The organism is Nostoc sp. NMS7 (genome assembly GCF_017115085.1).
Taxonomy (GTDB): domain Bacteria; phylum Cyanobacteriota; class Cyanobacteriia; order Cyanobacteriales; family Nostocaceae; genus Nostoc.
On the sequence record NZ_JABXKJ010000255.1, the window covers coordinates 1 to 57,671 of the forward strand.

A 57,671-nucleotide genomic window follows, 5' to 3' on the forward strand; every position below is an offset into this window, starting at 1 on the left:
CATGGTTATAGTTATGACTTAGAGACGGACAAAAAATCAAAAAAAGCGACACCGATAGCGCAGCGTAAAGCCTTCGGCATAGCTTCGCTTAGAGCGACGCAGGAGCGTCGCAGCCCCTTAAAGTAGACATCGCTCTTCCGATTCAAGCGAACGCGAGTAGCGTCTCGTTGGCGCAGCCTAAGAAGAGAAGAGAGGAAACTTTATATATGGGTTATGATGAGCAATGCCGAACGCGCAGAGCGTCTTGTAGAGTTGGTGGCAAGCTACGCCCCACCTATCAAGCGAACGGGAGGGAGTAGCGTCTCGTAGAGAGGAAATAATATATCAGTGCGATCGCCCTCAATTCTTAGAGGAAAAAATAGCATCAGGGAAGATGAATCTGACGACAATATCATCACCTTCTGAGTAGAATAAGCGATCGCTTCGTTGGTAGCAGGGGCAGCGATCGCACTGACAACACTGGTGCGATTCGTTGCTTAGTGAATCACGGTAATCAGACCGTACATAACTAAGCCAGCCCGACAGCAGATTACTGTCATTAAAGGCTGAACTCTCGGTCAGATGCAAGTGCAAGTCTTGGCATTCAGACTCAGAATTGACTCCTTACCTGCCCACACCGAATAAGCTCGGTTCTTATAGAGTGAAGTTGGGAACAGGGCGCAATCAGACGACCGTTGCGGGTTGACACTGGCGCTAATGGGGAGTTCCTATGATGAAATAGAGCCTAGAAAAGCGACTCATTCGTGAGCAGGGCGCAACACAAAACCCCTGACTCTACTGGAGTTCATTCCCGCCGAACACGCGGTGTAGTACCGGCAAGAGTCTAGGGAATCCAGTAGTCGAAGTGGCTACATCTAACGGAACGATCAATGTCTCCGAGGGAACGAATAAAAACGATTTGTGAGTCCTGGGGCAGTCGAACCCCAAGTAGGCTAGACGAGAAGCGGAACTCTCACAATTCGGGTAGGACAGACCGTAATTGGTCTGAGGTGTTCAGAAAATACAAACTCCAGAAGAGAAAATGATTAGACACAGTAGACATACTAGTGAATCTTGGAAAGCCTTACCGTGGAAGAAATTCCGCCGAAATCTTTTCCGCCTTCACTCATCGTGTATTTAAAGCTGTTCAAGTTGGAGACAAGCGGAAAGCGCGGTTACTCCAAAAGCTTATTATGAAATCCACCTCGGCTCGATTTCTTGCAATAAGACAAGTATCACAGCTAAACGCTGGTAAGAAGACAGCAGGTATCGATGGCAAAAAATCCCTCTCATTCAAGGAACGCTTTGCACTTGAAATAACACTCAAGACCCAGTATAACAACTGGCATCATAGCGGTTTACGGGAAATTCCAATTCCTAAAAAGGATGGAACCACCAGAAGTTTAATTCCTATGGATTGATAGGAACTGAACTTCGCAATATCAGGTTTCAAGCTGGAGGAACGTATTTACCTAGGAATACATAAGTAAGGTAAAAACGACTTAAATTCAAGTTAGAGTTAGTCTTAGTGGCACTAAACTATGTTAGCACAATAAATTTTACAATATCTAAGCTTTTTTAAGCTCTCTATCCATAAAATTAATATTATTTATATTAATATTGGAAATTAATTTCAAGAAGTATACTACCAAAATACGGGATTATAAAAATTTACACAGACTTAATATATTACCTAGATTTTTTAAGTTAATATTACAAGAATGCAAAAAGAATTAATTAATTTTTATACCAGCGATTCTCTGATTTTTATTGCTTATTAGAAACTCTGATCTATTAATTTCGATAACTTCATAATTCTCTGTTATAAATATAGAGTATATGCTAGCTATCATATCTGCAAAATCTACTTTAGATAATATCAGTAATTGCAAATTGAAAAATGATTTAGGAACAGTTTTAACAATTAAACATAATCTTATATCATTTACGTGCCATACACCAGTAAATTTATTACCCGTGATCAATTCGCTGGGTTTAGATAAAAGAAACGTTTGAATTCTAGTTTGCTCATAAGTCATATTATCTTTAAATTCGATAGAAATTTTTTCCCAATTTGTATTAAAACGCCATTTTCCAAAAAGCAAAATTTCTATTTCTGTATCCGATAAATTCATATTATTCATTGGTTTTCTCCCCTATTATTAAATAATGTGCGATTGACTCATGGTAAAGTTTCATGACAAGTTTTGACACGAGTAAAAAATAAGTGCATCTGCCATACTAGCCAAGATCCAACTCGCCAAGCTGCCATTGACAGGGGGGCTGTAGATGAATGTGAAGGCGTGTCTAATATATTTTGGTCATAATGTAACCATTTAACTGGTAGATGTCCCATCGGTGTCGTTGGGGATAATTTAAAAGTTAGTTGGTCGTAATTTAACCAGTTTCCCTCTTTTCGCCAACCCAGGCGATCGCCAAGTCTTTTTTCTGTTTCATAATCTATTTGACCGCCTATTTCGTTCCAAATACTTTGCTGAACACTAAAGCCAAAGTAACCATGACTATATTGTTGCCAAAGTTGATCAATTTTATGAAAAGCTTGACATGAAAAGTTAAGAATATCTTCTTTATAAACTTCATTCCAATCATTCTTGCCCATGACTTGTAGCATTAATTTAGTTGTTTCAATATCAGCTTCTTGCCACTTGTGCTGTGAAAGAAGGTTTTGCAATTTACTGTAATCAATATTCCAATTACTTTTAAATTCTGTGGTAAACTCAATATCCTTATCATTATTAGGTTGTTCCGGCAGTTCTGTTTTCTCGATAAAAAGTTGAGAATAATCAAAAGCAATATCTGTTTCTTCTATTCCTAGCACTTTCTTTTGAGCAAGCAGTTGAGTAGACATATAATTAGATATTAAGTAAATCGCTTGATTTAAAGTTATCTCATCTTTACTTAAATCAAAGTCATGAACCTGTAAATCTAATAATTGTGACTGAAAAAAAGCATCTTGCAGTCTATCTTTTTTATCATAACTTGCCACTAATAAATTGAGGATATCATGAGATATCGTACTAGTATCTTGTATTGTTAATAAATTAACTTGAAAATTTAGAGTATTACTTGCTAAATTTTGAATTTCTCCTACAATTGTGTAAAAATCTGCATCTACTTTTACTACATCATCTATTAAAGATTGAAACGGACTAAAGTAATCTTGTAGAGACTTTTCTAGATTAATTGCTGTTTCAGCTATTTTTGCGATTTCTTGACGAATTTTTGTAGCTCTGACTTGGTATTCATAAATTTCTTGATACACCTCTATATCTTTAAGTATTTTCTGAATAGCTTGCTTTTGATTTTTGGTATCTTCCGCTAAAATTTTAATTCCTTCACTGAGTAGTTTTACTTTCTCTAAAATTAAAAAGTTAGTATTACTTAACAGCAAAATAGATTTTAAATTTTCTTCTTCTTCGCATTTTAACTTGTCAATTATTTGAGAATTTTCATGATTCTTTATCTCTAACTTACTTATTTGTTCATTTACTTTTCTAATTTCATAATATTTTTGGTTAAACAGATTTTTCCAGTCATCTATAAAATTTAATAAAAATTTTTGATAACTATTTTTATAAGTTTCTAAAAAATCAAGAAGTTGAATATAATCTCTAATTAATAATTTAACCTCTGCTAAAGTTTCTCCTTGACTAATTTCTTTTTTCCATTTGATTATTCCCCAAAAATAAGAATGATATTTAGTACCTTCTTTAATTATGCTTTGGCATTTTCTAATTTTTCTTTGAACTTTTTTTAGTTTGGGATTTTTTAAAGTAGGAAATTTGTAAGGTTTTTCATAAATCGTAATAGATTTATAAGTAACTAATTGTTTTTGCTTTATAGTTAGCATCACTTTTTTTGAAATATACAAATAGTTACTAGACTCTTACTCATTTCAACACCTTAAAATTTTTGTGATTACATTAAGTCAAGCTATTCTTTTTAAAGCAAACAAAATTACTTTACCGTATCTGTTTTGCATAATTTCCATACTAGGATTTTCTCTCGTGATTCTACAAGCTGTATCCCAATTTTTTCTAGGAGTCGCTTTGAACTTATATTATCGCGATCGCATCCAGCAGTCACGCTTTGCACATTAGGTTGAGATAACGCCCAATCTAGCTTTCGTAGCTTCAGACGCTTATCCCTGTTGTCGATATAATAATCAATTTCCAGGAAAACGCTAGGTAAACCTGTACTATCTGAGATGACTTTAACCATATAGGCTTAATCTATTACCCATTTCAATACCTCCGGGTTTTTGTTATAGCGGTAGGTTACACCATTTTTAGTAGTCACAGACTTTTCTTGACTAGCCTTGGTTCTGATCGTAGTAATAGAATAGTCTGTCAATGTCTGAAGCTCTTTATGAGAAAGTCCTATAATTGTGGCGCTCGCTGCTGATTCTGGTTTCATTTTGAGTTCATTTTTAGGGTAAATATCTATCGTCATTTGCTCCTTTTCAACTGGTTTAATAGCAATTCCTTTTTGCAATTGATAATCTTGTATAGAAACAAGTTGCCAATTAGACTCTTGTAAAAGCTCTAATACCCATTGATGATAATTAAATAAGCTTTCTCTATGTCCAACACTGATAAAATTTGTTTTCGTTGATTGTAACTGTTGATATAAATTACCTTCATTATTTAAATCTAAAGCACTCGTTGCTTCATCTAAGATAGTGAAACTAGGATGTGTAATTAATAGCCTTGCAAAAGCGAGGCGTTGTTGTTCTCCTAAAGACAATATATTTTCCCAAGGAACTTCTGTATCAAAGCCGTCTACACGGCTAAGTAAGTGTTGCAGGTTAACTTGTTGCAAAATGTGTTCAAGTTCGCGATCGCTCATTTTCCTGTCTGTGTGAGGATAGAGCAACTGTTCGCGCAAAGTTCCCAGAATTATATAAGGACGTTGGGGTAAAAATAAGACTTCTTTTAAGGGAGGACGCACTAGACGGCCAGTCCCCGCATTCCACAAACCAGCGATCGCTCTCAACAAAGAACTTTTACCCCTACCACTAGGGCCAACAATCAATAAACCTTCTCCTGGCTGAACAGCTAGTGATAAGTTTTCGACGATTACCTGTTCATAATTTGGCGTTTGTAAAGTGACGTTCTCAAAAGCTAAACGTTCTTCTTCTATAATTTTAATAGTACTGACGTTCTCTGGTTGTTTACTAGCAACCTGTAGCGCATCTGAAAACTCTGCTAAACGCTTTACATAGCCAGAAAATCGCCCTGAAATCCCAAACTCGGCTATTAGTTCTCCTAAAGCATTAGAAAACATAAAGCAAGCAAAACTAGCTTGGTTAATTTGTCCATAATCAATTTGATCCTGAAGAAATAAAGGTGTAAGAATGAACATTGAGAATACGCTAATGGCAGACTGATATGCTCTGCCAAAAGCGTCTTGTCCCCTCTCTAAATTCAGCCTACGTTCAGCAGTTTTTAAAACATTATTAAATCGGCGCTGAATTATATTTAATTCTTCATCTTCCCCCTGAAAAAAAGCGATTGATTCAGCGTGATTACGAACATGAGTTAAGCAATAGGCAAAATCTGCTTTAAATGCAAGTTCTTCTTGGTTAACTTTATTTATTCCTTGATTCAAGTAAACAGCTATTAAATTACCTACAATTGTATAAATAACTAAATAAATTGCGATTTGTGAAGAAACTGTCCAGAGAATTATCAAAGAACTTCCCATTTCTAAAGATTTTTCTAGTAAAGAAGATGAGAATCTCAAGCCAATGCTAGTAATAGGTTCTATTTCTTGGGATAAGCGTTGATCTGGATTATCTATATCAGATTTAAAATTGATTTTATAATAAGCTTGATTGCTTAAATATTTTTCTAAAACATGAATATTTAGCCATTTGTACCAGTCAAGAATTATTTTTTTTCTGACATATCTCAAAAGAGTTACTAACAAGACCATCCCTAAAATAATGAGACTGGAAAGCCATAAAGTACTATTATATTTATCAAGGTTTCTCTGTTCAATAACGATATCAATTACATAGCGATTCCAGTAACTATTTGCAGCATTTACACCGACAATTACGAATATTAATAATACTAAAAAAATGAGCATTCCCCATGAGCGAATCACATCTGAAAATGCTCTTCCTTCTGCTTTTGTTGGATACCAATAAGGTTGAGCAACTACTTTCACATCCTGCCAAAATTGAATCAAGGCTGAAAAAGGATTTGTTGTATTTTGCTCACGCACAGATGGAGTTTGCATATTCTAAAAATGTAGCCGTTACTAATTACACTAGGAATTTTGAAATGGCCTTTGAGAATTAATAGGACTTACGCAAAACTACACAGCGTAGGGGCAATTCATGAATTGCCCGTACTGTAAAATCTGGGTTTGGGCTATTGTTTGCGTAAGTCCTGATTAAGTTAAACTCAGAGACCATTTTTCCTTTTAGAGAATATATGAAAACTTTTATGGTGTTGTATTCGAGATTTGTAGATCCCCCTAAATTCCCCCCTTTTTAAAAGGAGCCAGCGCTGTGAGTGGGTTTCCCGACTTGTAAGCAAGCTACGCTGTAAGCGCTAAGGCAGGGTAGCGACTGGCGTGGGGCTAGAGGGATCAAATCGAATGCACTAGGTCAATGGTTCGTCATCAACAATTTCGACTGTTCTCGGAAAAGGGCCTTGGTCAGGCTCAGTAACGACTACTGGGCTAATATGATGTTTCAGTTTGAGTTTTAACTCATCTGAAATGGGCAATTCTTGAATTTCTTTGAGAAGAAATCTGACAGATTCAGTTTTGCTACGTTCTGTATAAATGAGCTTGAGAACGTTTTCAATTCCAAATCCCGCTATATATTCTCCTAGAACACCTACCAGCCCAAGCAAGCCTAAACCTCCTAAGAGACCTAAAGGGCCACCCAGCGATGAAAGCATAGCGACAACGGCGGCGACACTACCCCCTGATGCAGCCGTTGCAATCACGAAAAGTATACCAGGAAGGCCTAAACCGGAAATTTTTTTGACGAGTTCATCCATTATACTTACCTACAATCCTTATAAAGTGAAAACATGACTAAGAGAGTCATTACTAATTTCTTTTGTGAAGAAATTAAAAATCTCACATCTTGCACCAGTTAGTTGGTGCAAGATGTAAGAAATCTAATTTTAGCCCAACAAAAGACTACACAATTCATCGATTTGTTGACTTTTGTTAGATATTAGTTGATGGGCTATAGCTTGTAGCTGACGAGTATTTTGGAGTTTGGTATTATCTATTTCTTCTAGTTCACTATCTAACAATGTTTGAAAGCGATAATAAAAACTTTTAGCTTCTTGATCGCTAGGTTCAAACAACTTTTCTAATTCTCCAGCTACCACTTCACTACCACCGTCAAACACAATATTTAAAAGTGGTCTTCCCCATTGTAAGAGTCCCCAATTTTTGACTTCTTTATAAGGGTAGACACTCGTCAGCGAACCTGTACCTAAAGAAACTACTAAAATATCTTCTGTATTGAGGACTTTTTGGGCTTTTCGTTTACTACTAATTTGTGCTTCTAAAATAGCTAAATGGGCTGGATTATTAGCAAATACTCCACCATCGATTAAAGTATAGGCGATGCCGCTATTGTGAGGGTTTACAATCCGATGAGGAGCAAAATAAGTCGGAGTGGCACTAGTTGCCAATGCTGCATCTAGGAGCGAAAAACCCCCACATAACTTCTGAAAATTCTTAGATTCTATTTGCTCTTTTTCTAGTTTGTTTGTAAAAAATATCGGAATTCGCTGCTCGATATCGTAACTCGTTACAAAAACTTCTTTGAGATTATTTTCTAGAAGGGCGTTACCAAAATATTGCCTGAAAATTTCTTCTTTGCTTTCGGAAGGATATTTTGGCTGTATAAATATATCCTCTAACGGGCCAAGTAGTCTTTCAAACAACGGCTCATAAAATATTTCTACCCCATACTCAATAAATAACTGTAGGAGATCCTCAGCAGTGTATTCAGCTACTGACAAGTTATCAGATACATCAGAACTTAATCGGGGTTTAGTTAGTCCAAGTGCTAAAATTCCGCCGATGGAAGTGCCAGTAATTAAATCAAACAAACTGAATATAGGCTTTTGTGTCCGCCTTTCAATTTCTGATAGGAGTAATGCAGGAATAATGCCCCGAATACCGCCTCCATCAATAGAAAGTATTTTATATTTGGGACGGGCTTTTGTATTCATGGTTTCTGGCGATTCCTCCTGAGTTAATATTTGTGCTTGTTGGATATTGACGGGATCTTCAGTTTGGTCTGTTTTGGTTTCCTCGTCATGTGGCTGGAGAGCGATCGCGGTTGGAATAATCTCGGATTCTTCGCTGTTTATTTCTATCTGTTGAATTTCCTTTGCTTGGTCTTCGCCGTCGCTTACTAACGATACCGTTGCTGCTAATAAACTTGTAGTTAGTGGTGAGATATTTTCTTCGGGAATAACTGCTGTCTCAGCTTGGATCTCTTCTTGAATATCTTCTTGATTGGATGATTCTGCTGCAAATGGAACTGGATTTGATGATTGTGTTGCGAATGGAATTTCTGCTAAAGTCCAAATAGGATTACCACGAAAATTTCCTTGATAAGACTTTCGCTTTTGATTTTTGACAGTTGTACCTTGCCCTTCGTCTAATTTCCAGTAAGCCACTAATCCTTCTTCATCTCCGACTATTAACCCACAACGATGAGTCTGGATTTGTGCTTGAGTACAAGGATAATTCCAAACGCTAATGTTTGCTAATTGTCCTTTGAAATAGACCTGTTTGTGTAAAGTTGCTCCCAGAGTTATAGAACTTGTGGCTTTGTTTAAAGATGAACCTCTAAGAGAATCGTTGTATTCACGATCGTCAAGGTATACGGCTAGTTGACCACTATTAAAAATAATAGCAAAAAAGTGCCATTGTTCTATAGTTAATTCTCCTTGCCCAAAGGTTTTGATACCCTTGCTAACAGTTTCATCAATGTAGACATCTAGGCTTCCTGCTTCACTGATGCCGAATTCAAAATTATCGCTATATCTCTCTGAAGAACGGGCAAAAAATACATTGCGCGTCCCATAACTAGTGGCTTTATTTGTTAGTTCATGTGGATTTATCCATCCTGAAACCGTAAAAGCTGAACTCCCTTGAGCGAAAACGCCGCCAATATCGTTTCTGCCAAAATCTATATAATCATTTACCCCATCAAATGTTAAAACTGTTTGTGTATTTACTAGGTTTATCACAAGGATTTAATCTCCAAATATCAATAATTAGTAATTTTAAATACGTGATTTAATATCAATAAAGTTAATAAAAAAAAATCTCACTAAAAACTTTCAAAGTGGTAGGAATGTAGACGCGACAGCAGCTATTTTTCTCTATAGGACGCTATTGTAAACGTGTTGTTGAACTGAGTACCTGTAGGATAGAAGACAATAAAAATACACAAGGCTCAATTCCTTAATTTTTATTAGTCAGTAATACTTCTGCGATCGCCTGCGAAATGGGGTAGTGTGGTGAATATATCTCCATCCAAAAAAATTCCCCGACTGGGTTAACTTCGAGGAATACATGGCGACCATCGGGGGTGACAATAATATCAATTGCTCCATAGTTTAAGCCAAAATAACCCATCAGTTTGAGCAGCTTTTTCTCAATATCTTCTGGCAAGTCGTAGGGTTGCCAATTTTTAACTAAGGCTCTCCCCTCTTTGCGCCAGTCGTAAGTAGATCCTGACAAGCTTTGGGAATTTACTGCGGCAGTAAATACGCGGTGTCCGACAATAGTTGTCCGCAACTCCAGCGCCTTGGGCACATTTTCTTGGAAGGTCATCGGACAAAAACGCAGTCCTTCCATATTCTCCAGATCATCATTTGTAACTCGAGTGGTAAACACAACGTTTTCTCGCCCCTGCTGATCATAAATAGCAAAGGAACAAAGCATTTTGGTAACTATACCTTGCTTACATTGTTGAGCAAATTGCTTGACTACTTCTGGATTGTTTGAAGTCAGAGTATGTGGAGTTACAAGACCAACTTCTCGTGCAACTTGCAATTGTAGTTGCTTATTATTAGCCCGATCCACATTGGACATTTTATCAAAGTGGAATCCTTGAAGGCTAGCAATCATACCCCTGACAGTGGCGCGACATTCGTTAATTGACGCATCTCTGTATTGCTTGTCCATTGAGTCGGGGATTTTTTGTCCGTAGCGCATCCGCCGATACCAAACTGAGGATACCTCACTCAAATCGAGCTTCTGTTCGCCATCAGTAATAATTACCCGTTCAGTATCCCCGGAGTAAATATCTAGTTTGACTTCAGTGGGATATCTGTCTGTATCAAACCGAAATGCTTTTTCTCCTCTAGCCTCAATTTCTTTGATGACTAGAGGAATACTTTCGTTGTCTTTACTAAACGTGACTATTAATACGGTCATAAAAAGCATGAAGTGTGAAGTATCTAGACACCTTTTGGGTGGCTTGCCGCAGGCTAGTATCAAATATTAAATTCTTGATCATTCATTCTTTCTTTGAAGTAGGGCATCTGCGATCGCACTTGCAATGGGTAAGTGTAAATCCTTTTCCAGCATTCCCCACTCCCCCACAGGGTTGATTTCCAAAAAGACGTATTCGCCTGATGGTGTGACGATGAAATCTAACGCTCCAAACAACAGCCCAAATTTCCCCATAAAGGCTTTGAGACGACGAATTACTTCATCAGGAAGCTGGTGATGTTGCCATGCGCCAACCTCAACACCAGGTTTACGCCAATCAACTTTGGCTGCTACATACATATCTGCATTTAGCGCCCCCACAAATACATTACCATTCACATACACTACCCGTAATTCCTGTTGCTTTGGAATTTGCTCTTGAAAAACCATTGGGCAATAGCGTAGTGACTCGGCATCTTGTAAGTCTTCTTCCTTGACGATGCTAGTGTAAAGAAAAAACGAGGAGTTAGCTTCCATACTGCGAGAAAGAGCAGTTAAGAGCTTGCTCACCATTTTGCCCTTGACTTGCTGGAAAAACTCTCGTGCTGCTTGGGCTTTGTTAGTAACAAGAGTCTGGGGAATAACAAAACCTACTTCAGACGCAATTCGCAGTTGACGCAGCTTGTTACTTGCATAATCTATCCGCTCTAAATTATCTACCCAACGAGCTTCCTTCAGGCTGTCCCAAAAACCATCTAAAGTTGCTTGTGATTCTCTAATGCAAGCTTCTCGGAACTTTGGCGCTAATTCTTGACTCAGTTTTGGTTCCCAAATGCGGCGCATCCATACAACTTGCACCTGCTCTGTGCTGATAGAGTGGTTGTTACATTCTATAGTGTGGTAGCTTTTAGACTTATCAAAATGTGCTGTTAATTGCACTTCTAGAGGAAACTTATCAGTATCTAGACGAAATGGTTGCACCCCTTTTTTTGATAAGGATTCTGCCACTCTATCTATTGTGAAGAAATCACCACTGTGGGTGATTAATAAAACAACATCACGAGACAGGTGCATAAAATATTTTTTTGATATTTTTATGAGGTAGCTATTAAGCAATAGCAACTAAATTCCTTTCTATAACCAAAACTTTTTGAAAAATTTAGTGAGCTACAAAAAGCAATCACCTCCATGTTATGGATAAGGCAATATGAAAGCGATCGCGTTTATATGAGCAGTTTTTAGTTATTTGACAATTGCTACTCTATTAAACTATGATTCAGCCAATTACAAGGTTATTTCCGATAATAAAGGTACTTTCAGATGTAGATAGAATAAATAAATTATTTATCTTCCAAATCTGAAGGAAACTTGTAAGTCCAAGGAACCTCTGTTCCTTCAGTAGCTTGCTCTTCCAGGAAACGCGCAAAGAATGGTATCACTCCGACATCAACTGTTTTGACTGTGTTTCTAGGCATAGAGTTTTCCTTAAAGTAAATTGTTTTTCAACTAAATATATATCACTAATTAAATATATTTTCAAGGTCAGTTAAGACAGTTAATAAGTAATTATTCTCAGGTATTTAAGAAAGTTAAGAAAGTTAAGAAAGTTAAGCTGGCAATTAAGAAAAAATTATTTAATAATTATCAATGTTAAGTAATCAATATCAAACTATAGCAATTTTATTTGATTATTGAACAAGTAGGGGTGGGTTCGCCGAGATCATCATTAGTAATTAATAATATTTTTGGTTCTTCAGTACATATTATGCTGGACTGTTAAATAAAATCCGTCACTTGCCTTGAAAATCAAGCCTTACAGGGAGTTATAGCTTCAATTTCAGAAATCTTATCTCAAATGCTAAGATTAACGGCTGTTATTATTGCCCAGCAAGGATTTTAAGCTTATTGACAGATGTACTTAGCATAACAAGTACTGAAGAACCATATTTTTACCTGTTTTCTTTGCTGTTAACTTATTTCATACATAATTATGTTTAATAATAAACCAGATTCCTATACACACAAGTCATAAGTCATTCATTCGTGAACAACAAGAACCCCAACTTTTTTAAAAAGTCGGAGTTCTGAGAAAGCGCTATTTTTACAAATCAAAATAGAAAACTATTCTTTCACAGGCGATAATTCAGCAGACTGAACAGATTGTTTAACCGTTAAACTCTCAGCCATTTCAACACACTTGGGTTTTTGTCATAGCGGTACGTCAAGCCGTCCCTAGTAGTGATAGAATCTCCTTTGCTTGCCTTACTTCTGATAGTGCTAATGGAATAGTTAGTTAATTTACTTATTACCTTATGAGAAAGCCCTTCACTTGTAATTCTTTCCGTCAATATTTGTGATTGACTTTTCAATTCATTATTAGGCGTGCTTTGAATATTTATTGTTTTTTGATTTCGATAATCCTGCACAGTCATAAGTTGCCAACTAGAATCTTGTGAAAGTTCCAGAACCCACTGGTGATAATTAAATAAACTTTCTCTATGCCCAACACTAATAAACGTTGTTTTCGTCTCTTGTAACTGTTGATATAAATTTCCTTCATTCTTCAAATCTAAGGCACTTGTTGCTTCATCTAATATACTGAACCTTGGATTAGTCACCAACAGGCGCGCGAAAGCCAGGCGTTGTTGTTCTCCCAAGGACAATATATTCTCCCAAGGAACTTCAGTATCAAAACTTTCAACTCGACTTAGCAAGTTTTGCAGGTTAACTTGTTGCAAAACTTCTTTGAGTTCTGCGTCAGTCAATTGACGATTAGTTTTAGGATAAAGCAACTGTTCGCGCAAAGTTCCCAGAATTATATAAGGACGTTGGGGTAAAAATAAGACTTCTTTTAGGGGAGGACGCACCAAACGACCAGTTCCTGCATTCCACAAACCAGCGATCGCCCTCAACATAGAACTTTTACCTCGACCACTTGGCCCAACAATCAATAAACCTTCTCCTGGCTGAACAGCTAGTGACAAGTTTTCGACGATTACCTGTTCATAGTTTGGCGTTTGTAAAGTGACGTTCTCAAAAGCAAAATAATTCTCTTCTATTGTTTTGATAGTACCGACGTTCTCAGGTTGTTTTGCCACTGCTTCTAAAGCATCTGAAAAATCAGATAAACGCTGAACGTAACTAGAAAATCGCCCAGAAACGCCAAATTCAGCTATTAATTCTTCCAAAGCACCAGCAAAGAAATAGCAAGCTGTAGTAGCTTGTCCAATTTGTCCGAAATCAATTTCATCTCTAATAAATAAAGGTGCAAGTACTAATAGCGTGAGAAATTCGATAGTACCCCGATATCCTCTGTTAAAAATTGCCTGATTTCTCTCCCAATTAATCTTTTCTTTAATATTTTTTATGAGGATACTAAATCTGCGTTGAATTATATTCAGTTCTTGTTTTTCTCCTTGAAAAAAAGCTATTGACTCAGCGTGATTGCGGACATGAGTTAGACAATAACTATAATCGGCTTTAGATTCAAGTTCTGCTTGATTAATCTTAATTAATTCTCGATTTAAGTAAACAGCAATAAAGTTGCCTATAATTGTATAGATAAGCAGAGCAACAGCTATCTGTTGGGAAATTGACCAGACAACTATTAAAAAAGTTACCATTTCCAGTGCTTTTTCTAGTAAAGTAGCTGAAAAACTGAGCGCACTACTGGTTATTGGTTCAATTTCTTGAGATAAACGTTGATCTGGGTTATCAATATCAGCTTTAAAATTGATTTTATAATAAGCACGATTGTTCAAATATTTATTTAAAATATGATTATCGAGCCATTGATACCAATCAAGAGAAATTTGTTTTCTAATAAATTTAGTAAATCCTACTAAAAGTGTTATCAAGACAAGTCCAACAGCATAAAATGATATAGTATAAGTAAATTTAGAATAATCTTTTTCTTGAATGATCACATCGATTAAATAGCGATGAATGAAACTATTATAAGTAGTTGCAGCTACAAGGGCGAATATTAGCAATATTAGGAGAATAAGCATTCCCCAGGCGCGAATAACGTCTGAAAAGGCTCTTTGCCCTGGTTTTGTTGGATACCAGTAAGGGCCGGCGATCGCTCTTATATCTTGCCAAAATTGAATAAAATCTGAAAAAGCATTTGTTGAGGGTTTAGCTTGAACAACTTGAGTTTGCATATTTTTGAAATTAAACTAAAAACTTTTAGAACTAGATTTAATACTATTTTTTCCACACCTGGGATTTAATTTGCTTAAAACTAGCAATCATAATACAATTCCTTACATTTAAAGGGTGTTTACTGACAACGTAGAGACACCAATTTAGCGTCTCTACATAGTTTTTTAGCAAATGTCTATTGATTGGTTTCTTGCTTGTTCAAGAAATTTTTCGAGTTTTTGAACTAGGGTCTGGACATGAGGTGGTGACACCATGTTTAAATGATTACCAGGAACTACAACCGTTTCTATATCTTCCACCACTTCTTTCCAGTGATATTCAAAGTCGGTATCAGTCTCACTGGCTTTAAATAGAACAATTGAGCCTGAGTAATATTGACCTTTGTAATTTTGTACGGCTTGACCGTTGATCTGGGAAATTTTTAGAAGATGGGGAGCTTGATCAAAGTCAAAACCTTCTATAACTACATTTTTCTGTTTAGCTTGTTCTTCGACATAAATTATCTGCTCCTCTGGCTCTAATTGCCGCAGTTCCTCTAAACAGAGGTCTAAACGATCTTTGAATAACTCTACTAATAGAAAAGCATTGTCTATTAGTCCTTTATAACTTAGACAAGGAGGATTAGTATCTATTAGAGCCAACAGAGCTATTTGTTCACCTTGATGGGAAAGTTGTTGAGCCATCTCAAAAGCTACCAAGCCACCAAAAGACCAGCCAGAGAGAAAATAAGGGCCATGAGGTTGAACCGTTTGTAACTCTTGGATATAGTGAGTTGCCATTTGTTCAACGCTAGTATGAGGTTGATTTTCAGGATTTAAACCAAAAGATTGTAGTCCATAGAATGGCTGTTCTGAACTCAAATAATAAGTAAGATGGTGATAGCAAATAACATTCCCCCCACCAGGGTGAACACAGAACAGAGGTGGTTGATTACCATTAGCTTTGATAGGAACTAGGGCAGACCAAGGTAAAGGATCTGTTGAGGAACTCAAGAAATTTGCTAGTTGTTCGATAGTGGGATATTGGAACAAAATAGCTAAAGGTAAATTTATCTGGAAATGTTTTTGAATCTGTGTCATGAGACGAACAGCTAAAAGAGAATGGCCTCCAAGTTCAAAGAAGTTATCTCGGATGCTGACAGGATGAATGCCCAGAATGTCTTCCCAAATTCGTATCAGTTGAAATTCCCAAAGATTTCGGGGTGCGTCAAAGCCTTTTCGCAGTTCCTTTTGAACAAGTTTGTGAGGCGGTCTAACTTGCGGAATTTGATCTGCTGAAATCCTTTCTATCAGTGTTTCAAGGTACTGCTCTGGAAGGTCAACAATGCTGTTCAACAAAGCCTGAAAATGTTCCAGAATCAGGGTTATAGCCGGATTATCATAACGGTATCGGTTGTAGATGATGCGAAACTCTAACTCTGAACTTGGGCTAACTAGAATGGTGAGGGCATATTTGGTTTGCGCCCCTATAGAACGAGCCTGAGGTTGATTCATGTCATAGTTCGCAGACTGTTTTACTGATGAATCGACTGGATGGTTTTGGAAAACCAGAAGACTCTCGTAGAGGGGTAACGATCCGGGTACTTCACTCCATTCGTGAATTTGTCCTTCAGAGCAGTATTCATAATCTCGTTGCGTGAAGCTTTGATCATGGATGTCTCTAAGCCAAGACCAAAGTGATGCTTTGGGAGAAACCAAAAGCCGCATCGGTAAGGTATTAATGAATAGACCTAACATGGATTCAGCCCCCACCAATTCTGAGGGACGACCAGAGAAAGTCGCGCCGAATACCACATCTTCCAGACCGCTATAGCGACTCAACAGCAAAGCCCAAATGCCATGAACTAGAATATTTAAGGTCAAGTGATGTTGCCGTACCAAAGACTGTAAAGCTGCTGTTGCCGAAGCTGTCAAGCGGCTTTTTTGTTCACCATAGCGCTCTTCCTGGGCAGAAAAATTAACAGGTTCAGCTTCTATTCCTAATGGAGTTGGACTTTTGAAACCTTGAAGTTTGCCCCGCCAGAATGCCTCTGCCTGTGACAAATCCTGCTGTTTTAGCCAAACGATATAATCTCTGTAGGGATAGCTGAGTTCCAGTGATAAATCTTGACCTCTGCTAAATGCCTCGTAGAATGTGAAAACCTCCTTGAAGATGAGAGGCACGCACCAGCCATCTGTAAGAATGTGATGAGAAGTCCAGACGAATTGATAGGCATTCGAGCCTACTTGGAAAAGCGCCAAACGCATTAACGGTGGTTCAGTCATCTCGAAACCACGCAGTCGGTCTGCACTGAGATAGGTTTCTAATTTTTCTTGCTGCTGGGACAGAGAAAGTCCGCGCCAATCTTGCTGTTCCAGTGAAATTTTCACTCCCTTCAGTACAACTTGAAGTGGCTCATCTTGATCTTCCCAAATAAAGGCTGTTCTGAAGATCGAGTGGCGATCGACGACACGCTGCCAAGCTTTTTCAAAAGCTAAAGAGTCTAGTTCTTCTTGTAAGTTTAAAATGCACTGCTCAAGATGTATCCCTGACTCAGAAGCAGATAGAGTCTCGAAAAGCATTCCCTGTTGTGAAGGAGAAAGTGGATAAATAGATTCAATGTTTTTAGTTTGTAATCGAGCCAATAATTCATCCAGTTGTAATTGATTTAACTGTACATCTGGAAAATCACTAGGTGTGTATCCTCTATTCTCTGCTAACTGACAATGTTCTATTATTGACCTGATTGCTTGAATATAGCTCTGTGCCAATTTCTCCACTGTGGCACGAGTATGAACATGACCATCGTAAGTCCAATCAATTAGTAATTCACCTTCTACTACCAGAGCATTAATATCCAATAGATGGTCACGAGTTTGCTTTAAACTTTGGCTAGCTCCAGTAGATTCAGGCGCAAATTTCCAACCAGTTTCTGACTGTATTTGGTCAAATTGTCCCAGGTAGTTAAAACTAATTTCTGAAGCGGGAATTGTCTTTATTTGTTCATTAACAGTCGTATCTTTACACAAGTAACGCAATATACCGTAGCCAATCCCACGATTAGGAATCGCTCGTAATTGTTCTTTGATTGATTTGATTATTTCTCCTGGTTGGTTTAATGAAGGTAGTTGCAATAATACGGGAAACAAACTGGTAAACCAACCTACCGTCCGTGATAAGTCTACATCTGCAAATACTTCTTCTCTACCATGTCCTTCTAAGTCAATTAGTACAGTTGAATTTTCCGTCCACTCTGCTATTGAAAGTACTAATGCACTTAGCAGTATATCGTTAATTTGTGTGTTGTAAGCTTCGTTTACTGACAACAGCAGAGTTTGGGTTTCTTCTTGACTTAATTTCACTGACACACAAGCAGCACTACCTACTGTATTTTCTTGTTGAATGTCAGTATAATCTGATGGTAGTGGTGTTATCTTAGACCAAGCTTGGTTCAGCCAATAGTCTAACTCAAGTTTTATAATTTCTGACTGTGCATAATTGTTTAATTTTTCTGACCAATCAATAAATGCTGTTGTTTTCGCACTTAGCTTTGGAGGTTCCTGAGTAATTAGTTGTTGATAAATTCTTTGTAGGTCTGATAATAAAATTCGCCAACTTACACCATCTACTGCTAGGTGATGAATAATAATTAGTAACCTAGCATCACTTTCATTACCCAAGTTAAACATCACCACTTGCATTATCGGCCCTGTTGACAAGTTTAAACTTGCTTGATACTCTGCGGCGATTTTTTCTAGAGCTAGCGGCTGTTCACGTTTGGGCATTGATGATAAATCTACTACGGCAAATGGTATCCTGTCATCTAACCCTTGGTTTATTTGTTTGTATTCAGCTGCAACCGATGTGAATTTTAGACGCAAAGCATCGTGATGCTCTAGTAATTTTTTCAGGGCTATTTCAATTAATTCACTTTGCAGATTATTTGGAATCTGCAATAAAACTGATTGGTTATAATGGTGAGCTTCTGGGCGATTTTGTGCAAAGAACCTTTGTTGAATGGGTGTTAGGGATGCAACTCCAGTCACTATCCCTTGTTTAGACTCAACACTCACTGTTGTATTGGTAACCCTGGCAAGTTCGGCGATGGTTTGGTTTTGGAATATTTGTTTGGGAGTGATTTGTAATCCTGAGTTTTTGGCACGAGAAACTATTTGAATACTCAGGATGGAGTCGCCACCAATTTCAAAGAAGTTGTCGTGGATGCTGACTTTTTCTTTGAGCAGCAATTCTTGCCAGATGTTGGTTAATATTTGTTCTATGGCTGTACGTGGTGCTACGTACTCATGTTCCCGGCTAATTTCCCCATCAGGTGTTGGTAGTGCTTTGCGGTCTAGTTTGCCGTTGGGTGTTAACGGTAGGTTGTCTAAAGTGACAAAGCCACTGGGAATCATGTATTCTGGTAGCTGTTGCTTGAGAAATTGACGCAGTTGGTTGGTGGTGAGCGATTCATCACTCTTGACTACATAAGCAACTAAGCGTTTACTTCGACTTCGCTCAGTACAAGTGTTACCTGGAATATCGTCTGTTACAATAGCTACAGCTTGTTGGATTTGGGGATGGGTGTTGAGGACTGCTTCGATTTCTCCGAGTTCGATGCGGAAGCCGCGAATCTTCACTTGGTTATCGATACGACCAAGGTATTCGATATTACCATTACTCAGGTAACGTGCCAAGTCTCCTGTTTTGTAAAGGCGTTCTGTGGCATCAGAAAAGGGATTTGGGATAAATTTTTCTTGGGTGAGTTCTGGGCGGTTAAGGTAGCCTTTTGCCAAGCACACACCACCAATGTACAATTCTCCTGGCACACCAATGGGAACAGGCTGTAAATAGCTGTCTAGAATATATACAGTCCTGTTAGGCAGAGGACGACCGATAGGCATTTTTTTCAGATTGATGTCTTTACTCAACTGAGGAAGAATTTCAAACAGGGTTGCGGTGATGGTCGTCTCTGTGGGGCCATAGGCGTTGATCAGACGAACACGAGACATTGGGCTTTGTTGCCATTTGGCAACATATTCGGGCAACATTACATCTCCACCAACAATCACAAGTCTCAGTTGGCTGTTGGTATCTAACACTTGTGTTTTAGCCCACTCTTGAGCCAATTGTTGCCAATAAGCTGTTGGGAGATTAACGACAGTCAGTCCAAAATCCGAAATTATTTTTTGGAAGTTTGTCGGAGTCCATACATCTGAACCTCGGAGTACTAAGGCAGCGCCAGCTATTAGTGTAGGAAATATCTGTTCTAATGAGGCATCAAAGTTGATTGAGGCAAACTGGAGTACACGATCGCTATTTCCAAGTCCATAAGCTTGTTGAATAATACAGCAGTGGTTAGCGATCGCGCCATGTGGGATCATCACCCCTTTGGGTCTACCTGTAGAACCAGAGGTATAAATCACATAAGCCAAATTAGTTGCTTGCACACCAGCGCTCAGATTATCCTGACTTGACTGAGAAATAAATTGCCAGTCAGTATCTAAACATACAATTTGCGCTTGATGTTGAGGTAACTTTTCCAGGAGTTGCTGTTGTGTCAGCAGCACTGGAACTTGGGCATCTTCCAGCATAAAGCTCAAGCGTTCTTGAGGATAATCTGGATCAAGTGGCACATAAGCCCCACCCGCCTTGAAAATACCCAGTAGTCCCACCACCATTGAGAGCGATCGCTCTACACACAACCCTACCAGCACATCTGGTTTTACACCCAAAGACTGCAAGTAATGTGCTAACTGGTTAGCGCGACAATTCAACTGTCGGTAAGTCAGTTGTTGATCTTCAAAAACGACTGCTACAGCATCCGGGGTGCGTTCAACCTGCTGCTCAAACAACTGATGGATAAACTTATCACCAGGATAGTCTACTTGAGTGTTGTTCCAATCAACAAGTAACTGTCTTTGTTCAGATGCTGTCAAAAGGGGCAATTGTGAAATTTGCTGCTGCGGGTTAGTAATAATACTTTCCAGCAATGTCACAAAATGACCAGTCATCCGCGCGATCGTGCTGGCATCAAACAAGTCAGTGTTGTACTCCCACACACCCACCAACCCAGTACCTGTACTGAGCGTAGCCGTTGGCGAAGCCTCTGCCTCAGCAGAAGTAGTAGTGTTCTGCATTAGCAAGGTAAGATCAAATTTTGCCGTTGTAGCTTCTGTCATCAATGGAGTAACAGTTAACCCAGTCAGTTCTAATGCAGACATGGGCGCATTTTGCAGAACAAACATTACCTGGAACAGTGGGGTATGGCTGAGATCCCGTTCTGGCTGCAATGCTTCCACAAGCATTTCAAAAGGCAAGTCCTGATGAGCGTAAGCTCCTAAAGCTACTTCTCGAACACGAGTGAGTAATTCACTAAAGCTCGGATTACCTGCCAAGTTGGTACGTATGACTAAATTGTTGACAAAAAAGCCAATTAACCGTTCGCTTTCCAAGCGATCGCGGTTAGCAATGGGAGAGCCAACCAAAATATCTGCCACACCCGTGTAGCGGTAAAGCAATGTATCATAAGCTGCCAACAGTGTCATAAAGAGAGTACAACCTTGCTCCTGGCTCAGTTTTGTCAACCTATCAGTTAACTCAACTGAGAGTGCAAACTCTTGATATGCCCCAGCAAAAGTATGCACAGCAGGTCTTGATCGGTCTGTGGGCAGCGACAACAAAGCTGGTGCATCTTTTAGTTGTTGTTGCCAGTAATTCAATTGGCTTTGCAGTACATCCCCTTGCAACCAGTCTCTTTGCCAGATGGTAAAATCTGCGTACTGAATCGGCAGTGGTGTTAAAGGTGATGGCTGACCTTGAGAATAAGCATTATACAACGCTGCTAGTTCTTGGATAAACACACCCATTGACCAACCATCAGAGACTACATGGTGCATACACACTAACAAGACGTGTTCTGTCTGTGATAGCACTACTAATGTCGCCCTGAATAATGCTTCATTGGCCAGATCAAATGGTTGAATAGCTTGTTGTTGCGCTAATTGCTGTGTAGCTATTTCTTGTTCGCCTAGTGGCAGATATTCGCACTCAAAAACTGAAACTGTCCAATTCGTTTGTGTTTGAATGATTTGTGTTGGTTGTCCATCAACAGTGACGAAATTAGTGCGTAGCGCTTCGTGGCGATGAATAATTTCTTGTAAGCTTTGCTCTAAGGCCGCAACATTAAGAGTTCCTACTAGACGCAAAGCCACAGGAATGTTGTATGAGGGGCTGTTCGGCTCAAACTGGTCTAAAAACCACAAACGCTGTTGAGCAAATGACAGTGGTAAGTCTGTATTCTTAGCTCTTGGTAGAATGGGTGGTGCAGACAGTTGTAAGTTCTGTTGCTGTAACTGCTCAATTGCTTGTGCCAATTCAACTAGTGTTGCTGTGGCAAACAACTCACGCAATGGTAGTTCCACTTTGAAAATGTTGCGGATGCGTGAAACTAGTTGCGTTGCTAGTAGGGAGTGTCCTCCTAATTCAAAGAAGTTGTCATAAATCCCCACTGGTTCTACTTTCAGCACTTGCGCCCAAATTTGTGCCAACAGTTCTTCAATCTGAGTACGTGGGGCTACATATTTATCTGTGATTTCGCTGTATGAATCTGGTTCCGGCAAAGCACGGCGGTCTACCTTACCACTAGGAGTTAGTGGCAAGGACTCCAAAATGACAAAAACATTCGGTACCATGTACTCTGGCAGCTTTTCTTTGAGGAATTGCCGCAGTTCGCTAATTGTGGGTATACAGTCCTGATGTGCTACTACGTAAGCGACTAGACGTTTACTTCGACTTCGCTCAGTACAAGTATCACCGGGAGTGTCTTCGCGGGGGATGATACAACATCCTTCCACATCTTCATGCTGGCTTAGTACTGCTTCAACTTCTCCTAACTCAATGCGGAAACCACGTATTTTTACTTGGTTGTCGATACGTCCTAAGTATTCGATATTGCCATCTGGTAAGTGGCGTACTAAATCCCCAGTTTTATATAATCTTCTGCCTTCTACCTTCTCAAACGGATTGGAGATAAATTTTTCTTGTGTTAACTCTGGACGGTTGAGGTAGCCTCGTGCCAAACAGACACCACCAATGTATAACTCTCCTAGCACACCAATAGGTACAGGCTGTAAATATTTATCTAAAATATGAATTTGTGTATTGGCAATTGGCTGTCCAATCGGAGGAAGTAACGGCCAAGTGTCCACTGAATTAGTCAGTGTAAAAGTAGTGACTACATGGGTTTCCGATGGCCCATAATGATTGTGCAAAGTACAATCATTTAATTTGCTGAACAGTTGAGATATAGCCGGAGTAATCTGCAACTGTTCCCCAGCAGTAATAATTTCCCTCAGATGACTATTAACTAACTCACTATCAACAGCGACTTCAGCTAGTTGTTGTAATACAACAAAGGGAACAAATAGTCTCTCAATAGCTTTTTCTTCGAGGAAACCTAACAAACCTGCTGGATCTCGGCGTAGTTCCTCTGTAATTAAGAACAATGTGCCTCCCGAAAACCAGGTAGTGAATATTTCTTGGAAGGAGACATCAAAGCTAATAGGGGCAAATTGCAGGGTTTTTGCTCCAGTAGAAATTGTATTATTTTGAAGTTGCCATAAGATCAGATTGCAAAGAGCAAGCTGATTAAGGGCTACGCCTTTAGGTTTACCAGTAGAACCAGAGGTATAAATTACATAAGCTAAGTTATTAACTTGTACGCTAGAGATAAGATTTTCCTGACTGAATTGAGAAAACAGTCCAGCGTCAGTATCTAAGCAAACAATTTTTGCTTGATGGTCAGGTAGTCTGTCAACGAGTGACTGCTGGGTGAGCAATACTGAAACTTGAGCATCTTCTAACATGAAAGCCAAACGCTCTTGAGGATAGTTTGGATCAAGTGGCAGATATGCCCCACCTGCCTTAAGAATCCCTAATAGTCCTACGACCATTTCTAAGGAACGCTCAACACATAACCCAACTAACACATCGGCTTTCACACCCAAAGACTTTAGATAATGGGCTAACTGGTTAGCACGACAGTTCAATTCATAGTAGGTCAGTTGTTGATTGCCAAACTCCACCGCCACTGCATCGGGTGTACGCCCAACCTGCTCCTCAAATAACTGATGGATAGATTTATCACGGGGATAATCTACCTGAGTATTGTTCCACTCTACTAACAACTGCTGTTGCTCAACTTGTGTCAGCAGGGGCAATTGGGAAATTTGCTGCTGTGGGTTGGCAATAACACCTTCTAGCAAGGTCACAAAATGACCTGCCATCCGCTCTATCGTGCCAGAGTCAAACAAGCTTGTATTATATTGCCACGCAGCTATCAGCCCAGAGGTAGTATTTTTAATGAATAAAGTTAAATCAAACTTGGCAGTTGTCCTTTCTGTTCCGAATGAACTGACAGTTAGCCCAGGCAGTTCTATCTCAGATATGGGCGCATTTTCGAGGACAAACATCACTTGAAACAGTGGTGTATGGCTGAGGTTTCGTTGTGGCTGCAATGCTTTTACCAATTCCTCAAAGGGGAGGTCTGGATGAGTGTAAGCTAAGAGCATCACCTGCCGCACTCGACTGAGCAACTGCTGAAAACTGGGGTTGCCTGACAAATCGGTACGTAGCGCTAAAGTGTTGACAAAAAAGCCAATTAACCCTTCAAGTTCCAAGCGATCGCGTTTAGCAAGAGGTGTACCTACTACAATATCATCCGAGCCTGTATAGCGATAAAGTAAGGTAACAAATGCTGCGAACAGCGTCATGAATAGTGTAGCTCCCTCTTGCCTACTGAAATTGGCGATCGCTTCAGTCAGTTCCTCTGAAAATTCGACACTTTGGATTGCGCCCTGGAAAGTTTGAATGGCTGGTCTTGGTCTGTCTGTGGGTAATTCTAGAAAGGTAGGAGCGTTTTTGAGTAGTTGCTTCCAATAATCCAGCTGCGTTTGCAGTACTTCTGTTTGCAACCATTGCCGTTGCCAAATAGCAAAGTCGGCATACTGAATTGGTAGCTCTGGTAGCTCTGGTGGGAAGTTATTGCAGAGTGCTGAGTAAATGGTTGCTAACTCCTGCATCAATACGCCCATTGACCAAGCATCGAAGACAATGTGGTGAAATGTTAGTAACAAGACGTGTTCTACCTCTGTGAGTTTAAGCACAGAAGCTCGGATTAAACCAGAGTTAGCAAGGTCAAAGGGTCGAATAGCTTCTGCCGTAGCTAATTGCTGGCAAGCGATTTCTCTTTCACTTTCAAGTAGCTCTATTAGGTCTACTACTGACAAATTTAAGGTTAAGCTTTCAGCAATTACCTGAACTGGCTGTTCGTTGAAGGTGCGGAAGTTGGTACGTAAGGCTTCGTGGCGAGAGATAATTTTGTTGAGGCTTTGTTCTAGTGCCACGACGTTCAACTTACCATGAAGTTTTAGAGCTACTTGTTCGTTATAAAAGGGGTTATCTGGTTCCAACTGGTTTAATAACCAGAGTCGTTCTTGAGCAAAAGACAGAGGTAAATTCTGAGGAGGCTCGGCTTTAATCAGGGGTAAATCTGTACAATTGTCCGCATTTTCCTGGTGCAGCAACAAGATAAGTTCTGTTTTATGCTTAGTTAATAAGTCACGAGTTTCTGGTGTCAATACTCCCTTTGGAGCATCAACGCACAAGCGATTGCCTTCAACCCACAACTCCACATCCTGATGAGAGAGTTCTACTACAAATTGCTTGAGATTCATAGAATCATATCCTTCATATTGTCAACGAATTCAGCAGAATGTGTGAGCTAATCACAACTTATTTGGTAAGGTTCAATATTTGTAGAAAAACTTTTCCATCTTGCTCATATTTCTATTTTTTCTCTACCAATTGCACCTGTCTTAGTATTTTGTTTTAGTTGTTGTTTTTCTAGCCTTGGTGCTATTTCAGCTATTGTGGGAGATTCAAACATACTTGCTACAGTTAATTTAATAGAAAAAGTTTTTCGCAATCGGGATAAAACTTGAACAGCTATTAAGGAATCTCCTCCTAATTCCAAAAAATTATCATCTATTCCTACCTGTTTAATTCCTAATAATTCTTGCCAAATATCGGCAATTTTTTGCTCAATTTCATCACGGGGAGCTATATATGAATTTGGCAAACTAGGTCTGGAGTGGAGTGCAGATAATTTTTCTAGCTGAAGAACATCTGGCTTTCTTTGTAATGAAATCTCTGATTTGGGGTCAGTCTCTTTTTGCCCAGATTTTGCACTAAATGCGGCTGACGCAGAAGCAACAGCCATAATAATTTGATGCTCAAACGCTTCAGTTTCGGGAAACGCAGCAACTTGAACAAAATCCTGAGTGCGTAATGCTTCAAACCACTGTTCTTTGATGATAAAAGGCTGACCTGGGCTGCGTCTTTTATCGTCTAAAGGTTTCAACAGCAGACCCCAACTAATATCAAAGTCTATTTTCGGTTGAGTTATTTCCCACAGTAAGAGGAAGCCACCAGGAGCTAATAAAGAGCGTACATGGTGGAGTGTTTGATCTATGTTCTGAGTTGCGTGCAACACATTAGAAGCTATGACTACATCAAAGCTGTACTTCTCAAATCCTTGCTCAGTTGGGGATTTGTCTATGTCTAGTAATCGATATTCAATAAATGGATAGTCGTTAAACTTCTGTTGCGCTTGAGTCAGGAAACCGCTACCAATATCAGTAAAAGTATAGTTGGTTTGTTTGGGCGGCAACACAGGTAATAATGCTTGCGTAGACATACCAGTACCCCCACCGATTTCCAGAACTCTCAGGTGAACGGATGATGGCAATGACTTGACTACCTGTTCTAAGCTTGAGCGCAAGATAGAGTTGTAGTAAGTATTTAAGGTAGATTCTGAATGTGAACTGTTGTTTTCTTTTTGGTAAATCAGTTCATTGAAAATCTCTAATGGTTCTTGTTCACCAACAACAATAGCAGCTAAATTTTCACCACAGCGTTGCACTAAATCTAAATCTACTAAAGATGAAACAGCGAACCTCGCTCTGACTTCTTCTAAGTGTACATTAATATAATCTTGTGAACATGGCACTAGCTTGGTGAATAACCCCTCATGTTGCTGTAGTTGTCCTTGTTCCACCAATATTTGCAACCATCTAGACAACAATTGCTGATAGCGGGGAGAAATATGGCATTGCGCTAACAAATTCTCTAAAGAATACTTTTGTTGAGGATTGCTAAAAGCCCCTAATTGGTTGAATGCAGAGTTGATATAAGCTGTACATAAACGATCCAACCACTGTCTATTCTCTTGATATGTTAACTCGTTGAATTCTGCATTTCTCACACTTGCTTGCTTTTGACCTGCTTGTGTAAGCGATGTCCACAATTGTGATGTTGTGGGTAAGATTTGCAACTGTCCCCAAGCTGCTTTTTGTGGGGGGTCAATCCAATAACGTTGGCGTTCAAAGGGATAAGTCGGTAAGGGAAGACGGTAATATTCATCCTGACTATAGAATCCAAACCAATCTACTTTGACCCCAGTCAACCAGAGTTGACCTAATGTATTGAATAAAACACGAGTATCGGATTGCTTTTCTTGAGGATGACGTACCGAAGTCAAGACCGTTTGTGCAGATGCTTTGTCTGGATGCCTTTTAACTAATGTAGTTAGTGTATGTCCTGGCCCCACCTCTAGTAAGACTTGCTCTGGTGTTGCCAATAATTTCTCGACACCTTGGGCAAACAGCACTGTGGAACGCAGATGTTGAGCGTAGTAGTCAGGATTTGTGGCTTGTGTGACTGTAATCCAAGTACCAGTGAGGTTGGAGATATAAGGAAGTTTGGGGGGATTTAAAGTAACTTTTTTGACTCGTTCTGCAAATGCCTCTAAGATTGGTTCCATCATGTGGGAATGGAAGGCATGGGAAGTATGCAGACGGCGACATTCAATACCTTGAGCAGCAAGCTGATTTTGTAGTGCCTCTACTGCTGCTATGGAACCGGAAACTACACACTGCGAAGGTTGATTAATCCCTGCAATAGACAGTTCTTGACCTAATAAGGATTTTATCTTGTCTGCGGGCAAGGGAATTGAAAGCATTGCCCCAGTGGGCAGTTGCTGCATCATCTGTCCGCGTGCTGCTACCAGAGATAAGGCATCTTCTAGGGAAAAAACTTCTGCTAGAGTTGCTGCTACATACTCGCCAATACTATGACCGATCGCAGCTTGTGGCTCCACTCCATAAGACTGCCATAATTTAGCTAGGGCGTATTCAATTACAAAAATAGCAGGTTGAGCAATTTCTGTCTGTTGAAGTTGCTTTGATACTTCATCAATATTTTCTTCGCTGGGGTAAATAATATGACGTAAATCTAGCCCTATTAGAGGTTTAAGAACTTCTGAGCAATAATCAACTTGTTCTTTAAATACTGTTTCCGCTTCGTAAATTTCCCGCGCCATGTTGACATACTGGGAACTTTGACCGGGAAACATAAAGACAACAGGCCGTTCTGTAATCTCTGTATAGTTGGTAAAAACTTGTTGGGCTGCTACACTGCTAAGAGCTTCGACAGCATTTTCTAAGTCTTGACAAATTAACATCCGTCGGTGATTAAAACCCCGGCGACCACTATTGAGGGTATAAGCTACATCACCTAAGTTTAGTTCTGGATGCTCTTTTAAATGCGTGATTAAATTAGCTGTTGCCTTCTCAAGTGCATTCTCACTTTTAGCTGATAAACACAACACTAAATATTTACTTTTGAATTTTGACTTTTGACTTTTGACTTCTAAAGGTGCTTCTTCTAAAATGACATGAGCATTAGTACCTCCGATACCAAAAGAACTAACTCCAGCGCGGCGAGGGGTGTTATTTGTTTTCCATTCTCTCAGGCTTGTATTGACATAAAAAGGACTATTAGCAAAATCAATTTTGGGGTTAGTTGTCTCGAAGTGCAAACTAGGAGGCAGCATTTTATGTTGCAGTGCTAATACCGTCTTAATCAAACCTGCGACCCCTGCTGCTGTATCCAAATGTCCGAAGTTGGTTTTTACCGAACCAATAGCGCAGAAGCCTTTTTTATCTGTAGTTTGACTAAAAGCTTGAGTTAGAGCTGCAATTTCAATTGGATCTCCTAAAGGTGTAGCTGTGCCATGAGCTTCGATGTAGGAGATTGTTTCGGCATCTACACCAGCTAAAGTTTGAGCTTCGCTAATGACTGCTGCCTGACCACTGATACTAGGAGCAGTGTAGCCGACTTTTATTGCACCATCATTATTGCTCGCCGAGCCTTTAATGATTGCATGAATGTAGTCGCGATCTGCGATCGCATCCTTTAATCTTTTCAATACCACGATACCAGCACCGCTACCGGCAATTGTTCCTTGAGCTTTAGCATCAAAGGCACGGCAATGTCCATCAGGAGAAAGAATCATTCCCTCTTGATGCAAATAACCCATTTTCTGAGGAATGCTGATAGAAACTCCACCAGCTAAAGCCATGTCACATTCACAATTTAATAGACTTTGGCAAGCTAAATGAACAGCGACCAAAGAAGTAGAGCAGGCAGTTTGTACATTCACTGCCGTCCCAGTCAAATTGAGTTTATATGCAACTCGTGTCGGCAAGAAATCTTTATCGCTAGAAATTATTAATTGCAGTGGGTCAACTGTCTCTAATAATTGATGATGAGGGTAGAGATTGTTGATAAGATATCTATTCATTCCTACACCACCATAAACCCCTATTAATCCATTATAGGTATGTGGATCATAACCAGCTTTTTCTACAGCTTCCCAAGCCAATTCTAAAAAGAGACGTTGTTGTGGATCTATTAACTCAGCTTCTTTAGCGCTATAAGCAAAGAAATTTGCATCAAACAATTCAATGTCTGATAAAACAGCACTAGCTTTTACATAATCAGGATTATTCAATAAATCTAGAGAAACACCAGAATTTATCAATTCTTCATCCGTTAGAACTGATACAGATTCTACGCCATCTCGTAAATTCTGCCAAAAACATTCAATATCTTTTGCTCCTGGAAATCTACCAGAGACAGCAATTATTGCTATTTCAGAATTATTGAACTCATTACTATTAACTAAATTTACTGTCATTTTTACCTCTTCTTTGAGAAAGATACTGCTGTCTAAGTTTTAATTGTTGATTTCTGAAAGCTTTACTTTCACTGGTAGATTGAGCGCGAGAAGTAATTTCTTTTAATGTATTTTCCTGATGAAAATCAGTACTTAAATATTGGCTTAAACTATATATGTTTGGATAATTAAACATATCCAATATTGATACTTCTAAGCCAAATTCCTCTTGCAATTGTTGATTAATCCGTACTAGTAGTAACGAATGACCTCCTAGCTCGAAGAAATTATTGTAAATTCCTACCTTTTCTACTGCTAATGCTTTTTGCCAAATGCCAGCAATGATTTTTTCTAATTCTGTATTTGGCATTACATAATCTGATAGTTCCTGTTGTATATCTGGAGCAGGCAAAGCACGACGGTTTACTTTGCCGTTGGGTGTTAAGGGTAAGGACTCCAGTATCACAAAAGCAGTTGGCACCATATACCCAGGCAGTTTCTTTCCAAGAAAGTGACGTAGTTCGTCCGTTGTGGGCGTGACCTCTTTTTGCGGCACTACATAAGCGACCAAGCGCTTATTACCTGGAGTTTCTTCACGAGCAATGACACAACATACTTGCACATCATCATGTTGCCCCAGCAATGCTTCGATTTCTTCTAACTCGATGCGGAAGCCCCGAATTTTTACCTGATCGTCAATGCGTCCCAGGTATTCTATGTTGCCATCCGGTAAATAACGTGCTAAATCCCCAGTTTTATATAATTTACTCCCTTCTACTTCCTCAAACGGATTAGAGATGAATTTCTCAGTTGTTAGATCGGGGCGGTTGAGATAGCCTTTTGCCAACCCAACACCAGCAATATGTAACTCTCCTGGCACACCAACAGGAACTGGTTGCAGATTGCTATCTAATATGTAAACCTGTGTATTAGCGATCGCTCTCCCAATGTTCGGTGATATTTTATCTTGTTCCTTGGCAACTACCACCCCAGAAGTTGTAACAACAGTATTCTCAGTTGGGCCATAGTTATTTACCACTTGGAAGGGGATTGAATCTGATGGATACTGATGAAGCTTATCTCCTCCAGTCAGTATGCAACGCAAAGCCAAATTTTCAGTTGGCCATTGCAAAGACAATAACTCCTGTGCTAGTGGTGTTGGCAGAAAACTAACAGTAATCTTCTTTAAAATTAACCAGTCTCGTAGGTTCACTAGCGAGCTAAGAAGCTGAGATTTGACTAAATAGATACTTGCTCCTGCCGTTAGGTAAGGCCATAATTCCCATACCGCAGCATCAAATGCTGTTTTAGCTAATTGAGTGGCTTTGTCTAATGAAGTGATGTTAAAAGCTCTGTTGTGCCAGAACACCAAATTTAATAATCCTTGATGGGCAATCAGTACTCCCTTGGGTTGACCTGTAGAACCGGAGGTATAAATCACATAAGCCAAATTAGTTGCTTGTGCCTCTGTGATTAGATTATCCTGACTTAGCTGAGAAATCATCTGCCAGTCAGTATCCAAACAAACAAGCTGTGCTTGATGTTGGGTCAGTCTATCAACGAGTCTTTGCTGGGTCAGCAACACTGGAACTTGAGCATCTTCTAGCATAAAGCGCAAACGCTCAGTCGGATACTCCGGGTCAAGTGGCACATAAGCCCCACCCGCCTTCAGAATACCTAGTAGTCCCACCACCATTTCTATTGAGCGTTCCACACAAATGCCTACTAGCAGATCTGCTCCCACTCCCAAAGACTTGAGGTAGTGCGCCAACTGGTTAGCGCGACAATTCAATTGGTGGTAAGTAAGTTGTTGATCTTCAAACACCACTGCTACAGCATCGGGTGTACGCTGAACTTGCTCCTCAAACAACTGATAAATACACTTATCAGAAGGATAATCTACTTGAGTATCATTCCATTCCACTAATAACTGCTGTTGTTCAACTGCTGTCAACAGTGGCAATTGTGAGATTTGCTGTTCTGGGTTAGCAATAATACCTTCAAGTAATGTCACAAAATGACCAGTCATTCGCTCAATGGTACTAGCATCAAACAAGTCAGTGTTGTACTCCCAAAAACCCACCAGCCCAGTGGCCGTATTCTGCATTAACAAACTTAAATCAAACTTTGCCGTTGCGCCTTCTGTTATCAATGGAGTGACAGTCAACCCAGTCAACTCTACTTGAGATGTGGACGCATTCTGGAGGGCAAACATTACCTGGAATAGTGGTGTATAGCTGAGATCGCGTTCTGGCTGCAATGCTTCTACCAGCATTTCAAAAGGCAAGTTCTGATGAGCATACGCGGACAATGCTACTTCTCGAACGCGACCCAGTAATTCGCTAAAACTGGGATTACCTGCCAAATCTGTACGCATGACTAAGGTATTGACAAAAAAGCCAATTAACTCTTCTATTTCACTGCGATCGCGGTTAGCAATGGGAGACCCCACCAATATATCTTCTTGTCCTGTGTAACGGTAAAGTAAAGTATCAAACGCTGCCAACAGCGTCATGAATAAAGTCACCCCTTGTTGTTGACTCAGTTGTGTCAAGCCACTGGTTAGCTCCTTTGAGAGTGCAAACTGTTGATATGCTCCGTTGTCAGTCTGCACAGATGGTCTAGGTCGGTCTGTGGGTAGGGACAATAAAGCTGGTGCGTTTGCCAGTTGTTGTTGCCAGTAACTTAGTTGGCTTTGTAAAACATCTCCTTGTAACCAGTTTCGCTGCCAAATTGCGAAATCTGCGTACTGAATCGGCAGTGGTGCTAATGGTGACGGCTGGCCTTGAGAGTAAGCATTGTACAGTGCTGCTAGTTCTTGAACAAACACACCCACTGACCAGCCATCAAAGACAATGTGGTGCATACACACTAATAAGGCGTTTTCTGTCTGAGACAGCACTAGCAATGTCGCCTTAACTAATGGTTCAGTTGCCAGGTTAAAAGGTTGAATAGCTTGTTGTTGCGCTAATTTCTGTATTGCAATTTCTTGTTCAGTTGTGGATAAATACTTGAAGTCAACAATTGATACTTTCCAATTCGCTTGTATTTGGATAACTTGAGTTGGTTTTCCATCAACCTTAATGAAGTTAGTACGTAATGCCTCGTGGCGATGAATAATTTCTTGTAAGCTTTGTTGTAGCGCCGCAACTTCGAGAGTTCCGACTAGACGCAAAGCTACAGGTACGTTGTAAAAGGCGCTTAGAGGCTGTAACTGGTCTAAAAACCACAAACGCTGTTGAGCAAATGATAGTGGTAATTCAGCATCACTTGCCCTTGCTAAGATAGGTGATGTAGACAGTTCTAAGTTTTGTTGTTGTAACTGCTTAATCTCTTGTGCGAATTTGGCAACCGTTGTTGCTGCAAACAGACTATGCAGTGGTAATTCTAATTTGAAAATGTTGCGGATGCGTGAGAGCAATTGGGTCGCTAATAGCGAGTGTCCCCCTGATTCAAAGAAGTTATCATGAATGCCAACTCGCTCTACTTTGAGAACTTGTGCCCAAATTTGTGCCAGTATTTCCTCAATGGGTGTGCGTGGAGCGACATATTTTTCTAGCAGTGTGCTGTCTAAGTCTGGTTTTGGTAGGGCGTTGCGGTCTACTTTGCCGTTGGGAGTCAGGGGTAAGGATTCTAGCAGCACAAAACCACTTGGCACCATGTACTCTGGTAACTTCTTTTGTAGGCAGTGGCGAACCTCACTGAGTAATGAACTCACATTGATCCAGGTCGGTTTTACATAATCACTGACTAACCCGCTACCAGGGTCTTCTGGGAGGGACTGGTTTATAGATGGTCGTCTAGCATAAATATTGTAGAGTACAGTATCTTCTAGTAAAGCATCCTGCTCAATAGTTAGGTCGTATCCATGTTTTTTCAGCAGGGCTGTAATCTCCTCCAACCTGCCATTGATGTTATGAACCTCTACAACTATCTGCTTAATCTTTTGCCAATCTTCTTGCTGGATGCCTGAGAACACATCCTGCTCACTTTTCTCCACGTCGATTTTCAGCAAATCGATTTTCTCAACGCCATACTCCCCAATCACATCAGAAATTGTTCTTAACTGGCAAGTGAATTGCTGACTCTGCAATCTTTCTGCTAGCAGTTCATCAATTGCCTGACTAGATACTTCTGTCTCATTTTCTACAATATTTTGTTGTTTGAGCAAAAAGGATTTAACTACCTCTCGCTCTTGAGCAGTATCAGCAAAGCGCCCTGAAATGACCGAAATTTGAGGATAATATGTAAAGGTATCACTCTTTGTCTCGCTGGAAAGACCAAAATTAAATAGCTTCACATTTAAGCCATAGTTCTCAGTATTTATGCGTAGTAGGTCAAAAACAGGCGGAATTGGCTCAAATGCGTAAATAGAAACATCTTTACATATTTGACCCATAAAGAGTGTGAACAGGCCGATATTGGCACCCACATCAAAAATGCAATCCCCTTCATTAATAGTGATGCCGTGCTTTAAATAAGTCTGTTCTTCCCAAAGTTCTTTGTAGACGAATTCTGTCTCGTTTTTATTCAGATGGGCAACCATCATGCCATTCGGCAACTTATAGAGTAACTCTTTACTAGACAGGCTTTTATTTTGAAAACGAAGTAGTTGTAAAATTGGAAAAGCATATTTTTGGTCAGGGACAATATAAGCTACTAGACGCTTATTGCCAGGATCGTCCTCTCGCGCGATTACAATAGTTTCCCCCACGGCCAAGTGTTGTGTTAGCGCCGCCTCGATTTCTCCAAGTTCGATGCGGAACCCGCGAATTTTCACTTGCTGGTCAATGCGCCCTAAATACTCTAACTCGCCATTGGGCAAATAACGCGCCAAGTCCCCTGTTTTATATAGTCGCGCTTTGTCGTAGTTGCTAAAAGGATGAGAGATAAACCGTTGTTGTGTCAGTTCGACACGATTGAGATAACCACGCGCTACCCCAGCACCACCAACGTACATCTCACCAGAAACGCCAATCGGTACTGGCTGTTTATGTTCATCTAGCACATACACTTGTAAGTCGGGAATTGGACGACCAATTACACTTGCTGTACCATGCAAATCGACTTTGCTTAAGGGACGATAGGTAACGTGTACAGTAGTTTCTGTAATCCCGTACATATTTACTAACTGGGGCAACTGGTCGCCGTGACGTTCAAACCAAGGTTGCAAACTCGACAGTTCTAAAGCTTCCCCACCGAAAATTACTAGGCGCAAGTTCAAGTCGCCAGTAGTTGCGATTGACTGTTCAGCTTGAATTAACTGGCGGAAAGCTGAAGGTGTTTGATTGAGAATTGTGACTTTTTCTTGACACAATAACTCATAGAAGGATTCGGGCGATCGCGTCACTAAATATGGCACTACTACCAGTCGTCCACCATACAGCAATGCCCCCCAAATTTCCCATACTGAGAAGTCGAACGCATAAGAGTGGAACATTGTCCACACATCTTTAGCGCTAAAGTTGTACCAAGAGTTTGTCGCTGCAAACAAACGAGCCACATTAGAGTGATTGACTAAAACGCCTTTAGGCTTACCTGTAGAACCAGAAGTGTAAATTACATAAGCTAGGTTATCAGGTGTGGCAGTGTTTTCCAGATTTGAATCATTGTTTTGAGCAATTTTTTCCCAATCGATATCTAAGCAAACGACACGCGCCTGATGTTTGGGCAGAGATTCTACTAATTGCTGTTGGGTTAAAAGTAACGATACTTGAGCATCTTCTAACATAAAGCTCAAGCGGTCTTGGGGATACTCTGGGTCAAGTGGCAGATATGCCCCACCCGCCTTGAGAATACCAAGTAGTCCTACCACCATTGAGAGCGATCGCTCCACACACAACCCGACCAGCACATCGGCTCCCACACCTAATGAGCGCAAGTAATGTGCCAATTGATTTGCACGAGTATTTAATTGCTGGTAAGTCAATTGTTGATCTTCAAATACAACTGCTACAGTATCCGGGGTACGCTCTACCTGCTTCTCAAATAACTGATGGATACACTTATTAGAGGAATAGTCTACTTCAGTGTTGTTCCACTCCACCAACAATTGATGACGTTCTGCGATCGTCAACAGTGGTAATTCTGCAATTGGCGCTTTAGGATTGACAATAATTGCTTGTAGTAAAGTTTGAAAATGTTGGGCTATGCGAGTAATTGTCGTTGCATCAAATAAATCAGCACTGTAATTCCAAATACCCTCCAGACATCCTGAAACTTCCCAGTAGTGAACTTCCAGGTCAAACCTGACCATTTCATCAATTGGCAAGGATATGTCCTGGATAGTTAAACCTGGCAAATCCCAACAAGACTGTAGGGTGTTATGGAGGGAAAACATTACCTGTAGCAAGGGATTACGACTCAAATCTCGTTCTGGCTGTAGCTTTTCTACCAACATCTCAAAAGGCAAGTCCTGGTGGGCGTAGGCTGACAATGTGGTTTGCCGCACTTGCGCTAAGAAGTCAGCAAAGCTGGGGTTGCCAGAGAGATCGCCCCTTAATGCTAGGGTATTAGTAAAAAAACCTATTAGCTGCTCGATGCTCTTGTTGTTGCGGTTAGCGATCGGTGAGCCAACAACAATATCTAACTGACCACTGTAACGAGAGAGCAAGACCAAAAAAGCGGCCAGTAAAGTCATAAACAATGTTGCGTCTGACTCTTGGCTCAACTGCTTGAGGCGTTGTGTGAGGTCGCGATCGAGTTGAAAACGCTCAATTCTACCCCGGAAACTCTGCACTGGGGGACGTGGTTTATCAGTAGGCAGTTCTAGTACACCAGAGACACCTGCTAACTGTTGCTGCCAGTAATTCAGTTGGCGTTCCAGGACAACGCCAGTTAGCCACTGGCGTTGCCAAACTGCAAAGTCAGCATACTGGATAGGTAATTCAGATAGTGGGTTGGGCAATCTTTGAGCGAAAGCTGCATACAACTGGGATAACTCACGTTTGAAGATGTCCAAAGACCAGCCATCGTAGATGATGTGGTGCATCTTTAAGAGCAGTACATATTCCTGGTTACTTAGTTGGAGTAGAGTGAATTGTACTAAGGGGTCAACAGCTAGATTAAAGGGCTTGGACGCAAAAAACTTCGCTATTTGTTGAATCCGATCAGTTTGCTCCTGGACTGACAATCCCTGCAAGTTATGGATTGGCAAAGTGAAGGTAGTGGGAGGAGCAATGACCTGAACAGGTTGTCCGTCTACGGTAGGAAAAGTAGTTCTTAAGATTTCATGGCGGCGAATGAGTTCACTAAAACTTTGTTCCAGTGCAATTATATTCAGCGAGCCATGTAGCCTCTGAGCATCCAGGAAATTATAAGAACGACTGTCGGGTGACAAATGGTGCAGAAAGCAGAGTCGCTGTTGGCCAAAAGACAGTGTTAGCTCACCGTCTCGTGGCACTCTTTGAATGGGCAACTGATGAGAAGTCTTAGCCTGCTTTGCTTGCTGTAAAAACAGCATAATTTCTGTTTTACGCCCAGTTATTTCCTGAAGTAGCATTGGAGTTAACACCCCTTCAGGTGCATGACAGCGCAAGCGATCGCCATTAGCCTCTAGGTTAATATTCAAGTTACTCAGGCGATCGAGGAATTCAATAATGCTGTTAGTCATGCTCATAACTCCACTATTTCGACGCTGACTTCTTTTACTGGCAAATTTTGTGTTGCCCAATCCATTACTTTGATGTATTCTGCTATCCCGGCTACTGTAGGAGACTCAAACATTATCTGTATAGACAGATCGAGTCCAAAAGCTGAGTTGATCTCTGACAGGACTTGGGTAGCTAGTAGGGAATGACCACCTAGCTCAAAGAAGTTGTCCTTAACACCAATACTTTCAACTCCCAGGATTTGACTCCAGATCCGAACCAGTTGAGCTTCAATTGGGGTGCGAGGTAAAACAAAGCCAGTAGAAAGACTTCTTGTGGCTGTATCAGGTGAAGGCAGGGAGCGGCGATCCACCTTGCCATTGAGTGTCAACGGCAGGGCATTGAGGACGACAAAAGCCTGCGGCACCATGTAATCGGGTAGCTTTTGTTGGATATATTCACGCACCTGCGGCACCAGTTTTTGAACTAACTTGCCGCGTAGAGGATTGTTAGTATAGTCAGTCCAGGGTTTGGTTGTAACGGCTGAACTATCCCAGAACTTGTACTGAGCGCAGTCGAAGTGGGCGATTGCGCTTTGTGCGTCAGACACTTCGGCTTCTCTCAGTGCAAGTGTCTGCGTTGAATTATTGCGGCAGAACACCACATCATAGCAACCATCCTGACTACTCTCCCACCAACTCAGATGGACAGTGTAACCGAGTTGCTGCCCCAATTGGCAAAACTGCTCTGGATTGACCCCAACCGTTGGCTGTTGTGCTAATACCTGCCGCAGTTGGCTGACTGTTTCTACAGCCGGGGGATTTTCCAACCATTGCCAAATCTGTAGTGCTTGCTGTACTCGTTGATTCGGCACGCGCCTGATTCCCAACAGTTCTGGCTGTTCTTGTTGCAGTTGATGTTGAATTTGTGTGAATGAAAGGGCATCGAGTTGCCAGTTTAGCCAAGGAACGCTAGTTCTTTGAACATTAGCACCGACATGAAGGGTAACATCATAGCGGAATTGGGTTAGCTCATTTTGCGCGTAACCACGTTTGGGCTGAATTTCCACCCAAGTAATCTGAGGAAAGCGTGTCTGGAGGGCGATGAAGAAACTGGGGTCGATGACCAATTCTTCTTCAACGGCCACACTCTGATGTACCATTCGCTGCCATTGCTCAATAGTTCTATCCTCAGCAGCTTGGGACAACTGCACAGCTGCATGGTATGGCTCCAGCAATGGCAAGCTGCGGACATCACCCACGAATAGCGTACCCTGTTGGGCGATCGCGTTCATTCCTCCTTCGATAACCTGCAACAAATACTCAACACTGGGGAAATACTGCACTACTGAGTTCAAAATAACAGTGTCGAATTCGCCTTGAGGGATACCTTCAAAGTTATCCGCCATTTGGTGCAGCAGCCGCACATGAGCTAGACCATCAACCGTGGAGCATATCTGCTCAACGTGCTGTATGGCGGCAATAGAATAATCACATCCCCAATACTGTTGACAGTGCTTGGCAATGCGAGATAGTAGTAACCCTGTTCCACAACCAATTTCTAGTAGCCGTTTCGGAAAATCAGTCAGAATTCGACTGACTGTATTCTCAACCCACTCCTGCATTTCCCCATCTGGGATGGGTTGTCTGGTATAACTACTGTTCCAGCCAGTAATATTGAACGTGAGGTCATCTGTGGATGGCGATCGCTGACTATAGGCTTGTTCATAGAGCATTTGCCAGTCACTAACGTACTCGGTCTGCCATTGGGCAACTTGCTGGGGTAATGTTTTTTGATGAACAGCAGGCACTAAGTAAGCCACAAGACTTGTACTGAGCGGAGCCGAAGTGCGTTTATCTCCAGAGATGTCTTCTCTGATGATGACGACACTTTCCTGTACTAAGGGGTGTTGACTTAAAACTACTTCAATTTCGCCTAACTCGATACGGAAACCGCGAATCTTTACTTGATTGTCGATGCGTCCTAAATACTCTAACTCGCCATTGGGCAAATAACGCGCCTTGTCTCCTGTTTTGTATAGTCGCGCTTTGTCGTAGTTGCTAAAAGGATTAGAAATAAAGCGTTCATCTGTCAATTCAGGACGATTGAGATAGCCGCGTGTCACTCCTTCCCCACCAACGTACATCTCACCAGGAACCCCAATCGGTACTAACTGTTTATGTTCATCCAGTACATACATCTGTAAGTCAGGTATCGGGCGACCTATGACACTAACTGTGTGATTTAAATCAGCTTTGCTCAATGGGCGGTAAGTGACGTGTACAGTAGTTTCTGTAATCCCGTACATATTTACTAATTGGGGCATTTGGTCGCCATGTTGCTCAAACCAAGGTTGCAAACTCGACAGTTCTAAAGCTTCCCCACCGAAAATTACTAGGCGCAAGTTCAAGTCGCCAGTAGTTGCGATTGACTGTTCAGCTTGAATTAACTGGCGGAAAGCTGAAGGTGTTTGATTGAGAATTGTGACTTTTTCTTGACACAATAACTCATAGAAGGATTCGGGCGATCGCGTCACTAAATATGGCACTACTACCAGTCGTCCACCATACAGCAATGCCCCCCAAATTTCCCATACTGAGAAGTCGAACGCATAAGAGTGGAACATTGTCCACACATCTTTAGCGCTAAAGTTGTACCAAGAGTTTGTCGCTGCAAACAAACGAGCCACATTAGAGTGATTGACTAAAACGCCTTTAGGCTTACCTGTAGAACCAGAAGTGTAAATTACATAAGCTAGGTTATCAGGTGTGGCAGTGTTTTCCAGATTTGAATCATTGTTTTGAGCAATTTTTTCCCAATCGATATCTAAGCAAACGACACGCGCCTGATGTTTGGGCAGAGATTCTACTAATTGCTGTTGGGTTAAAAGTAACGATACTTGAGCATCTTCTAACATAAAGCTCAAGCGGTCTTGGGGATACTCTGGGTCAAGTGGCAGATATGCCCCACCCGCCTTGAGAATACCAAGTAGTCCTACCACCATTGAGAGCGATCGCTCCACACACAACCCAACTAGCACATCTGCTCCCACACCTAATGAGCGCAAGTAATGCGCCAATTGGTTGGCACGGCAGTTTAATTGGCGGTATGTAAGATGTTGATTTCCATACACTATAGCCACGGCATTTGGAGTACGCTTTACCTGCTCCTCAAACAACTGATGGATACATTTATTTTGGGGATAATTCACCTGAGTATTGTTCCATTCCATCAACAGTTGATGACGTTCCTGCTGTGTGAGCAAGGGGAGTAAAGCCACTGGCTGTTGTGGATTTGCCGCGATCGCACTAGTGTACTGTAAGCATATCGCTTCTAGCAAATTCTGGAAATGCTGCATCATGCGGGCAATAGTTGCCCCATCAAATAAATCGCTACTGTAACAGCAATAGCCCTCAAGACCTGACTGGGTTTCCCAAAAGTTTAGTTCAAGGTCAAACCGCGCTGCATCAAGACCCCAAGGCATTTTCTCGACGCTTAAGCCAGGCAGATCCCAACCAGAGGAGGGGGCATTCTGGAGGACAAACACCACCTGTACCAGTGGATTACGATTTAATTTTCGCTCTGGTTGCAACTGTTCGACTAATATCTCAAAAGGCAAATCCTGATGCTCGTAGGCATTTTGAGTTACCTGTCGTACCTGCGTCAATAAATCTGCAAAGGTCAGTTCTCTTGATAAATCGAACCTCAGTGGTAAGATGTTGACAAAAAATCCAATTAACTCTTCGATTTCTTTGCGGTTGCGATTAGCAATTGGAGAGCCAACTACAAGATCCTTTTGTCCACTGTAGCGAGACATTAACACAACAAAAGCCGCCAGCAGTGTCATAAACAGAGTGCTTCCTGACTCTTGGCTAATCTGTCTAAGCGCGGAAGTCAGCGAAGCATCTAGTTGAAATCGCTCGATTCCTCCTTGAAAAGTCTGGATAACTGGGCGGGGGCGGTCTGTAGGCAATTCCAACAAAGGTGGCGCTCCCGCTAACTCTTGCTTCCAATAGCTTAACTGACGCTCTAGTACCTGATTTGTTAGCCATTGGCGCTGCCAAACGGTAAAGTCGGCATATTGTACAGATAACTCTGGTAATTCAACAGGATTACCTGTGGAAATAGCTCGATAATGGGCAGACAGTTCGCGGATTAAAAGGCCTATTGACCAACCATCAGCAGCAATATGGTGAATGACTAATAACAGTACATACTCCTGTTGAGCAACTTGCCACATCTTGACCCGCAACATAGGATCTCTAGCCAGATCGAATGGTTTGCATGCTTCTTTTATCGCTAGTTGCTCCACTTGTTTCCAGGGGTCTGCCACATTTTGTCTTTCCACCACTGGTAACGTTATGTTTATATTAGGGTCTATAACTTGTACTGGCTTGTCATCCTTAATCTCAAAGCGAGTACGCAGAACTTCATGCCGCCGCACGATCCCCTCAATTGCCCCTTGTAATGCTTTGACATTGAGATTCCCCTCTAGGCTTACAGCAAAAGGTATTGTGTAGGCACCACTCTCGCCTTCTAAATGATGGAGAAACCACAGGCGCTCCTGCGCCCAAGATAGAGGTATATCAAGTCTTGTGGAAACGGGTAAAATTGCCGGAAGCACTAGACTCGAACCAGTTTGAAGTTCAGATGATATGACTTCACTTAACTGAGCTACTGTTGGTGATTTAAATAAAGAACGCAACGGTAACGAAGTCCCAAAGGCTTCTGGTATGCGAGAAATTATTTGGGTAGCTAGTAGCGAGTGTCCCCCTAGTTCAAAGAAGTTATCATGTATGCCCACTCGCTCTACTTTTAGCACTTGCGCCCAAATTCCTGAGAGAATTTCTTCGATTTGGTTACGCGGGGCAACATATTTGTCCGATAATTGGCTGTGTAAATCAGGTGCGGGCAGTGCATGGCGGTCTACTTTCCCGTTGGAGGTAAGCGGTAGACCTTCTAAGATGACTATTGCACTTGGCACCATATACTCTGGTAACTTTGACTTCAGGAAGCTACGCAGTTCGCTTACTGTAAATGTCTGCTCTTTTTGAGGCACAATGTAAGCGACTAGGCGTTTGTCCCCAGGAATGTCCTCGCGGGCGATCGCACAAGATGCCAAAACATGGGGATATTGGCTCAGAACTGTTTCGATTTCGCCCAATTCGATGCGGAAACCCCGAATTTTTACTTGATTATCAATGCGTTCTATGTATTCAATATTGCCATCTGGTAAAGAGCGTACTAAATCCCCAGTTTTGTAAACTCGCTCAACTCGATCGAATAATTCAATTTCAATAAATTTTTCGGCGGTAGTTTCAGGACGATGGAGATAGCCTTGTGCTAATCCAGCACCACCAATGTACAATTCTCCTGGTAAACCTACAGGTACTGGTTGGAGATTTTTATCTAATATATAAACTTGGGTATTAGCGATCGCACGACCAATAGGAATAGTTGTAGCGTCTTCCGGGACATCCTGCACTAAGTACCAGGAACTAAATGTTGTATTCTCTGTCGGCCCATAAACATGAAGTAGTCGCTGTGGCGCACCATTTTTCAGTACTTCTTTTACCCATTTAGGATCAACCGCTTCGCCGCCAAATAGAAGATGCCGTAGTGAATTGAAAGCAGAAGGGACTTCCTGAGCAATTTGATTGAACAAGGCAGTTGTCAAGAATAATACGCTGATACCTTGCGATCGCATAAAGGCAGCGAAATCTTGTGGAGAAAGAGCCAATTCTTTGCTCACCCCTACTAACCGCGCCCCGTGAAGTAGCGCACCCCAAATCTCGAAAGTGGCAGCGTCGAAAGCGTAATTTGAAGCTTGTGCAATGACATCTGTTGGTTTTATGTCGATGTAATTTGTGTTGATTACCAAGCGGTTCACGGCTCGGTGATCAACAGCAACTCCTTTGGGTTGACCTGTAGAACCGCTTGTGTACATTACATAAGCTAAGTTATCAGCTTTGGTGCTGGTAGTCGGGTTATGTTTTGTTTGTTGATTGATGATATCCCAGTTTGAGTCTAAGCAAATTACATCAGCTTTGCGTTCGGCAAAGCCGCGCCGGAGGCGATCGCCTAGTTTGTCAACTAGTTTTTCTTGAGTCAAGACAACTGATAGCCCAGTATCTTCGAGCATAAAGTTTAAACGCTCTTGGGGATACTCTGGGTCGAGTGGCACATAAGCTCCACCTGCTTTGAGAATGCCTAAAATTCCCACAATCATGGAGAGCGAACGCTCTACACACAACCCAACCAGCACATCTGCTCTCACACCTAAAGACTGCAAGTAATGAGCCAACTGGTTAGCCTGAATGTTTAATTCATGGTAGGTAAGCTTTTGGTTGTCAAACACCACCGCCACTGCATCGGGGGTGCGTTCAACCTGCTCCTCAAACAACTGATGAATACACTTATCCTGAGGATAATTCGCCTGGGTATTATTCCACTGCATTAATAACTGATGCCGTTCTGGCTCAGTTAGCAAAGGCAATTCTCCAATTCTTTGGTCGGGATGAGCAGCAATTGCTGAGAGCATTGTCTGGAAATGACCTGTCATCCTAGCGATTGTATCTGCCTGGAACAAATCGCTGTTATATTCCCACGAGCCAATTAATCCCTTTTGTATCTGCCAGATCGAGAGGCTCAAATCGAACTGAGATGTACCCCGCTCTAGCATCTCTGGAGTCAGACTAATATCAGGTAACTCTAAAGTATCGAGGGAGAAATTTTCCAAAACAAACATTACTTGAAACAAGGGATTATAGCCAAGAGAACGTTCTGGCTGTAGTGCTTCTACCACTTGCTCAAATGGTACGTCTTGGTGTGCATGGGCATCCCAAACAATAGAGCGAATTTGTTGGAGGAATTGAGAGAAACTAGGATTCTCTTCAATCTGAGTACGCAACACCAAGGTATTGACAAAACAGCCGATTAGTGGTTCTGTTTCTTGATGATTGCGGTTAGCAAAAGGCGAACCGATACAAATATCATCTTGGCCACTGTAACGATGGAGTAAAATGCCAAAAGCTGCCAGCAAGGTCATAAATAAGGTGACACCTGACTTCTGGCTGAGGATTAATAGTTGAGAGGTTAAATGCTCTTCAATTTGAAATTTTTTGGTAGCACCAGAGAAAGTTTGGACTGGTGGCCGCGGATAATCCGTGGGCAACTCCAACAAAGGTGGTGCGTCAGCTAACTGCTGTTTCCAGTACTCAAGTTGCTTTTCTTGAACTTCTTTAGTTAACCATTTGCGTTGCCAGAGGGCAAAATCAGCGTATTGTATCGTTAACTCTGGTAAGGGATTTGGTTGCCCTTTAGTAAAAGCATGATAGAGGACTTCTAACTCTTTGAAGAATATTCCCATTGACCAGCCATCGGTAATGATGTGATGCATGGTCAAGATTAACAAGTGAGATTCTACTTCCTGGCGCAGTAGAGTGGCTCGCAACAAAGGAATACTATCCAAGTCAAAGGGTTTGCGAACCTCCTGAGTGACTATTTGTTGCAGTGAGGCTTCTGGTAAACCCTGCAAGTCTATCACAGGGATATTTATGGTGACAGTGGACACAATCGCCTGAAAAGGGATGCCCTCTCTCACAGCAAAGCTAGTTCGTAAAGCTTCATGACGGCGGATAATTTCGTTGATACTCTGTTCTAAGGCTGTCACTGAAAGCTTTCCAACAATCCGCAACTGGCAACTTTCATTGTAAAATGGGCTTTCTTTATCTAGTTGATAAAGAAACCACATCCTCTGTTGAGTAAAAGATAAAGGTAACTCCTCATCCCTAGAAACTGGCACTAAGGGGAAAGATAAGAATTGTGTAGCTGTTTGAGCTTCTTTGAGAAAAGCAAGGATTTCTGTTTTCCGTTCTTTAAGTTCCTGCTGTATGTCTACTGTCATTACTCCTTTAGGAGCGCGACAGCCAAGTTGATCTCCGTCAATCCAGATTTTTACGCCTTTTGTTTGCAGGTTAGCTAAAAACTGTTCTGTGATCATATCCTTACTTCCTCATATTCTTCTGCGATCGCCTCAATAGATCCACTCTTGTCCTGAGTTATCCCTATAATCGCCTCAATACTTTGGGCTAAACTGGCGATCGTCGGCGCTCTAAATAAACGCTGTAGAGACAACTCTAGAGAGAAATCTTCGCGTAACCGAGAAATCACTTGGCCAGCTAAGAGAGAATTGCCCCCTAACTCAAAAAAGTTGTCATTAATGCTTAAAGGTGGTAATTTCAGCACCTGCTGCCAACATTGAGCAATTTTTAGCTCTATCTCGTTGCGTGGTTCTATCCGCTCCCTAATTTCCTGAGTGTTAATTCCCCCAATTAAGCGATTGTGATCAATTTCGCCGTTTTCGAGACAAGGCATTTGGGGCAGTTGTACTAAGTTGCAGGTGCTGGAAGTTCCAAAGCAATCTTGCACTTGCAAGTCTGGTAATTGAATAATCTCGTTACTACTGGCAGTGAAATAAGCAGTTAACTTCTGTAAATTAAAGGCTGACGACTGCCAACGTTGAATGTTTTGGTTGCTGCCATCCAAACCTATCAATAGATGCGTTTGCTGATGTTGTAAACTGGCAAGCATGGAAGATATTGCTTGGGAGGAAGACATCACATAGAAGCCTTTGGCACGGATCAGATTCTTCATCTGATATCCTTGACTCATCCCTGTCTCATCCCACATACTCCAAGCAAAACAATAGCTTGCTAATTCACTCTGGGAATTTTGGTAATAAGAAAAGCGATCGAGAAAACTATTGGCAGCAGCATAAGCACCAACAGCCGTGCCTCCAAAAAAACCGTGTGCTGAAGAAAAGTGGATAAAAATGCTGCCCTTCTTGTCTTTTACCAATTGGTGCAACGCCCAAGCACCCAACACCTTGGGACGAAGTATTGCTGATAAGTTTTCCTGAGTCCCTTCAAGTACAAGCTGTTCATGGAGAGTGCCGGCTAAATGGATTATTCCATCTAGGTTCTTACCCCATTGAGATTTAGCTTTTTCAACTATTATCTGCAATTGTTTCCAGTCACAGATGTCAATAGCTTCGTAAATTACCTCTCCTCCAAGCTGTTCTAGTTCCTGATAAGCTTTGAGCCGTTGTATAATAGTGTCTGTTTTGTCTTGATTAGCATTCCAAGTACTTTTATCTGGTAGAGGAGTTTTGCCGACCAACAGTAACCGAGCTTGGTAATGTTTCAGCAAATACCGCGCAATTTCAATACCTATACCACCGAGTCCTCCGCTAATTAAATAAGTTGCTCCTCGCTTGAAGCTGACTGGGGATTTAGGTTTGTTAGTCCAATCAACTTTTTCTAGACGAGGAACTAAACGCTGCCCATTCCTGTAGGCTACCTCTCGTTCTTTAGAGGAAACTTGCATTTCTTGTAAGATATAAGCTCCATTTGTTTCAACTTCAGTGAAAGGCAAATCAATGTGACAACAGTTCAACCAAGGTAATTCTTGAGGAATGGTTTTCAGAAGCCCTAATACTGCTGATTTCTCGTAAGCTATTGGGTCAGATGAGGAAATGGACTGGATATGACTGGAAATAAATGATAATTGCACCGAATGGTCAAAACCTTGAACTTTGGCTAAAGCTTGAGCTAGGAACAATAGACTAAATATTCCATTTTCTTGTGCTTGTTCGAGAGCATCCAAGCTTTTGACTTCGCCGCTATATCGGTCATAAGTCCATAGGTGAAGTATTTGTTCGATGATTATGTTATCTGCTGCCAACGATTGGAGTAATAGTTGGTAGTCCTTGGATTGTCCTGGAGCGATCGTGTAGCTTGAGCGATTAATTTTACAAAAATCTTCTCCGGGTGAAACATTTATATATGATAGGTTATGCTCTGATAATATCTGACATAAATATGCCCCTAAGCCGAATGAATCTATAAATACTAGAGTGGAATTAATAACAGTTAAAGAAGAATTAAAAGTAATGGGATTTTTGGGCTGCCATACTTGACGGTAAAACCAGTCGGGAATGGTATTGGCGTTACCCAGTAATATATCAATTCGTTTAATAATGGATTGAAATTCACCTGTTTTGAGGCGCTGACTCAGTTGCGATCGCTGGATTTTACCAATGGCGGTTTTAGGAATAATTTCTTGGTCTACTGGAATTAGATAATCTGGGTTTATTCCCACCTTGTTGACAATAGAAGTGCGAATTTCCTTAAGCAGAGTTGCTAAATTGCCATCATCAGAAAGAGAAGTATTGAAAAAGATAGCTAGTTGATCAGTATTAATTCCTGGTTGTCTCACTGCACAGGCAGCTGTATAAGAGACTTCTACTCCTTTAACTTCTTCAACGGCAGCTTCGATTTCGTGACAGTAGTAGTTGAGTCCATTGATGATAATTACATCTTTCTGCCGTCCAGTAATAGTTAAACGCCCTTGATGGAGAAATCCTAAATCTCCGGTATTAAACCAATCATCGGCAGTAAAAACTTCTTGGTTTGCCTGTGGATTCTGATAGTAACCACTAGTAACAGATGCACCTTTTACTTGTAAACGACCAATCGTATTTTCTGTCACTATCTGTTCGTTTTCATCAACAATACGCAGTGAAGCACCAGCAATTGGGGAGCCAAGTTCTACAAATAAAGTGTCATCTGATGAAGTTTCTAGAGAAAAGCTATCAGAGTAAGTAATACCAGAAGAGGTTTCGCTCATCCCAAAGGCTGGATGAATCGCATTCGTTGGTAAACCATAACGGCGAAGCAGCCTTAAAAAACTCCTGGCTATCTTAGTGACAATGGGTTCTCCAGCGTTGATTATAAAACGCATCGACGATAAATCCCAATGTTTTTGGTTAATCTCAATTGCGCGATACCGCAGGTCGCCAAGGGCATCGCAGATTAGCGAAAAGGCAAAATTAGGTGCCCAACTAATCGTAGTTTGATGTTTATCAATCAAATCTAGCCACAACAGAGGATTTTGCACAATCAAGTTAGTGGGTACATGGATTTGCTGACAACCTAAGTCAACAGCCATAATGCTCAAGGAAACTAGCGCACCCACATGATCCAGAGGCATCCAGTTTAAAATGCTTTCCTGATTGCAAAAATTGCCCAACAAAACTAAGCCACCCGTCATACTCAATAAATTGCGATGATTTAGCATCACACATTTGGGTATACCAGTGCTGCCAGAAGTCAAAAACAAAATCGCTAAATCTTCTGGCTGACTTTGATGCAAGTTGAAATCCGCTTCGCACTCACGCAACTTCTCAACAGTTGCAACTTGAAAGTTTTCTAAATTCAGAAACTTTGATAAGTCATCAATATTGGAAGCTAAAGAAGCGTTGGTTAGTACAAGGGGTTTACCCAGCATCTGCCAAGTGTTTTGAAGTTTGCTGGCGATAGTATTAGCTAGTTCGTATGTCGGGGCGATGGATATTGGCACTGGAACAAAGCCCCCCAGCACACAACCCCAAAAAGCACAGAGAAAATCTTGGTTGTTTTCTAGTTGAAAAATTACTTGATCTTGCGGCTTGAGTCCTAGCTTTCTGAATCCAGCTAAAATTCGTTGAGCATCTTGCCATAATTCTCCATAAGATTGAACTTTTTCACTACTATCAAACTGAATGTAGATGATACCTTGAGTCGAATGTTTAGCAGCTCGTTGTAGTAATTCTTTTAAAGTTTTAGGAGCATGTTCGGAGTATTGCAGTGGTTCCCCGTGACTAATAGCTAGCTTTTTTGACGAGAACACTTTCTTGTTTTCTATCTTCTGACTAAGTATAGTTGCTCGTACCTTTTGCTGGCTATCTTCAGAGGTGAGCGTCAAAGACGTTGCTAGATACATTGCTTGAGTGTTGCCTAGCAAATCCTGTAAGTGGACAGGAGGAATACTTGTAATCAAGGGTTCAACAACCACCGCAACACGCTCAATTTCTGGCAATGACTCTAATTGCTCCTCTATGCAATGCATTAATTCAGAGTCAATAGCTTCTAAGCTGGCTAGAGTAACTTCATCTACCTGCCCTTGATCTGTTAGGGGTATAGTGGAGACTGGTACGAGTGCTGTGGGTATTAATTCGCTAGGCAGAATGGTTTGCAGGTGAGATAACAATTGTTCTGGTGCAAATAAGCTTGATGGAACTATATAGGCAACTAATTCCTGCTTTAGCTTTTCTGTTTCTCTTTTTATAACTACACAATCATCTACAGTTAAACTCGATCGAATAGCAACTTCTATTTCTCTGTATGTAAAACTTTTATTACTTAAATTTGCTAAAACTTTACTAGAATTATCTAACTGCATTAGCTTCTATTTTAAACTTCAATCTTACTATTAATTAAAATTATTACTAATTTGGAAGCGGAATCATAATATCTTTGTAATTATCCAGTAGATATATCAAGTAGATAATCCCAGTTTTTTAAATAAAACGCAATAGCAGTTAAGACATTTAAGAAACCAGTCAATAAACCAGTTAAGAAAGTTAAGAAAGTTAAGAAAGTTAAGTGATAGATATTTAAAATATTTACTGAATCATAATTCAGTACGATTTAGTAAGGCTCAAAGTTTTGTAAGTTAGGAATTCTAATCAAGACTAAAAATAAACTGTCAGTAAATCGCAAAGACTTGTTGCTGTTGTCCCCAATGATACAAAGCAATGATTTGCTAAAAGCAACGCCAGACAGCGATACTGCAACGCTAACAATCTCAACCTAGATTTATCAAATCTCAATATAACAACGCCATGAAGAGGAAGTAAGTGCAGTGATTTAGAAAGCTCGACATATAGCATAAAACTTAGGAATCAGCTATTTTCTGAGAGTGATAAAACAGAGCGATACCATCAGTTAATCCAAGGAAAGATAAAACAGTTAAAACTTAAATTATAGTAAAAATAATGGAAATAATAGTTAAATAATATCATAACATTCTTGCGTTTAAATATAGTATCGGTTACAAAATTCTAAGTATCCCTATTTATAATAATTGACTTGACTATGAGATATCAAGTCGGTGTTAGCCTTAAGTATGATGACTCAGCAATTAAATTATGTGACTTTCAATCACATGAAGCTATGCCCCTGCTTGAAGGTTTAGAAGAACTAGTCAGCCAGGCACAGGCAATATTGCTGCATATTATTCATTGGACAAGAGGACAGCCGTTTCTCACGCAAAAGCTTTGTCAGTTAGTTGTGCAAGTTGCTTTGGAAAGTTATAAAGGAACGATTGCTATACCGAACGGTACTGAAGGATATTGGGTAGAACAATTGGTGCGATCGCGCATTATTCAACATTGGGAATTCCAAGATGAACCTCAACATCTCCGTACCATAAGAGATCGCTTACTTTTTGACGAACACAAAGCAGGAAAGTTATTAAAAATTTATCAACAGGTGTGTGTTTACTATCAAGCTAATATAATGTAACTTAGTTTATTAGAGTTCCTATGGATTTTACGAAAAATGAAAGAAGAGTGTATCAAAAATTGCTACGTTAAATTCCAGTTTCAGTAGAAAAATAGAAAAAATTATTGCTTGTGACACTCATTTATAATAAATACCTGTAACGGCAATGTATAAAACTAAACGCACACGAGGAGTTGTACTAACATCCACAGGAATTAAACGGTTACAATCAGCAATTCTTTCTGTGGAGATAGTAGAAAATAAAGGCGAACACTTGAGTTTAGAAGAAATAAGCTCGCGCATTCATGTTTCTACTAGAACTTTGAGTAAATTATGGTCTTTAAGTGAAAGTGTAGATCAAAAAACTATAAAACTCTGCTTTAGCGCTTTTAATCTAGAATTACACAGCGAAGACTACACCATAGTCAACAAAGCAAATGAGACTGAAACATCTGAGTTATTGTCTATTGCAAATATAGAAGAAGATTTATCTCAACGTTCCGAATTAACCTCATTTGTCGAAGAACATGACACACAAACTGAACAGATAGAAAATCTTTGGTCATACCCGGATGGCCCCGTACCTTTAGATTCTCACTTTTATATTGAACGTCCTCCACTAGAGAGAAAGGTTTATCGAGAAGTAACTACTAGTGGCTGCGTGATTCGCCTTAGGTCTCCCAAACAGATGGGTAAAAGTTCTCTTGTGTTGAGGCTTTGTGCGTTTGCACAGAAACTTGGGTATCAGACTGTGAATCTGAATTGCTACCAATTCGATAGTGAGTGTCTAACTGATTTAAATAAACTGTTACGTCGTCTTTGCTGGAAAATTGCAACTCAATTAGGTATTGACCCCAACCTCAAAGAAAAATGGAATGAAGAAATTGGCTACAGCTTGAGTAGCGGCTTCTATTTAGAAAACTATTTGCTCGATCAATGTCAAAGCCCAGTGGTTTTAGTGTTGAATGAAGTTGACCGTTTTTTTGAATATCCTCACATTTGTCACGAGTTTTTTGCTTTGTTGCGGTCATGGTGTGAGGAAGCACGACACAATCCCAAGTGGCAAAAGCTGAGGTTAGTAATGGTTTACTCAACGGAAGAGTACATCTCTATGGATATTAACCTCTCTCCTTTTAATATTGGTCTACCTATTCGTCTGAACGATTTTACTCAACCACAAGTAGAAGATTTAGCTAGGCGGTATAGTTTAGACTCGTTTAAAGCTAAAGATTTTGCCCAATTAATGTCATTAGTAGGAGGACATCCAGCACTAATTCAGATTAGTTTGTACTATCTTAGGTCTCAAGAAATGACCCTGCAAGAAATAATAGAGGAAGCGATGGCCAATGGTGGCATCTACCGCGATCATTTATGGCGACAGTTGATCAAACTGCAAGAAAATCCTAGACTTGCAAAGACTTATGTTGAAATTCTGGCAGCAAAGCAAGGTATTTCTCTTAATCCTATTGAGACTTACAAACTTGAAAGTTTGGGATTAATTCGCTTTGAGGGCGATCGCATCTTACCGCGTTGCGAACTCTATCGCGCCTATTTTGCAAAACAGCTATCGACAATTGTTTGATAGAGCAACAGTAAGGCACTCAATACCAAGTACCGCAATCGCAGTTTTGTTTCTTGCGCGGTACGGTATTACGTAATAGTTTGCTAAGTGTAACGAACCAACTACGCCATTGAAGTTTCGATTTTGTCCTTATTGTGGCTTTCCTTATATAGCATCTAAGAATTCTGAATATCAAAGCCATCACTGTTGATTTTAGTATTATTTATTACTTTTAACCTGAATTACTCAAGTCAAATTTTCTCGCTTTTCTAAACTGTTTAATTTGGACTTGATAATTGGCTACGGTATCTTCGCTAGTTCTAACCCATTGAGTACAAATTGCTAATCACTCTTACTTGGCTTTAAGATTCGGCCCTTTCAACAGGTAAGGCAAGTGTAATTCCTTGTTGTATTAAAGCATTAGTAAAAATTTTCCTCAGAAGGCGCTGAATCTAAAGATGTTTTCCTGGCTTGACTTTTGTTAACGTCCGTAGTATAAAATGAGATTCTCCAAGGCTCTCTACTCCATCTACCTGTGTGGGTTCTAATACATCTGGGTCATTTGCTTTTAACTGTTCTCCTACAGACTCAATTACTTTGTAGACATGAGCTAAATTAGAGTCATAAGGCACGCTAACTTCCACCATTGCAAAAATATACTGTTTAGAGTAGTTCGTAATTGAGCCAATATCGCCGTTATGAATAATCTGCAATTGACCATTATATAATTCCAACTATTTTAACAATTCTAGGGCCGAAGTCTGCAATGTATGCGATGAATTGGACTTGCTGGATCACTAATATCGCCACGCAGATATAAATTACAAATTCTAGACACCGCTTCAAAAAGGGGATTAGGTGTCGGAGGCGATCGTAGAATCTTAGAAGGTTGTCAGGACTGGAATATCTTATACTTAGAACATCTAGGCTATCAATAATGGCGGTAATTGCTTTAGGTATAAGTAACCCAACAGCAATAGTCAGATAAATCCGCAACAGGATATACAGATACTCAGATACCACTACTGGTACTTTGAGAAACTTGCTACACCAAATGACAGCCCGCAGCCAAATACCAGCGGTAAAAAGATTGTTGAGGTTGTTAAAGAACGTATCAATACTTTTATCAAAAACTTCTGTGATATCACCTTCTCGGTCGAAAACATGAACCACTCGCGTGTGCTTACTCACAAGATTTTCTACAGTGGTGAGTGCTTCTACCCACTTGTAAAATTCTTTTTGTTCAAAAGGGCGGTTTCTGGCTTCTTTACGCTCCCTTTGCTGCTGTTAAGCCAACTACCCACTCGACTACTTTAGCTATTTGGGGATCAACCAGATAATATTTGTAGAAAGCTAAAAATTTGATTTAACTGAAATTAAAGAAAGTTAAGAATTTTAAGAATTTTAAGCTAAAAACGAACAAATTATATATTTGAAAAAGTTGTACTATTTGGTGTTAATATCAAAATCTATATTTTATTAAGAAAATCAGTTAAAGTTTTCATCAGCATTAGATTGTGGTATGTAAATATGAAAAAATAGTAATGATTTGACCTAAAATAAAGTGAATTATTACATAGATATGTGCTGTAATATTTGCAATATTTACTTTCAAGAATTTATCTACAAATTACTAATCATTATGTTAATGTCTTTATTCGATAATCACACTTAGATATGAGATATCAGGTAGGGGGTAGTCTCCGCAGTGACGACCCCACATATCCCGGATTTCTCACAAAGCTTGAAGAAATATGGGTCAAAAACTGCCAAAATGTATATTGCAAAAGAATTCCAGCAGTTTGAAGTATGACCCCAAATAAAAATGATTGTATACCGGAACAGTTCATATTTGAACAAGTAAAATCATGTCCAGTTATAGTTAATTTCAAGGGTGAGCCTGTAACATCAGATGCAGGACTAACGCTAATTGCAGAACTGGCTAATTGTTCTTCACTCTTTTGTCCCAACCAAGTCTTTGGTATCCAGCCTTTAAATCCAATTACTATCCCCAAAATAGGAACTCCTGTAAATACAACTAAAATGGAAGCCAAAGCAAGAAAACTTCGGCGTTGCCAGTAAGGCTGTAAGATTGATGGTTTTTGAGTTTCCAGAACAAGAATTTTTAAAATTTCTCTAATTGCTTCTGCATCAACACCTTGGTAAATGCGATCGCCTATTTGTATATCCTGCCCCTGCCTCAAATTTACCGCATACTTACCTATCTGAGAAACATTTTGACCATCACCACTAAGTAACTGCCGCAGCACAACAATATCAGCGTCAGTTTGCTGGTGCTTAGTAATACGTTCAAGTATAGAATTTAGCTCTTCAGGGTTAATCACATCACTATTGATTTTACGTATATATTAATTACATCAAGGCAATTTGAGCAAAATCTCGAATTACATAATTAAAGCGCAGAATCTCAGACTGTTTGGCACTTTTGACTGACATACACTTCGCCTCCTCCTATTTCTTAATGGTGACATTCCCTGGAACTATGCTCGCTTTCTCGACTACTGCACAGAACGTCTCTTTCTCCAGCGCGTCGGTGGACGCTATCGTTTCATCCACAGATTACTACAGGAACATTTCGCCGCGATGCCTTTGGAAAAATAACCTAGTTCTAAAAACTTTATAAAGCACTCAATTTGGGATAAAATTCTATGATATGGCGATCGCACCATTAGTAAAATTCAAGCAGAAGCGCTTGCGGACTATTTTCATGTAGATGCCAGTTTATTTACCTAGCTGATTTACAAAAATTGAACAAGCCGAGTAGAGATAAGTAAATTCACTGTTTTATCATCTAAAATAAAACTAAAAAACTCCGATAAATGGCGAACCCCAGTAACCTCAACGATATTATTCAACGCATTCTCAAAGGAAATCAAAACGATGACGACATTGAAGCTTTGCGTCAGTGGTTAAACAGTGGTGGTAGCCAAAATCTGCAAGTAGGTAAGTACAACGTTACAGCAGTTTTCATGTATTTGAACCACATCTGTCGTAGGGGCACAGCAATGCTCATTGGTGTCAACTTAAGCTTGAAACAGCCTCTCTCATGGCTTTGTCACCCGCCTGGGAATGAATTCCTTTGGCTTTTAGCTCAAGTCTACTGAAGTAGACTAAGGATTTGGAGAGATATTTAGTCATCTTCAGATGACTTTTGCTATGAGCAAGGAACTTCAGTTCCTTGTGGAACATGGGTTATACGTTAAGTTGACACGTATGAGCAATGCTGTGCCCCTACCGCGTGGTCTATTTACCTGAAAATAGCTGTAATATCGGACAGGGAGAAGATATTCATATTGGCGATCGCACTTACCAAGGACTTGATGCACAAGGAATTCGAGAAGTTGCTCGTGCTGTAATTCAGGGTTCTTATAACGGTGGCTGTGATGCGATCGCCCTGCAAGGAATCCCAGAGGAACATACCCCAGTATTCAAAAATTTAAAAAAAAAGTCCAATTAAGGGCAACAAATCCGGTTGATGACTTGGTGCAGCAAGTGCGATCGCGCATTCACGACAGCATTCAAAGTTTGCACGGTGTTATGCCGTTATGGGGAATAGACCATTGGGTGCCTTTGGGGGATTTGTTTGTAGATGTAAATATCCTGGAGTCACTTAGCAGCAGCCGTAGGTCGGAACTGGATGATTTGTGGCAGGATTTTACAACGGGTAATTCCAGCTACCGCAGCTTAGATAGGATTGGTTTGGGAAAGGAACAGCAGCGCGTGTCGGGTTTGACTGTGCTGGAGCGCAATACTAACTTGATGGTGGTGGGTAAACCTGGTTCGGGGAAAACGACATATCTGCAAAGAATTGTAACCGAGTGCAATGCCAGAAAATTGCAAGCACAGCGAATTCCTGTTTTGATTAAGCTGCGGGATAGTCGAGGAGTTTTAGGGGCGATCGCATCTCAGCATGGGTTATTAATTGAGAGGGCGCATAAGGTTTGGTCTTTTTCGCATTTGACGTTTCAAGAGTATTTGGTGGATAGAACTTTACCAATACCTTTTGGCTAATCGACAACATACTAAAGACAAAACCGAGCCGCTTTTCACAAGCCAAAAAACGGGTGAACCCATTTGCGATCGCCACATCCGCCGCATCATCAAATCCATTGCCGAAGTAGCACTTTTAAGTCGCATCCCCTCCCCACACTGGTTGCGGCACAGCCACGCCACCCACGCTGCTAAAAACACGCCTATTCACATCATCACTAAAACGCTGGGACACTCGTCAGGGAAAATCACGATAGACAACTATCTACACGTGGGTGAAGATGAAGCTAGCTCTCTTAACCTCAAACGATATCGCTGAGGCTTTGAGACATGCCACGATTAGAAATTAGCGGCGATCGCCACGTAACCCATCGCGCCACTACCCCACTCAGGTGAACGCTTGCGTCACCTGAGCGGATGATACAGTTCGTCAAGAGCATTCCATTCCCAACCCACGCTCATTGGGTCGCGGTTACGTGACCAACTTAAAAATTCTTTGGCGCTGAGTTTTTCTCTTTCAGCAATCAGGCTTTGGGGGCTAACACCGAGTCTTGGGGCAAGACTTTCGTTTGTCCTGGGTTGTAATTCAACTTGTGTTTGTTGGTATGGGTGCACTTGTCTTCGCGGTTTGTTGTTGCCCAATCTCCCAGAGGCGATTGCCCGTTCGATTAGCTCCAGCTTTTTGGTGAAATGAGGGTGATGGCGGATTAACCTGTGGACTTTCCGATCCTGATAACCAACGCGCACATAATTTAGCAGGTAAACTTATTAGGGAAGATCAGCATATAATTTGGGTCAGAATACCTTCTGATCAAAATTTTAGAGAAAATCGAACAGGAACTTCTTATGAAAACGAGAGGGAAGTTGCTTGCATAGAAAATTTATGCGCTCAAATGAACGAAACCTGGGCTGCCAAAGTTGCTAACGGGGAACCCAAAAAAGAGATAGGTATTATCACCTTCTATGTCGCTCAGTTGACACTTATTAATAAATGCATCTCCAATGAACACCGTTTTCCTAACCTTGATATTCGCACTGGAACAGTTGATAGATTTCAGGGAATGGAAAAAGCTGTTGTCAACCGACCCATTTTTTGGACAAGACATTTTAGAAAATGCCGCAGCTGGAGCGCAATTAGTAGCTGAAGGTTTCAATGAACTTTGGCAAGAAACCCTCAACGGTAGCTTGTACGGCTCGATGTGCAAAGTTGGTCAGTTTTTTGCGATCGCCACACTTACCCTTTTTATGGTTGAGTTAGGCAAAAAAGCCAAGACATTTTAAGATTTGATAATTTGGCAAAAAGCACATCAGTTTTTTTTATTAGTATATCAATTTACTAGTGAGTTTCCTAAATCGGAAATATATGCTTAAACCTAAGTCTAAATCTCAACCAGCCCGCCTCCTCAGTTACGGTCAATCTACCTCTACACCTATTGCAATGGCAATCACCATAACAGCAGGAGGAACTA

The 57,671-nt window shown here is 40.6% G+C and carries 28 protein-coding genes and 2 pseudogenes (1 of these 30 running past the window's edge); 11 read left to right on the forward strand and 19 right to left on the reverse strand.

Going from position 1 to position 57,671, the window contains the following annotated elements; translation table 11 throughout:
• Positions 1–1,021: 1,021 nt before the first annotated feature.
• Positions 1,022–1,385 (forward strand): annotated as a pseudogene (locus HWQ38_RS36725) (reverse transcriptase N-terminal domain-containing protein); the annotation flags it as partial.
• Positions 1,386–1,712: 327 nt separating this feature from the next.
• Here HWQ38_RS36725 and HWQ38_RS36730 read toward each other — a convergent pair.
• From HWQ38_RS36730 to HWQ38_RS36800, 15 genes are all read right to left on the reverse strand, one after another.
• Complete coding sequence (locus HWQ38_RS36730; protein ID WP_292804280.1) at positions 1,713–2,123, reverse strand: hypothetical protein; 411 nt, start codon at positions 2,121–2,123, stop codon at positions 1,713–1,715.
• Positions 2,124–2,161: 38 nt separating this feature from the next.
• Positions 2,162–3,850: a GUN4 domain-containing protein gene (locus HWQ38_RS36735; protein ID WP_292804283.1), complete on the reverse strand. Its 1,689-nt coding sequence runs from the start codon at positions 3,848–3,850 to the stop codon at positions 2,162–2,164.
• Positions 3,851–3,957: 107 nt separating this feature from the next.
• Entirely contained in the window at positions 3,958–4,221 is a 264-nt protein-coding gene (locus HWQ38_RS36740; protein ID WP_292804286.1) for a GNAT family protein, read from the reverse strand.
• Between the two features lie 6 nt (positions 4,222–4,227).
• On the reverse strand, positions 4,228–6,246 hold the full coding sequence (locus tag HWQ38_RS36745; protein ID WP_292804288.1) for an ATP-binding cassette domain-containing protein: 2,019 nt from the start codon (positions 6,244–6,246) through the stop codon (positions 4,228–4,230).
• A 368-nt stretch (positions 6,247–6,614) separates the two neighbouring features.
• The gene (locus HWQ38_RS36750) at positions 6,615–7,019 is read right to left on the reverse strand and encodes a hypothetical protein (RefSeq protein ID WP_292804291.1); all 405 of its coding nucleotides are present in this window, start codon (positions 7,017–7,019) and stop codon (positions 6,615–6,617) included.
• A gap of 129 nt (positions 7,020–7,148) precedes the next feature.
• The gene (locus HWQ38_RS36755; RefSeq protein WP_292804294.1) at positions 7,149–9,245 is read right to left on the reverse strand and encodes a patatin-like phospholipase family protein; all 2,097 of its coding nucleotides are present in this window, start codon (positions 9,243–9,245) and stop codon (positions 7,149–7,151) included.
• Between the two features lie 217 nt (positions 9,246–9,462).
• On the reverse strand, positions 9,463–10,440 hold the full coding sequence (locus tag HWQ38_RS36760) for an MvdD family ATP-grasp ribosomal peptide maturase (RefSeq protein ID WP_292804297.1): 978 nt from the start codon (positions 10,438–10,440) through the stop codon (positions 9,463–9,465).
• Positions 10,441–10,518: 78 nt separating this feature from the next.
• Positions 10,519–11,511 (reverse strand): MvdC family ATP-grasp ribosomal peptide maturase, encoded by a 993-nt coding sequence (locus HWQ38_RS36765; RefSeq protein ID WP_292804300.1) that lies wholly within the window; start codon positions 11,509–11,511, stop codon positions 10,519–10,521.
• A 266-nt stretch (positions 11,512–11,777) separates the two neighbouring features.
• Positions 11,778–11,912, reverse strand: a complete 135-nt coding sequence (locus HWQ38_RS36770; RefSeq protein ID WP_292804303.1) for a microviridin/marinostatin family tricyclic proteinase inhibitor — start codon at positions 11,910–11,912, stop codon at positions 11,778–11,780.
• Between the two features lie 696 nt (positions 11,913–12,608).
• A complete protein-coding gene (locus tag HWQ38_RS36775) occupies positions 12,609–14,600 on the reverse strand; it encodes an ATP-binding cassette domain-containing protein (RefSeq protein ID WP_292804306.1) in 1,992 nt (663 codons plus the stop codon).
• Positions 14,601–14,765: 165 nt separating this feature from the next.
• The gene (locus HWQ38_RS36780; RefSeq protein WP_292804309.1) at positions 14,766–25,313 is read right to left on the reverse strand and encodes a non-ribosomal peptide synthetase; all 10,548 of its coding nucleotides are present in this window, start codon (positions 25,311–25,313) and stop codon (positions 14,766–14,768) included.
• Between the two features lie 104 nt (positions 25,314–25,417).
• Positions 25,418–29,677, reverse strand: coding sequence for a beta-ketoacyl synthase N-terminal-like domain-containing protein (locus HWQ38_RS36785; protein WP_292804312.1), 4,260 nt, complete (start codon positions 29,675–29,677; stop codon positions 25,418–25,420).
• Positions 29,658–37,268: a non-ribosomal peptide synthetase gene (locus tag HWQ38_RS36790; protein ID WP_292804315.1), complete on the reverse strand. Its 7,611-nt coding sequence runs from the start codon at positions 37,266–37,268 to the stop codon at positions 29,658–29,660. Before HWQ38_RS36790 ends, HWQ38_RS36785 begins: the two co-directional genes overlap by 20 nt.
• 2 nt (positions 37,269–37,270) lie before the next feature.
• Entirely contained in the window at positions 37,271–45,247 is a 7,977-nt protein-coding gene (locus tag HWQ38_RS36795) for a non-ribosomal peptide synthetase (protein WP_292804318.1), read from the reverse strand.
• The gene (locus HWQ38_RS36800; protein WP_292804321.1) at positions 45,244–49,527 is read right to left on the reverse strand and encodes a non-ribosomal peptide synthetase; all 4,284 of its coding nucleotides are present in this window, start codon (positions 49,525–49,527) and stop codon (positions 45,244–45,246) included. Before HWQ38_RS36800 ends, HWQ38_RS36795 begins: the two co-directional genes overlap by 4 nt.
• Positions 49,528–50,222: 695 nt before the next feature.
• On the opposite strand from HWQ38_RS36800, the gene HWQ38_RS36805 reads away from it, so the two are divergent.
• The gene (locus HWQ38_RS36805; RefSeq protein ID WP_292804323.1) at positions 50,223–50,651 is read left to right on the forward strand and encodes a hypothetical protein; all 429 of its coding nucleotides are present in this window, start codon (positions 50,223–50,225) and stop codon (positions 50,649–50,651) included.
• A gap of 145 nt (positions 50,652–50,796) precedes the next feature.
• Complete coding sequence (locus HWQ38_RS36810) at positions 50,797–52,212, forward strand: AAA-like domain-containing protein (RefSeq protein WP_292804326.1); 1,416 nt, start codon at positions 50,797–50,799, stop codon at positions 52,210–52,212.
• A gap of 431 nt (positions 52,213–52,643) precedes the next feature.
• Here HWQ38_RS36810 and HWQ38_RS36815 read toward each other — a convergent pair whose 3' ends face one another.
• The 3 genes from HWQ38_RS36815 to HWQ38_RS36825 all read right to left on the reverse strand — a co-directional run bounded on the left by HWQ38_RS36815 (position 52,644) and on the right by HWQ38_RS36825 (position 54,536).
• Positions 52,644–52,925 carry a mechanosensitive ion channel gene (locus HWQ38_RS36815; RefSeq protein WP_292804329.1) on the reverse strand — a complete coding sequence of 94 codons (282 nt, stop codon included), beginning with the start codon at positions 52,923–52,925 and terminating at the stop codon, positions 52,644–52,646.
• Positions 52,912–53,382, reverse strand: a complete 471-nt coding sequence (locus HWQ38_RS36820) for a hypothetical protein (RefSeq protein ID WP_292804332.1) — start codon at positions 53,380–53,382, stop codon at positions 52,912–52,914. Before HWQ38_RS36820 ends, HWQ38_RS36815 begins: the two co-directional genes overlap by 14 nt.
• A gap of 494 nt (positions 53,383–53,876) precedes the next feature.
• Positions 53,877–54,536: a hypothetical protein gene (locus HWQ38_RS36825; RefSeq protein ID WP_292804335.1), complete on the reverse strand. Its 660-nt coding sequence runs from the start codon at positions 54,534–54,536 to the stop codon at positions 53,877–53,879.
• 495 nt (positions 54,537–55,031) lie between these two features.
• On the opposite strand from HWQ38_RS36825, the gene HWQ38_RS36830 reads away from it, so the two are divergent.
• The 4 genes from HWQ38_RS36830 (at position 55,032) to HWQ38_RS36845 (ending at position 56,521) form a co-directional block, all read left to right on the forward strand.
• Entirely contained in the window at positions 55,032–55,316 is a 285-nt protein-coding gene (locus tag HWQ38_RS36830) for a hypothetical protein (protein ID WP_292804338.1), read from the forward strand.
• 116 nt (positions 55,317–55,432) lie between these two features.
• Complete coding sequence (locus tag HWQ38_RS36835) at positions 55,433–55,669, forward strand: hypothetical protein (RefSeq protein WP_292804340.1); 237 nt, start codon at positions 55,433–55,435, stop codon at positions 55,667–55,669.
• Between the two features lie 23 nt (positions 55,670–55,692).
• Positions 55,693–56,223, forward strand: a complete 531-nt coding sequence (locus HWQ38_RS36840; protein ID WP_292804342.1) for a hypothetical protein — start codon at positions 55,693–55,695, stop codon at positions 56,221–56,223.
• Positions 56,216–56,521, forward strand: coding sequence for a tyrosine-type recombinase/integrase (locus HWQ38_RS36845; protein WP_292804345.1), 306 nt, complete (start codon positions 56,216–56,218; stop codon positions 56,519–56,521). Before HWQ38_RS36840 ends, HWQ38_RS36845 begins: the two co-directional genes overlap by 8 nt.
• 86 nt (positions 56,522–56,607) lie before the next feature.
• Here the strand turns inward: HWQ38_RS36845 and HWQ38_RS36850 are convergent, their stop codons facing one another.
• Complete coding sequence (locus HWQ38_RS36850) at positions 56,608–56,817, reverse strand: hypothetical protein (protein ID WP_366933388.1); 210 nt, start codon at positions 56,815–56,817, stop codon at positions 56,608–56,610.
• A 185-nt stretch (positions 56,818–57,002) separates the two neighbouring features.
• Here HWQ38_RS36850 and HWQ38_RS36855 point away from each other — a divergent pair, with 185 nt between their 5' ends.
• The 4 genes and pseudogenes from HWQ38_RS36855 to HWQ38_RS36870 all read left to right on the forward strand — a co-directional run.
• Positions 57,003–57,347: an AAA domain-containing protein gene (locus HWQ38_RS36855; protein WP_292804378.1), complete on the forward strand. Its 345-nt coding sequence runs from the start codon at positions 57,003–57,005 to the stop codon at positions 57,345–57,347.
• A pseudogene (locus tag HWQ38_RS36860) lies at positions 57,274–57,465 on the forward strand (hypothetical protein); the annotation flags it as partial. The gene HWQ38_RS36855 and the pseudogene HWQ38_RS36860, both read left to right, overlap by 74 nt.
• 21 nt (positions 57,466–57,486) lie before the next feature.
• A complete protein-coding gene (locus HWQ38_RS36865; protein WP_292804381.1) occupies positions 57,487–57,573 on the forward strand; it encodes a four helix bundle protein in 87 nt (28 codons plus the stop codon).
• Positions 57,566–57,671, forward strand: the beginning of a protein-coding gene (locus tag HWQ38_RS36870) for a hypothetical protein (protein WP_292804348.1). Its footprint extends 653 nt past the window's final position; only the first 106 of its 759 coding nucleotides appear in the window; its start codon is at positions 57,566–57,568; the stop codon falls past the right edge of the window. The genes HWQ38_RS36865 and HWQ38_RS36870 overlap by 8 nt, the downstream gene beginning before the upstream one ends.

Excerpts from the sequence above, each read along its gene's own strand:
- HWQ38_RS36730 (WP_292804280.1), bottom strand. The coding sequence starts at position 2,123 with ATGAATAATATGAATTTATCGGATACAGAAATAGAAATTTTGCTTTTT.
- HWQ38_RS36735 (WP_292804283.1), bottom strand. The coding sequence starts at position 3,850 with ATGCTAACTATAAAGCAAAAACAATTAGTTACTTATAAATCTATTACG.
- HWQ38_RS36740 (WP_292804286.1), bottom strand. The coding sequence starts at position 4,221 with ATGGTTAAAGTCATCTCAGATAGTACAGGTTTACCTAGCGTTTTCCTG.
- HWQ38_RS36745 (WP_292804288.1), bottom strand. The coding sequence starts at position 6,246 with ATGCAAACTCCATCTGTGCGTGAGCAAAATACAACAAATCCTTTTTCA.
- HWQ38_RS36750 (WP_292804291.1), bottom strand. The coding sequence starts at position 7,019 with ATGGATGAACTCGTCAAAAAAATTTCCGGTTTAGGCCTTCCTGGTATA.
- HWQ38_RS36760 (WP_292804297.1), bottom strand. The coding sequence starts at position 10,440 with ATGACCGTATTAATAGTCACGTTTAGTAAAGACAACGAAAGTATTCCT.
- HWQ38_RS36765 (WP_292804300.1), bottom strand. The coding sequence starts at position 11,511 with ATGCACCTGTCTCGTGATGTTGTTTTATTAATCACCCACAGTGGTGAT.
- HWQ38_RS36770 (WP_292804303.1), bottom strand. The coding sequence starts at position 11,912 with ATGCCTAGAAACACAGTCAAAACAGTTGATGTCGGAGTGATACCATTC.
- HWQ38_RS36775 (WP_292804306.1), bottom strand. The coding sequence starts at position 14,600 with ATGCAAACTCAAGTTGTTCAAGCTAAACCCTCAACAAATGCTTTTTCA.
- HWQ38_RS36780 (WP_292804309.1), bottom strand. The coding sequence starts at position 25,313 with ATGAATCTCAAGCAATTTGTAGTAGAACTCTCTCATCAGGATGTGGAG.
- HWQ38_RS36785 (WP_292804312.1), bottom strand. The coding sequence starts at position 29,677 with ATGACAGTAAATTTAGTTAATAGTAATGAGTTCAATAATTCTGAAATA.
- HWQ38_RS36790 (WP_292804315.1), bottom strand. The coding sequence starts at position 37,268 with ATGACTAACAGCATTATTGAATTCCTCGATCGCCTGAGTAACTTGAAT.
- HWQ38_RS36795 (WP_292804318.1), bottom strand. The coding sequence starts at position 45,247 with ATGATCACAGAACAGTTTTTAGCTAACCTGCAAACAAAAGGCGTAAAA.
- HWQ38_RS36800 (WP_292804321.1), bottom strand. The coding sequence starts at position 49,527 with ATGCAGTTAGATAATTCTAGTAAAGTTTTAGCAAATTTAAGTAATAAA.
- HWQ38_RS36805 (WP_292804323.1), top strand. The coding sequence starts at position 50,223 with ATGAGATATCAAGTCGGTGTTAGCCTTAAGTATGATGACTCAGCAATT.
- HWQ38_RS36810 (WP_292804326.1), top strand. The coding sequence starts at position 50,797 with ATGTATAAAACTAAACGCACACGAGGAGTTGTACTAACATCCACAGGA.
- HWQ38_RS36830 (WP_292804338.1), top strand. The coding sequence starts at position 55,032 with ATGGCGAACCCCAGTAACCTCAACGATATTATTCAACGCATTCTCAAA.
- HWQ38_RS36835 (WP_292804340.1), top strand. The coding sequence starts at position 55,433 with ATGCTGTGCCCCTACCGCGTGGTCTATTTACCTGAAAATAGCTGTAAT.